The following is a 57,671-nucleotide window of genomic DNA, read 5'->3' as shown; positions in this document are numbered from 1 at the left end:
AGCAGCAGGTCGGTGGTCGCCACGACTCGGCCGTCCGGCGCGGCGAGCAGCGCGGCGTCGTCACCCGGGCCGATCAGCAGCCCGTCGCCGCCGGGGAACCGGGCGGTGATCGCCCTGATCAGGCCGAACTCGCCGAGATCGGCCACAACGCCCGTCATCGAAAGTGAGCGGCTGGGGAGGGGCGCACGCCCGGCACTCTAGCCTCGCGGCCCGCCGACAGTCATGCGCCGACCGTGTACACCGCTCGCGCCGAATACGGCGTTCCTTGTGAAATCGTCGCCCGCGGGTGCGCGGACCACCCGCTCATGGCCGGGCCATCCGCCCCGGCGGCGCGCGAGAGCGGTCTCCGCCTGGGAGGACGAACAGCGCCGTTTCCGCGGTATGGGACATTGTTTTCCTGGCGTTTCTTCGCGCGCGATGTCCGGTCGAAATACCCCGGCCCGGCGCGGCTGAATTCCGCCGCGAAACGGCGGCGCGATGCCGGGGCCGCCATCGCGGCGCGGTCGACGGGGCCCGGCGCGCGGGCCCGGTGATACGGCGCGGTTGCCCTCGGCCGGCGCCGCGATCCCGGTCGTCATTTCCGGCCGTCATCGTGATGTCGCCGGATGCCGCGTGTGCGGCGTCACGGCCGGCGAGGTGGGCGGCCGGAGCGACGCCCGGCCGCCGGGCGGACCACCAGACGACCGGTCCCGCCGGAGCGGGTCGCCACTGCTCTCGGCGGGTCCAGCGCGACGCCCGCACCCGGCAGCCGGCGGCTCCCGATGTTCCATCCGGGCGGCACCCTCGGCGTTCGGCCGGCAAGGTCACGACGGATGCCGTCGATGGCAACATCGCTGACATCTGACCGTCATATCCCGCTGGGACTCTGACGGCCGTGCCGCTCGTCATCCCCTGCCGCCCGTATCGCCCGGCGGTGCCGGCCGCGCATGCCTCGAGGCCGAGGCCGCGGACGCACCCTGGGCCGGTACCCGGCGCCCCGCCGGACGCCGGCGGGCGGGCCGGGACCAGGCGACGGTAGGGCGCCGGTGGCACTGCAGCCAGGGAAGGGAAAGGTCGAGGGCAAGCACTACCTGCCGTCCACCCCGGAGACGGTCCGCTGGGGGGAGCTGCCGACGGCGCGCACCAGGCCGGTGCTGACCGTCGACACGGGCGCGACCGTCACCGTCGACACGGTCAGCCAGGAGGGCATCCTGGAGGACCAGGGCCGCGACCCCGACGCGTTCTTCGGCCGTCACGGCGTCACCACGGCGGAGGTCCTCGAGGACGCCAGGGCGATCGCGGCGTCCGGGATGCCCCACCGCTTCGGCGTCGACGGCCCGCACATCGTCACCGGCCCCGTGTACGTGCGCGGCGCCGAGCCCGGCGACGTGCTGCGGATCGAGGTCGTGTCGCTCCTGCCCAGGGCCCGTTACGGCCTCATCTCCAACCGCCACGGGCAGGGCCTGCTCGCCGGCGAGTTTCCCGAGGGGCCGCCGCCGGACGACGACGCCGACTCCCGGCACTGGCACGGGTTTCGGACCGTCAGCAGCTTCTGCGCGGTCGAGCGCCGGCGCGGCAAGCTGTTCGGCGCGCTCGACGCGTCGACGGCCGGCGGCGCGCGGGTGCGTTTCCCGCTCATGCCGTTCATGGGAATCATGGCGGTGGCTGTGGAAACCGGCGCGGAGTCCGGTACCGACGGCGACGGCGGGGCGGTTGCGATGCCGTCCACGTCGGTCGGACTGCACGGTGGCGCGCTGGACTGCCGGGAGCTGGGAGTCGGTGCCAGGCTCTACCTGCCGGTGCAGGTGCCCGGAGCGCTCTTCGCCGTCGGGGACCCGCACTACTCGGCGGGAGACGGCAAGATCGGGCTGACCGCGCTGGAGGGGCCGCTGCGGGCGACGTTCCGGCTCACCGCCCTGCGCGAGCCAGCCGCGCGGTCGGCACTCGGGACGCTGCGGGAGCCGTTCGTCGAGACCGAGGCCTGCTGGCTCACGCTGGGGCTGGACGTCGACGTCACCGAGGCGGTCCGGCGGGCCGCCCGTTCGGCGGTGCTCTTCCTTTCCAGCCGGCTGGGACTGGAGCGCGCGGCCGCGCTCGCCTACCTGACGGCGGCGGCGGACTTCGGGATCAGCCAGGTCGTCAACGGCGTGCACACCGCTTACTGCCGCCTGCGGCGGGCCGACTTCAGCGAGACGCCGCCCAGGCCGCGGCTGCCGCGCGCCGCGCTCGGCCGGCTGGTCGGGCCCGAGGACGACGACGGGCTCGACCGGGACGCGGCGATCGACAGCGAGATCTCGGACAACGGCTCCCGCGACACCATCGGTCGTCATGGCGGCGGCCGTGGCCGCCCGTCCGCGGGCGCGGGAACCGCCCGCCCGCTGGCTGCCGGCGCCAGCCTCGCGGACGCGGATGGCGACGGGCAGGAGTCGTCCGCGGTCGACGGGCAACCGGTTGACGGACACACCGTCGATGGGTCCGCGGGTGACGGACACGCGGTCGATGGGCAACCGGTCGACGGGCATGGCGCCCGCACGCCCGGTGGCGACGGTCCCGGCTCGGACCCGGCCGACGTGAGCCCGAACGACCAGGCCGAGGACGAGGACACCGACGGCGACACGCCGGCAGTCCCGGTCGGGCAGGAGGCCACCGCCGCGTCCCGCCCGCCCCCGCCGCCCGGCCAGCGATCGCACGATCATGACGAAGCCCGCGCGGCCGGAGGCCAGACCGCGGGCGTCATCGGCCAGAGGTCGCGCGATCATGGCGAGGCCCGGGCGGCCGGAGCCCGGCAGCCAGGTCGCGATCCCGCGCCGCGCGGCGCGGGCAAGGCAACCGGGCGCCCAGCTCCCGACAGCCCGTCCGCCGCCGGCCGCTGACCGCTCCACGCCCATCGCCCGTTCCTGGGCGGCGGGCGCCCGCCGTCCAGCCTCAGAAATCCCATGCGCTCAGCTGTGGGCGCGGAGCGTCCGGCAACGGGAGCGCCTCAGGCCGGGGCGTCGTCCAGGCCGTCGAGCTCGGACAGCGTGATCGGGGACCACCGGCGGGCGAGTTCGCTCGGCTCGGCGCGGACGGCCGCCGTCCGGTCGGCCCGGCTGGCCCCGCCGGGGCTCGACGGCCCGCCCGCCTCCCCGCCCGCGCCGCCCGGTGTCTCGTCGAGGGCGGCACCCGTCGCCTCCTGGGGCGCGGCGGCGCGGTCGACGCCCGCGGAGGGGATGAGCTCGGCACCGGCTGGGCCAGCCGTCGCACGCTCGGCGGGGCCCGTTTCGGGCGTTCCCGCCCGGCCACCGGCCGGGCCGATGGCGGCGGCGGACAGGCGCGGCCACAGACTGGCCAGCGCCGCCGCCGGGTCACTTTCGAAGTCGGACTGGCGGACGCGCCAGAACGGCCAGCCGGCGCGGCGCAGCTGGCGCTCCCTGGCGAAGTCGTGGGCGACCTGTGCCGGCGTGCCGACCTCGTCACCGTCGCACTCGACCGCGAGCCGGGCCCGGCCGCCCGCGACGACCAGGTCGATCCGCCGGCCGTTCACCTCGACCTGCGGCAGCACGCGGTAGCCCGCGGCGGTGAGCTCGCGGAAGACCCGCTGCTCGAACAGCGAGTCGAAGCGGGGATGCGGGATGTCCGGGGACACCTGGTCGAGTCGCGGCGGCTCGTCGGCGTCCGCCTCCTGGGCACGGCTGCGGGCCAGCACGTAGCCGAGGTGGCTGTGCCGCAGGTCGTCCGGCCGCAGGTCCTCGAGGCCGACGGAGTGGAACAGCCACATCTGGTCGCGGGCGCGCGAGGCCGCCACGTTGAACCGCCGCTGGTACTCCTGCCTGGTCAGGGCCGGGGTCGCCGTGTCCGGCGTGACCACCATCGACAGGAACACCACGTCGCGCTCGTCGCCCTGGAAGTCCGGGGGCGTGCCGACCCGCAGCCGGCGGCGCTGCTGCTCGGCGGCCGACATCCGGGCGGCGAGCAGCGAGCGGACGAGGTCCGCCTGCCCGGTGCCCTGCAGGACGACGACGCCGAACGAGGCCCCGTCGTAACGCGGGTCGGCCGCGCAGCTCAGGACCTGTGAGACCAGCGCCTCCGCCTCCGCCGAGTTACGCAGCGCGGCGCCGGCGCCGGTGGTGTAGGCGTGCGGCACATAGCGGGCGCGCAGCGGAGGCAGCCGGTCGGCGCCGAACTGGCGCAGCGGCACCAGCGGCGCGTCCCGGTAGAACATCGCCGACGACCACTCGATGATCTCCGGCATGCAGCGGAAATGCTCGCGCAGGCGGATGACCTCGCCGAACCTGGTCCGCAGCAGGCTGAACAGGCTCGACCGGGGGGTGAACGAGACGCGCAGCCAGCCGGGCAGGTCGGGCAGCAGCGCGTCCAGGCGACGGAACATCGGGTCCAGGCCATCGTCGTCGGCGGTGGCCAGGCCCTCCCCGTCGGCGCTGGTGAGAGCGACGCGCGTCGTGTCGCCCGGCGCGGCCGCCGGGGCGCACTGCCGGTCGTCGCCGACGATGATCACTCGTGGGGCGAGCCACAGGAGGAACAGGCTGTCCAGGCCGGCCTGGCTGCCCTCGTCCACGATCACCACGTCGAAGCTGTCGCGGACAGCCGGGATGGTGGCGAGCACCTCGGCGATCGGCATGACCCAGGCGGGCACGCCCGTCTGGGCGATCGCCATCGCCTCCCTGGCGGCCTGCCGGTAGCGGTCGGCGTGCCGGCCGGCGAACCGGCCGCCGGCGGCGACCGCGTCCGCGTAGGCGCGCAGCGCGGCCGACTCGCGGGTGCCCATCCGCTCCAGGCAGTGCTTCCAGGCCTTGGCGCCGGCGAGCTCGGCGGTGGTGGCGGCGACCGCGTCCTCGGCGGCGTCGAGCTGGGCGTCGAGGTCAGCCGCGCCGGGGGTGGGTGCCCGGCCGGCATCGCCCGTCGGGCCACGCCGGGCGGTGCCCTTGCCCGGGGTTCCTCCCGGATCGGCTCGGCCAGTCCGGGAGGCCGTGAACCAGCCGGCGGCCAGCCCCCAGGACCAGGCGGCCTCGAACCGCACGAGCCGATGGCGCCATTCGTCGTCGTCCACGGGCTCGGGGGCGCCGCGCGGGCCGGCCGTGCCGGTGGCCGCCTGGGCGAGCAGCAGTTCCGCCAGTGCCGGGTGGGCGCCCCTCAGCCGCCGGAGCAGGACCTCGCGGCGGGCGGCCGCGCGCCGGGCGCCGACCGTGGCCAGCAGCCCGTCGCGCGCCAGGCGGTAGCCGGCGAGATCGCGGGCCGCGAGCGTGCCCGCGAGCCGGCGCAGCTCGGCGGGGAACCCGCTCCTGTCCGCGGCGGCCTCGACCTCGGCCCGCGGCCGCTCGATCTCCGCCCGGGCCTCGGCCGCGGCGAGCCGCAGCCGGGCGAGTGCCAGAGCCCCGGCCAGCGCCCGCAACGCGTCGGCCGATCCCAGGTCGACCAGGCCGCTCCCGAGGCCCGGGCCGGCCAGGTGCACGCCGGTTTCGGTGCCCAGCGACGCGAGCAGGGAGTGGACCTGGTCGCGGGCCGTGAGGACGGCGACGACGGCGCCCAGCGCGTCCTGCGCCTCGGTGAGCCGGGCGAGCCGGATCTCGGGGGCCACGACCTCGCCACCCGGCTCGCCGGCCGCGTCCTGGCCCGCGAGCTGCCCGGGACGGCCCCCGCCGTCGGACCCGGCGGATGAGCCGGCCGTCTCGCCCCGCCCGCGCGCGTCGCCGGGCCCGAAGCCGACGTTCACACCCGCGAGCGCCCAGGCCCTGGCGGCGGCGTCGATCGCGACCTCGGCGCGCAGCCGGGCGATCACGAGGTCCAACAGCTTGGGCGTGGTGGGCGCGCGGCCGTCGACCGTGGACTCGGCGAGCAGGTCGGCCGCGTCCCTCTGGACCTGGGAGCGGAACATCCGGCGCAGGCTGCCGCCCTGATCCAGATGCCGGCGCAGTGCCTCACCGGCCGCGAGCATGCGCGCGGCCGGCGTCGCCAGGGGGTCGCCGGTGCCCGCCGGGGCCAGGACCGCGGCGGCCGGCAGCGTGACGGCATGCAGGCCGAGCGTCCCGAGCGCCTCGGTTGCCTCGGCGAGTGCCGGCGCCGCGGAGGTGACCTTCCCCCACACGGCACCGTCGCGGCCGGCGAGCGCGTCGTCGAGCGCGCGCGGAAGCCAGGAAGCGCGCCGGGCCGTCCGGCGCGCTTCCTCCAGCGTCCGGGTGACGGCCTCGACGGCGGCGGTGAGCCGGTCGAGGCCGACAGTGTCAAGCACGCCGAGCGCGGCGGCCACCTCGCCGAGGGCCGACCCGGAGGCGGCCCTGGAGGCGGTGTCCGCCTCCGCCGTCGCGGCCCGCTCCCGTTCCAGCAGCCGCTCGAGGGCCTGGACACCGAGCAGGGACACCGGGCCGAGGCCGATGTCGTGGTCCAACGCGTCGCTGCCCGGCCCGACGGACTCGCCCGGGGCACCGGTGCCGGGCGCGGTCGGGCTCTGGCTGTGGGCCTCCGTCCCGTCACCCGGCGCCGTCCCGGCGCCGGCGCGTAGCAGCGCCCAGAGCTCGGTGGCCTCCTCGGCGGTCAGCGGCGCGGGCGGCGGCCCGCCCGCGGGGTCGCGGGGGACCGGGAGCGGGAGCCAGCCGTGCTCGGCGCGCTCGCCGCGGAGCCGGGCGGCGATCGCCCCCCGTGTCCCCGACCAGCCCGGAGCGACCTTGCGTTCAGGGTGACCGACGGCCTCAGCGGCGCGCAGCTCCTGAATGGCAGCCACGAGCTCGTCGCGGCGGGCGATCGCCGCGTCGCGGCGATCGCGGGCCTCGTCGATCCGGCGGGCCTGGCCGTCCGGATGGTAGGCGGCCTTCTCGGCGGCGAGCGCGCTCACGCTCGCCGCGAGGTCGGAGGTCCGGGCGTCCTCGGCGTCGGTGAGCGAGACGCACAGCCGCCGTAGCGACTCGGGGAGCTTGTCCCGCAGCACCCGCAACGCCTGCGCCTTCTGGCTGGTCACCAGCACTCGCTGCCCCTCGGCCAGCAGCGCCGAGACCAGGTTGGCGATGGTGTGCGTCTTGCCCGTGCCCGGTGGGCCCTCGACGATCACGCCGCTGTCGTGACGCAGCCGCTCCATGACGTGCGCCTGCTCCGGATTGGCCGGCAGCGGGAACAGCGGGTCGTCGGAGAGCCGCCCGGGGCTGGCGGCGCCCTCGGCGGCGAGCCAGGCAAGCCGCTCGTCGGCCTCCAGCGTCTCCACCAGCTGGACGAGCCCGAGCGGCGGGCGGCCCTCGCCGCGCAGCGCGTCGAGCATCTGCTCGTAGTAGGTGAGCAGCGCCGCGCTGCCGCGGGCGCGCAGCACCAGGGCGGGGGCGAGGTCGACGCGCGGTCGGTCGCTCGGCGGGCCGGGCGGCTGCCACGTGGCCGAGTACCCGTCGTGGCCGACATCGAGCGCGAGCGTCAGCCAGTCGCGCAGCAACCGCTCGTCCTCGCCGCCGAGCGGCGCGGCCGGGCGGGCGCGCAGCCGTTCGTGCAACGCGTTCGTGCGCTCGGCGTGGAAGACGGGCAGCCCGTCCAGCAGGCCATCCTCGAGCCGGGTGGCGATGCCGTCCGGCACGCGCAGCCGGATGGCGGAGGTGACCGGGTCGACCTCGACGGCGAGCCTCGTGGTCAGCAGGTGCCGGCGCAGCGTCCGGCCGTCGGGGGCGCGCCAGGAGAGCAGGCCGGTGGCGAGCACCAGCTCCAGCCCGTCGCCCTCCTGCGCGAGCCGGCCGGCCACGCCGTGCAGCACGCCGTGCAGGGCGCGCCGGTCCGCGTCGGCCCGCGCCCGGGCGGCCCAGATCTGCCAGGTGGGCAGCCAGTCCTGGTAGGCCTGCGGCACCTCGGGACGGTCGACGAGCCGCACCGGCTCGGCGAGCCCCTCGACCACCGGCTGGCCGCCCGGCCGCAGCGGGATCCCGTCCGGCCAGCCGGCGCGGGAGCGCAGACTCGTCTCGCGCAGCGGCGGCGAGTCCGACGGCACGTCGCCCGGCTCCGGCAGCACCACCCAGCCGGCCAGCGCGTCCGGCAGCGGCGGCGGCGAGGGCAGCACCGCGGCGGCCGGCGCCTCCAGCGCGACCTCGCCCGCGGTCGCGTGCTCGAACAGTGACAGGCCGCCCGGCAGCTGGGCGAGCCACACCACCAGTGGGTTGTCCTCGACCGCCGCCACCTGGTCGGACTGGGACAGCGCCACCTCATGCAGGAACCGCACCAGCCGGTGGCACCGGTTGGTGAGCATGGCGAACCGCTCCTGTTCCCCCGACGGTCCCGTCGTCATCACCCCTCCGCGCCCGGCCGCTCCGAATAATCCCCTACGCTTCCGCGCGGGCTACCGCGCGGCTCACCGATCGCCCTCGGGAGGCGTGATCGCGGCGGCCGTGCGGCGGGCTGTCGGTGGGGAGATGGTGGGCAAGGTGGTGGGAACGGGCCCGGCGGACGCGTCGCGCTCTGTCGTCCATGGGTGGCTTGGCCCGAGGGGCCACCGCCGTTGTCGCGGGGGCAGGGGAGAATGTCCGCCGCCCGGCCTGGCCAGGGGTCGCCCTGAACCGGGGTTCCTGCCGGATCGGCGACAGGGTCCCTGCCGGATCGGCGACAGGGTCCCTGCCGGATCGGCGACAGGGTCCCTGCCGGATCGGCGACAGGGTCCCTGCCGGATCCGGGGTCCCTGCCCGATTGGCGAAGCCAATCGGGGAGGTCTGGAAGCCGATCTGGGAGGTCGGCGATCTGGGGGTCGGCGGTCGGGAGGGTCTGGAGCGACGTGGCGGGAGCAGGGGTGACGGACGCGGCTGGTGACACGAGCGGGCTGCCGGATACGGACGGGCTGGGCGGGGGATCGCGCGGCGAGCCGACGCGGCCCGCGTTCTACGCGGATCTGCACGTGCACTCCCGCTACTCGCGGGCGTGCAGCCGGGACTGTGACCTGGAGCACCTTGCATGGTGGGCGGCCCGGAAGGGCATCCGCGTCGTCGGCACGGGGGACTTCACGCACCCGGCCTGGGCACAGGAGCTCGAGGACAAGCTGGTGCCGGCCGAGCCGGGGCTGTTCCGCCTGGCGCCCGACCTGGAGCGCGACGTACTGCGCCGGCTGCCGGCGTCGTGCCGGACGGCGACCCGGTTCATGCTGTCCACCGAGATCTCCACGATCTACAAGAAGGGCGACAAGACCCGCAAGGTCCACCACCTGCTCTACGCCCCGGACCGGGAGGCGGCGGGGCGGATCACCGCCGCGCTCGCCGGGATCGGCAACCTCGCCGCCGACGGTCGCCCGATCCTCGGCCTCGACTCCCGGCACCTGCTGGAGATCACTCTGCAGTCCCACCCCGCCAGCTACCTGGTGCCGGCGCACGTGTGGACACCGTGGTTCGCGGTTCTCGGCTCCAAGTCCGGTTTCGACGCCATTGACGACTGCTATGGCGACCTCGCCCACGAGGTCTTCGCCCTGGAGACCGGCCTGTCCGCCGACCCGGAGATGTTCTGGCGGATCTCCGGCCTCGACCGCTACCGCCTGGTCAGCAACTCCGACGCGCACTCGCCGCCCATGCTCGGCCGTGAGGCGACGGCGCTGTCCTGCGACCTTGACTACTTCGCCGTCCGGGAGGCGCTGCGCACCGGCGACGGCTACACCGGCACCGTCGAGTTCTTCCCCGAGGAGGGCAAGTACCACCACGACGGCCACCGCGCCTGCGGGGTGCGGTTCACCCCCGAGGAGACGAAGGCCACCGGCGGCGCCTGCCCCGCCTGCGGCAAGCCACTGACCGTCGGCGTGCTGCACCGCGTCGACGCGCTCGCGGACCGCGAGCAGACCACCGTCCCCGAGACGGCGGGGCGGTTCCGCTCCTTCGTCGCGCTGCCGGAGATCGTCGGTGAGATCCTCGGCGTGGGGCCGAAGAGCAAGGCGGTCGCCGCCCAGGTCGGCGCGCTCGTAGAGCGGCTCGGCCCGGAGCTGGGCATCCTCGGCGACGTCGAGCTGGCCGCGATCGGCGAGGTCGGCTCCGGCGAGCTGGTCGAGGCCGTCGGCCGGCTGCGCCGTGGTGAGGTGGTGCGCGAGGCCGGCTTCGACGGTGAGTACGGCGTCATCCGGATGTTCGCCCCGGGTGAGCTGGCGGGTGAAGAGGCGACCCTGTTCGACCTGGACTCGCCGGTGGCCGCCCCCAAGGCGAAGCGCCCGCGGAAGTCCGCCGTGGCGCCCCCCAGCCAGGAACAGGAAACCGACCCGGATCCGGAAACCGGCCACGAGCAGGCAACGCTGGAGGCCACCGGGCTTGCGGCAGCCGGACGAGGCGTGTCCGTTCTCGACGGGCTGGACCCCGACCAGCGGGCCGCGGCGGCCGTCGCGGACGGTCCGCTGGTCATCCTGGCCGGTCCGGGCACCGGCAAGACGCGGACGCTGGTACATGCCATCGCGCACCGGGTGCGCGAACGGGGCGTCCCGGCCGGCGAGTGCCTGGCCGTGACGTTCACCCGGCGGGCGGCCGAGGAACTGGCCGAACGGCTCGACGGCATGCTCGGCCCGGAGGCCGGGCACGTCACCGCGACCACGTTCCACGGGCTGGGGCTGCGTGTCATCCGGGAACAGCACGTCCGGCTCGCGCGCGGGCCGGACGTCCAGGTGGCCGACGAGGCGATCCGCGCGGAGCTCCTCGCCGAGGCCCTCGGGGACACGACGGTGGCCGCCCGCGCGGCCGCCGAGCGGCGGATCGGCGGGCTCAAGCGCCTACGGGCGCTCGGCGAGCCGGTTCGCGGCGATGAGCTGGCCGGCGTTCTCGCGCGTTACGACGCCGCGCTGCGCGAGCATGGCCTCGTCGACCTGGACGACCTGCTGGCGCTGCCGCTCGCGCTGCTGACGGCCGAGCCGGAGCTGGCGGAGCACTACCGGCGCCGGTTCCGCCACATCTGGGTCGACGAGTACCAGGACGTGGACGAGGCGCAGTACCGGCTGCTGCGGGTCCTGTGCCCACCGGACGGCAACCTGTGCGTCATCGGCGACCCGGACCAGGCCATCTACTCGTTCCGCGGCGCGGACGTCGGCTTCTTCCTGCGCTTCGAGCAGGACTTCCCCACGGCGCGGCGGGCGTCACTGACCCGCAACTACCGCTCGACCGGGACCATCGTCGCCGCCGCGCGCTCGGCGATCGCGCCGGCCACCTTCGTGCCCGACCGGTTGCTGGTCGCGGTCCACCCCGACGGCCCGGACGCGGCTTCGGCGCGGGAGAAGGACACGTCCAGCCGGCCGGACCCCCGCCGCCGGGGCGGGCCCGGCGGCTCGAAGGTGGTCGTGCGGGCGTGCGCGACGGAGGCCGAGGAGGCGCTCGCCGTCGTCGACGCCATCGAGGAGGCACTCGGCGGGACGTCGTTCCACGCCCTCGACTCGGGGCTCGACGGCTCCGCGGGCAGCCTGCTCTCGTTCGCCGACATCGCCGTGCTCTACCGGACGGCGCGCCAGGCCGAGCCGGTCATGGCGGCACTCGCCAAGCGCGGTTTTCCCTTCCAGCGCCGCTCCCATGGCCCACTCGCCGATGCCCCCGGCGTCGCCGCGCTGCTGGCGGAGCTGCGCGGGCATGACGACGCCCCGCCCCGCTCCGTGTCGGCAGCCCTGCGCGACGCCGCGGCTCGCGCGGGCGAGCGGGCCACCGCCCGCGGTACCGCCCTCGCCGCGGCCCTGGCGGCCGAGGACCTGGCGGCGCGGCCGGGCGCCACCCGGCCAGGTCCCGCCGGCGGCTCCGCCACGGACCCGTCGGTGTCGGAGGCGGAGATCAGACTGGCGGTGGAGCTGCTGGCCCCGGCCGCGGCGGCGGCGGGGGAGGACCTGGCGAGGTTCCGCACGTCGGTGTCGCTCGCCACCGAGGCGGACACGCTCGATCCGCGGGCCGACCGGATCTCACTGCTGACCCTGCACGCGGCCAAGGGCCTCGAGTTCGGCCTGGTCTTCATCATCGGCTGCGAGAACGGACTGCTCCCCATGAGCTGGGGCACCCGCTCCGGCCCGGGCAGGCCCGCGGCCAGGCAGGCCGCCGCCGCGGCCCCCGGTGACGACCGGGACCAGGACGCGGCGCGCGGCCCGCAGGCCGAGGAACGGCGGCTGTTCTTCGTCGGCATCACCCGGGCGCGCGCCCGGCTGGTCCTCAGCCACGTCGCCCGGCGCGCCGGTTCGGCCTCGGCCCGGACCCCGTCCCCGTTCCTCGCCGACCTGGATCCGGCCCTGCTGGACCGCGAGTCCGGACGCCCCGGCCAGCTGGCGCCCCGCCAGCGTCCTCTCGGCCAGCAACTGCGCCTGCTGTGACCTGGCCGGTCTGGGCACGGATCGGGCGAGGTCGACCGTGCGGGCCCCGCGGCCGCCGCGTCGGCCGGCCGGTCCCGGCGGTACCGGCCGATGTCGTGCGGGGTATGAAGAAGCTAGCCTGACTGGCGCCTATCACCCCAAGAATGACGGAGCGCACGATCCCGAACCGACCAATCGAGCTGTCGCTGCTCGACGAACGTGACGCCCACGTCGAGGACCTGGCGCCGGGCACGGCGTCCGACCTCGCCGCTGGTGGGCCTGCGGGGCGTGACCGGACGCCCCGGCTGCCGTCGCTGTTCGTCGCGGTGGGCTTCGTTGTGCTGTGCCTGTTCGAGACGCCGGGGCAGATCGTGGCCGACACCAAGATGGACGTCGCGCTTGACCCGCTGCGGTTCATGGAGCGGGCCACCCATCTGTGGAACTCGTCCGCCGACTTCGGGTTCCTGCCGAACCAGTACGCCGGCTACCTCTTTCCGATGGGGCCGTTCTTCCTGCTCGGGCACCTCCTGCACGTCCCCCCGTGGATCACCCAGCGGCTGTGGATGGCCCTGATCCTCACGGTGGCGTGCTGGGGAACGGTGCGGCTCGCCGATGCGCTGCGCATCGGCCGGCCGCTGACCAGGGTGATCGCCGGGCTCGGGTACGCGCTGTCACCGATGTTCATCGGGAAGGTCGGCGCCGCGTCGGTGGCCCTGACCGGGGCGGCGATGCTGCCCTGGATCACGTTGCCGCTCGTGCTCGCGCTGCGCCCGGACGGTGCCGCCGGCGCCGGTGCCGGGACGGCCGGCCTCGCGCCCGGCGCCGCCCGGGGCGACGGGCGGGACAGCCGGCTGTCGCCTCGCCGGGCCGCGGCGCTTTCCGGCCTCGCGGTCTTCTGTACGGGTGGCGTCAACGCCAGCGTCACCCTGTGTGTCCTGCTGTTCCCGGCAGTGCTCCTCGTGTGCGCGGGGGGGACGCGGCGGGCCTGGGCGCTGCGGGCGTGGTGGACGCTCTCGGTCATCCTGGCGTGTTTCTGGTGGCTGTGCATGCTGGTGGTCCAGAGCCGGTACGGCCTGAACTTCCTGCCGTTCACCGAGACCGCGGCGACCACGACCGCGACGACATCCGTGGCCGAGGCGCTGCGCGGGACCACGGACTGGCTCGCCTACCTGCGGCTATCTGGCCCCTGGCTGCCGGCGGCGTCGGCCACCATCACCAATCCGGTGGCGGTCGCCGGCTCGGTGGCGGCGACCGGTATCGGTCTGTGGGGCCTTGCCCGTCGTGACCTGCCCGCGCGGCGAGTCCTCGTGATCAGCCTCGCTGCCGGCGTCGTGGCCGTCTCGGCCGCGTACCCGGGGCAGCCGGGCAGCCCGCTCGCGGACGGGGTCCAGCAGCTGCTCGCGGGGCAGCTGGCCTTCCTGCGTAACGTCTACAAGTTCCAGCCGGTAGCCCACCTGCCGTTGGCTCTCGGGATGGCGCATGCCCTCCATGTCGCCCTCGGCGCTCGCCGGCCGTCGCCAAAGCCCCAACCGGAGCGACGGCATCGCTCTGAGAGGCCCGCGGCGCGGCCGGCGGCCTCGTCGTCGGCCGGGGCCGCCCGCCGCGCGGACCCGCTGTCGGTGGGCGCCGTCGTGCTCACCGTCGCCGCGCTGGTGATGGGAATGGCACCGGCTTACACGGGCCAGTTCTTCCAGTCGGGAACCTTCCAGGAGGTTCCCGACTACTGGCACGAGGCGGCGGACTGGCTCGCCGACAACCCGGACGGTGGCCGGACCCTGATGCTGCCGGCGATGCCGTTCGGGGAGTACAGCTGGGGACGGCCCCTTGACGAGCCGATGTCCTGGCTGGCCAGCACGCCGTGGGCGTCGCGCGCCCTGGTCCCGCTGGGCAACACCGGGATGACCCGGTGGATGGACGGCATCGATCAGCAGCTGGAGCTGGGCCAGGCGCCGGGGCTCGCCGTCGCGCTCGCGCGCGCCGGGGTCGGCCAGGTGCTGATCCGCAACGACCTCGATGATCGGAACTGGGACATCCCGCCATCCACCGACCAGGTGCACCGCGCCCTGGAGGGCTCGGGACTGCGGCGCGCCGCCTCGTTCGGCCCGATGATCAACGCGAGGCTGAGCTCGAAGGGCCGGCTGATCCCATCGGCGGCGATGACGAGGAAGGAGAAGGTGCCGGCGCTGGAGGTCTGGGTCGTACCGGGCCACGCGTCCGAGGTGGCCGCGTACCCGGTGGACACCGCTGTCGTGGTGTCCGGTGGCGCGGAGGCCACGGTCCAGCTGGCCGCGCACGGAATCGTCGGTACCGACCGGGCGGTCGTGCTCGCCAGCGATCTCGCCGGCACGGCCGGCGCCGGCGGTTCGGCGGCCTCGTCAGGAGGGCTGAACCAGGCACCGCCAGCGAGCGAGGTCGTCGGCCCCACCACGGCACTGGTGGTGACGGACACCTCCCAGCGGCGTGACACCGACTTCGGGGTCGTTCACAACGGGACGTCCTACCTCCTCGGCCCGAACGAGAACGCCGCCGGCCGAAGTGACGCGCCGCGCCAGTGGCTGGACCAGTCGGCGGCCGGCCATCAGACCGTCGCCGGCTACACGGACGGGGTCAGGATCCGAGCATCCTCCTTCGGGTCGAACCTGATCGCCCTGCCGGACACCTCACCGGCCGCCGCCTTCGACGGCTTCCCCTACACGTCGTGGACCGCCGCCCCGGACAAGAAGAAGGGGTCCACGGGCGCCTGGGTCGAGGCAGACCTCCCACGGGCGACCACCCTGCCTTACATCGATGTGCAGCTGCTGGAGGAGGGCACCTGGCGGCCAGCCGTGCAGGCGATCCGCGTGACCAGCCAGGCGGGCTCCGTCGTCACGCGGGTCAGCCCGGTGGAGACGGCGCAGCGGCTCAAGGTCCCCGCCGGCCCGAGTAGCTGGTTCCGGATCACGTTCGAGCAGGTGACCAGGCAACAGAGCAACGTCTTTGGGGCGGGTATTCGTGAGCTCACCCTGCCCGGTGTGCGGATCCAGCACTACGCCCAGACCCCGTCGGACGCCGCCAGCCTGTTCACCGGTGGCGAGGGACAGCTTGCCTACACCTTCGACCGCATGGGTGTGGACGTCACCGACCTGTTCGGTGGTTCGGAGGAGCTCGCGCTGGCGAGGCGGTTCGACGTGCCCAGGCCGATGAACTTCACGCTGACCGGGTCCATGATGGCGGTGCCGATATTGTCCGAAGCGCCGCCCGACCCGACCGCGCCGTTCGTCGTGCCGTGCGGAGGCGGTCCCTCGCTGTCTGTCGACGGGGTCCGCTACGACGTGCGGGTCGAGGGCCTGATGTCCGATGTGGCCAAGAGCAGGCCCATGCGCATGAGTGTGTGCACGCCGGACGGGACGATCCCGCTGACGGCCGGCCAGCACCTGATCACCACCGACAGCGCGGGACTGCCCCTGCTGACGGGGCAGCTCACGCTAGTCGGGACAGGTACGCGGACCAGCGGCGACAAGCCTCGTTCGACCACGGTCACCAGCTGGACCCCCGAGCGCCGGACCGTCGAGATCGGCGCGGGGACGAGGGCGTTCCTGGCCGTCCGGGAGAACGCGAACTCGTCATGGACCGCGACGCTGAACGGACAGGCCCTCACCCCGGTCCGTCTCGACGGCTGGCAGCAGGGCTGGATCGTCCCGGCGGGCTCCGCCGGCACAGTCCTGATCGAGAACCACCCCGGGCAGTCCGCCCGGGGCCTCCTGGCCGTCGGCGGGATCCTGCTGCTGGTCCTCGTCGCGCTGGTGCTGATCCCCGCGCGGTGGCGGTTCCGGCGCTCGGTTGACCCCGACGGCTATCCGCTTGGCCTGGGCCGCGGGAAGGCGCCTCTGGCCTCGCGCCGTGCGAGGGTTGTGGGCGGCGTCGCCGGTGGCGTGTTCGCGGTGATCGCGGTGTTCCTGGTGGCCGGGCCGGTCGCCGTCATCGTCCCGGTCCTCGTCCTTGCCGGCCGCCGTCGCCCGACCGTGCTGCCGTGGACGGCCTTCGTGTTCGCGGTTCTCGCCGGGGTGGGCGTCGCCCTCGAGCCGGACGCGATTCCAGGCTCCGGTGACGGCGCCTTCAGCTGGCAGGTGCAGGCGGCGGGTGTCGTGGCATTCGCCGCCGTCGTGGCCGCGCTGACGCCGCGCCCCGCGGATGCCACCACCGGCTCCGAGGGGCGACGCGCCGGCGGCGACGCTCCCGCAACCAGGTCACCCGTCGAGGACGGCCGGCGGGGACACCCCGGCGAGTAGATGGACAGCCCGCGGAGTGGGGAGAGCTCCGTGGGCGACGCGGAGCCCGCTCACCCGGTCTCGCGTGCCCGCGCAGTCGCGCGGGTGCTCGCGCGCGTTCGCGGGCCGGGCCTGGCGCGCCGCTGTCCGGGCTACCTGGCGGCGCTGACGGCGAACAGGGTCTCCGGGCCCCCCTGGCCGACCATGTTGCCCTTCACCGGGACGACGCGGAAAGCGATGGTGGCTCCGGCGGCCAGCTTGCCGCTGGTCCAGGTGTAGCCCGTGATCGCGCCCGGCAGGCGGGTGAAGCCGGGCTCCCCGGCGCTGACCACGCGCTGTTCGACGAAGTACTGGGTCGCGCCGGGCGTCGCCGGCCAGGTCAGGGTGACCTGACCGGCGCCGGCGGGTGCCACCGCGGGCTGCCGGCCCTTCCCCGGCCAGCTCACCCCACCGAGCACCGGTCCGTAGCGGCCGCCGACCCCTACTTCGGCAAGCGCGTTCGCGAAGCCTCGGGTGATGACGTACTCCCCGTCCGGATTGGGATGCGCGCCGTCCCAGGTGTGCCAGAGGGGATCCCAGCCCTCATCCGACCGAGCGATGACCACCTTGGACGTGGGGGTGGACCAGGCGCCAGCCGACTGGTCGAGGATCGTGTTGAAGGCGGACATCCGGTCCACGTCGAGCCCGGTCCAGAGCACATGGCCCAGGACAATCGTCAGGTTTGGATTCACGGTGCGCGCGGTGTCGATGAACTGTTTCATCAGCGCCGCGGCTTCCGTGGGGGCTGTCGCGACGCTCGAGGCGTGGAGCACGTCGTTTCTGCCAAGCATGATCAACATGATGTCGGTCGGATGGTCCCGGAGCGCCGCCGCGATGTGCGGGGTCGCCGTGGCGATCGTCAGTCCCCACACCGCCTGCTCGTCGGTGTCGAACCAGGGGTTCACGTAGTCGCGCGAGCCGTCAACGTCCTTCACGTTGTCCCAGACGGCGTTGCGAGTGCCGACGAAATCGACGCGGCCTGGCGCCGTGAGGCTGAGGTGCTGGTAGAGCCGGTAGCGCCACGTGTAGTCGCCGGCGGACTCCTCCGTCTGCGAATCGCCCACGATCATGATGCGGGTCTGGGGAACGGCCGAGGTATGTGCCGACGGCGGCGCGGCGGCCCGCTCCGCGCCTCCACAGGCGCTGATCGACAGTGCCGTCACCGCGGCGAGTATGGCGAGCCCGGCGCGGACACTGACCGGCCTGATCGGGCTGGCCGCGCGGTCCCCACCGTCCGGCACACCGTTCCTGGCTCTCCTGCGCACGCGGCTCGTCCCCTCGGCGATGACGGGAGCCTGTCGCCGCGATGGCGGCTCCGGGTTCAGTCCGGGCAGACTCGGACGTTCATTCTGCCCGGGTTGCCGGATCTGGCCCGTTGTGGGGGGGTGGGGTACAACAAGAGGCCATACCAATCGCAGATGGACCGTTGAGAAGCCCGCCGGAGGGCCGAAGACGGGACGCGGGCAGCACCCGGCTCGTCCGCCCCTTACGGCGCAGACCTCCGCCCGCCCGCGCCAGACCGGAGAGCCCTAGCCCGATGAGCTTTCAAGACACCGCACGCGACTGGACGCGACACGGCAGCGAGGACCCGTTGTGGGCCGTCCTCGTCGACCCCGCCAAGCGCGGTGGACGCTGGGACGCCGACGACTTCCTCGCCACCGGCAGGCAGGAGGTCGACGAGGCCCTCGGCGTCCTCGACCGCCTCGGCGGAACCCCGGCGCGGACCGGCGTCGCCCTCGACTTCGGCTGCGGCGCCGGACGGCTTACTCAGGCACTGGCCGCGCACTATGACAAGGTCATCGGCCTGGACATCTCCGAGCCGATGCTCGACGCCGCGCGTCGGCTCGACCGCACCGGCGGCCGAGCGGTCTTCCAGCACAACTCGACCCCCGATCTCGCGGCCATCCCCACCGCCAGCGTCGACCTCGTCTTCACCAGCATCGTCCTGCAGCACGTCCCGCCGGACGCGGCCGAGAGCTACCTGCTCGAGTTCGGACGCGTGCTACGCCCGGGCGGCGCCGCCATCATCCTCATGCCCAACGGCGTTCGGCCCACTGTCCAGGGGCTTCTCTTCCGCTACGCACCGCCGGCCGTCGTCGGAGCTCTCCAGCAGCGCCTTCTGCACTACCCGGCGCCGATGCGCATGAACACGCTGCCCGTCCGGATCATGACATCCCACCTCAGTCACGCGGGCCTGCGGATCATCGGCACCACCGACGAGCCGCAGCACGGCCCGCACTGGAACTTCACCCGGTACTACGCGGTCCGACCGGGCGCCGCGGCGTCCTGATCCGCCGCCGCTCACTGGTTGAGCAGGAGGTCGAGGTCAACGCGGATCAGCCACTGGTCCAGCTTGAACGGCGGGTAGGGCCACGGGATGCTGTCCAGCACCAGCTGGTTTATCGGGATCCAGAGAGTTCTCCGCCGGGCGTCCACCGCGGCCCGCCGGACTCCGACATATCGGGTTGCCGGGCCGCGCAGCCGCGACAGCCCGATGTCGATCGCCGACGTGCGGAAGGTCATCTGGTGGCCGGAGCCGGCCGGCCGGACGACCTGGAGCGTCCCGTCAAGACCGGTGAGCAGGATAGCTCCGCTGGCCGGATCCATCGTCAGGCTACGCACGAGGCCACCCCGTCCGGTCTCCGGGAGCAGGTGGTCTGGGCGGCACTCGATTCCGAAGAACCGAGGCCAGTCGGCGGTCGCCGGCGCCGTCGTCACGAGGCTGCGCTCCCGGCCGGCCTTGGTGTACACGGCCATCGGGGCCGCGTACAGGCCATCGGCCTTTGTCCGCGCCACGTAGAGGTTCCCGGCCGTGTCGAAGCAGGCCGACTCCATCCGGGACCCGTCCTGCACGGCCCGCACCGCGGCGCTCTTCGGGATGATCTGCCCGGCGCTCGCCGAGTAGGAGAACTCCTGCACCGGGAATGGCTGCGCCACCTTGTCTCCGGTGAAGCAGTCGCTGATCAGGACAAACCGCTCGTCATCCGGCTCGCTGGTCGGGTCCGTCACGACCTCTCGCGGGTTGACCACGGTCCGGATACCCAGTGGGCTGGTCGGCGGGTACTGCCACCAGGCTCGGGTCCGCCCTGCCAGGTCGACGACGAACAATGCGCCGGACTCGGTCCCGCCCGTTCCGGTTCCGAAGTACTGCGCGATGACAAGGTGGCCCGAACGCGGTAGCCGCGCCACCGATGCGAGTCCTCGGGCAGACCGGGGTGCCGTGGGCCCGACAGCGGGAAAGGCGCTGGCAGCCACCGCTGGTGGCGCGAGTGCGGCGAGTTCGTCGGCTGTCCGCGAGAGCGTCGGCTCGTACCGCCAGTCGCCGGCCCGATCGCGCCGTAGCTGCCCGAGGCTGGGGAACACGCCCTGGATCCGGGTGTCCCAGCCGTGGAACGGCACGACGGAGACGAATACCACCCGCTGTCCGGTGACGGGGTCGGGGACGACGACCACGTCGGCGACGTCCGCGCCACCGACCCCCTGAACGGTCGGGTCCGGGCTGGGTATCGAGACACGCCCGGCGGTCGAGGGAATCACGAGCCGGCTGAAGCGCCGCGCCTCCGGGTAGAAGATCCCGACTTCCATGGTGGTCGCGGTCGGCCGCGTCTGGTCGTCGCTGAACGGCGTCGTACCGATCAACACCGTGCCGTCGTCGGCCGCCACGGACATGAACGCGGCCTGGCCTGGGCCGAATCCGAAACCGGGCACACCGACCGTCTCGATCGTTTGAGAACCAGCCAGCTCGCCGAAACTATCCGGCGTGCCGAAGATCGACAGGAGGCCGAGGGTGTCCTTCTCCGCCAGGCCCGGCAGGAGCCGCCGTACGCCGACCGTGGCACCGAAGGCCGCGGCTCCCAGGCCGGCGGCACTCAGCCCGATGGCGCCCACAAGCCGTCGGCGAGTCGGGTGGGCGCGATGCCGCGGCGCCTCGTCGGGCGCTCTGGGTCCGTCGTGCCACCGGCCGTTCCCGATGTAGGCACGGTCGCGGGCATCGGCGGCGGGCGACCGTCGGCCGCCGGCGCCGTGGCCGGCCGGGTCGGATGGAATGACCATTCCCTCATACAGTGATCGGCCCGCGAAGGACTCTGGTCCGAAGGTCAGACGTGCGCGGGCAGCGGTCGGAAGACGATGGTGTTCACGTACCGGTCACTGGCCCTGGTAGCGATGGCTCGCAGGTAGCTCTCCTTGGACACCTCGGCCATCGCGGCCTGGTGCCCGACCAGGTCGAAGTCGGCGAGCGGCTGCCACTGCCCGTCCTTGAGGTATATGCCCTCATAACCCCAGCTGTCGACCAGGCTGAGCGTGTCCGCGGCCGGCGCGCGGTGGTCCTCGACCTCGACGATGAGCATCGGACGCCACTTCCGGACCAGGCCTTCGGCCCCACGCAGCGCCTGTAGCTCATGGCCTTCGACATCGATCTTGATAAGGCCCACGTCGGCTACGTCCAGGCTGTCGAGCCGCATGGTCGTCACCTCGACAGACCGGCCGTCGCCCTGCCCGTGCAGGGACGCGCGTCCCTCGGTGCCCTTTCCGCCCACCGGCAGCCACAGAGTGGCCGTCCCTTCCTCGTCGGAGGCCGCGGCGGACACGACGGTGACGTTGGGAAGCGCTGTCCGCCGCACGAAGTCCGCGAGCTCCGGGTTCGCCTCGACCGTGACAACGGAGGCGGCGGCGCGCGCCAGCCAGTGAGTCCACGGCCCGTACCAGGCGCCGACGTCGATCGCGGTCTGGTTCGGGCCGACGAACATTTTGACCTGCCGAAGAATCGGCTCGAACCGCCGGTGCGCGTAGGCGACAGTCGTCGCGAAGATGCGGTCCGGGATGAACTCGGCGATTGTGCTCTTCAGTTCCATGGAGGTCTCCGTTCCGATTGATGGGCTTACTGCCGAGTCGGCAGGGTGTGCTCTGGCTCCGTACGCACACCACAGACAGGAAGAAAGTAGGGCGTCGCGCCCGCTACGGCGACGCCAGCCACTCATTCGAACCTCACAGCGACAGCGAGCTGGCCGCGCCGTCCGGCGCTGGGCACCCGCTCGGGCGTGAGCGCGTCGAACGTCCATCGCTCCCCGGAAGGGCTCGGTGCCGAGGGCGTTACCTCGCTGGCGCTACCATCCCGCTGCCCCCGTCCGCGATGGTCGTGGCCGGCGAGGCCGCGGCGGTGGGCCCGGAGTCGCGACGGCCACGATGCGGTCCGGCTCGCTGGCTTCGATGGTGGTCCGCGAGGCGGCCCGTCGGTCGGAATGGTGTAGCCGGTGGACGAACCAGCCGGTCGCGGTCGCGGTCGCGGCCTGGCAGGCCAGAGCCGTTGCCACGGTGTGCCCGATCCCACCGCCGGCAAGGACGAGGCCGACGCCGGTCAACGCCGAGCAGGCGAAGAGCACCACGACGATCACGCGCTGGTTCGCGCCCAGCAGGTAGGTGGCGAACATCATGGTGACCGCCATGGCTGTCATCGCGAGCGCGAGGACCCACAGTGACCCGGCGGCCGCCGTCAGATCGGAGCCGAACACCAGCGCCAGCAGGGGTTCGGCGCCGACCAGCCCGATCGCGGTCAGCAGGATTCCGGGCGCGACGACGCAGCCGACCGCCATCGCCAGTGCTCGGCCCGCCTGCAGGCCCTCCTTGCGCCGTCGCGCCGCCTCGGGCAGCAGGAAGTTCGCGACCGCCAACCCGATGAACACCGGTACCTTGCAGGCCGTTGAGATCGCGGCGTAGGCGCCGACCGCCTCCGGATTGCGCCAGCCGACGATGACGACGTCCATGTTCTGCAGCAGCGCCAGCGGGACGAGCGCGCCGAGCGCGGTCGAGGCGTCCGAGATCAGGCTGTGCCGGATCCTCTGCGGCCGCGGCGTCGGCAGCATCTGCGGCCGCGGCGTCGGCAGCATCGGAATCGGGCCGGTGGCGGTTGGGGTCACCGAGCCTTCCAGCCCAGGCCGTGGCTTCGGACGCGGCAGCCGGGGCAGTGCCGGGGTACGGACGACCGCCCGGCGGGCATGCTCCGCGCCCACCGCGATACCGAGTGCCAGCGCGAGGCCGGCCCCGTTCACCTCGAGACCGACTCCGACCAGAGCGACCACACAGGCGGTCCGGAACGCGGACTCGAACACCAGGTTGCGGGCCAGCGCCGGGTAGTTGCCGCGGGCCTGGAGCAGCCCGCGTTCCACGCAGAGCGAGATCCAGATCGCCGCCGCGATCGTGGCCTCGGCGATCGCGAACGGGTGCGGGTAGGACAGCAGCGTCGCGACCGGTTCGCACAGTGCGAACGCAATCACGATGGAGACAACGACGCCGACGAATGTGACACCGCGCAGCTGACGGATCCAGGCGAGCCGATCGCGCCGGGTCTGGCCGATCCGCGCCGACTCCCAGTGGACCACGGCGATTAGCACGGCTGTCCCGCCGACCGAGAGAATCATGAAGATGTTCGTCTGGACGACGACGGCGCCATATGCGTCCGGATCGAGTACCCGTGCGAGCGCCAGGTTCATCAGCAGGTTGAAGACGTTGACGACCATGCCTGCCGCGGCGAGAGCCATCGGGCCCCGCAGCAGCTCGGCTAACACATCCCGCTTCACCGACAGCGCCATGCACCTCTCCGTAGCGCGGTCACCCGCCGGTACGCAGCCAGACGCTGGCCCAGCGGTGGGCGATCCCGCCGTTGGGATCGGCGAACTGATCCCAACGGTAATCAATTGCGGTTTGTCGCAATTGCGAGGCGTGTCGCACGTTACACGGGAGTTCGCCGAGGCGCCGCCGATATCGGGCGAGGGACGATGCGGCCCCCGGCCATCCAGGTGGTGCTGGATCGTTTCCGGCGGGACCACCGCGACGCGAAATCAGACCGGCGACAAACCGGTGACCTGGCCCAACCGCAGACGGCTTCCGGCGGTGGTTGCGGCGGTCAGATCTTGCGGAGGATCAGCAGCAGGTTCCAGGTGAGAACCTCGCGCACTCCGGGCACCTTCAGGATCGGCTTGGACCAGTCCGGCAGGTACCGCGGCAGGGCGTCGATGACGACGACGTCCTGCCGGGAACGAGCCCAGGCGAGGGTGTCGCCGACGTACACGGGAAACATGGTCTCGCCGTAGATGTTCTTGGGCGGTTCGCCGTTGAGCCGCTCGTAGCGGGCCTGGGCCCGGCGGCCGCCGAGGTAGTGCCAGGGCGCGGTCTCGTGACCGCCCCACGGGGACAGCCAGCTGCAGTAGCTGAGGTAGATGAGGCCGCCGGGGCGGGTCACCCGGACCAGCTCCGAGCACATCTGCCAGGCGTCCGGGACGTGCTCCAGCACGTTCGACGTGTAGCAGATGTCCACCGAGTCGGTCCGCACCGGCAACGCGAGCGCGCTGCCCCGGATGCGGCCCGGGACGTCGGTGACCGCGAGCTCCGAGACGTCCGGCTCGATCCAGCAGTAGCGGGAGCCGGCCTCGAGGAACGCGTCCCGGAAGTAGCCCGGGCCGCCGCCGACGTCGAGGACGGACTGCCCGGCGACCGAGACATACCGGGACAGCTGGCGGACGGAGTCCGCGGCGACGAGCCGGTAGAAGCTGGGCGGCGGGTCGACGGGCTTCTTGCGGTGCTCGGTGAACAGCGTCCAGGAGCGACGCAGGCCCCAGCCGACGTAGGGCACGGAGGGCAGGGTGGCCGCGCGTGGCCGGGCCGGTCCCGACGCCGTCGACTCGGCCGTTGGCGCCGTCGTGGCCGGTAGCGGATCTGGGGCCAAGTCAACCATAGGCGGACCCTAACACCCGTCCGCCGTGGTGAATGCGGTGGGCAGGGTCACCGCCGGAGCGGCCAGCCGGTCGGTTCTTGCCGCCGGGATATGGGACTCCGGGCCGTCTGGAGGAGCCCCGTTGGGGTCGAACTCACACAGCTTCGCGGACGCGGGCCGGACCCGCCGCGGACCGCGAGGCCGACCCCCGGCACCAGCCGAACGGGGTCCGGCGGTCCGGCTGACGCCGCCTCCGGCTGACGCCGCCTCCGGCTGACGCCGCCTCCGTCGGCTCGGCCGGATCGCCAGGGTGGTCACGTCGGCGGCGTCGGGCTCGGCGTAGGCCCACCCGGCGTCGAACCGCTCGGACGTCGTTCGTGGCCGCTGGCGACAGCGGGTCCCGGCGCCGCCTGTATGCGGCGGACCGCTGCCTGTAGGGCCGCCATGGGTATCTATGGACGCAATTGGTGCCCTTCGCTATCGTTGCGCCACGTAAAGCTCGATATCTCGATATACCGTGAGAGTGGTATCGCCCGGACCTGCGAGAAGATCATGCCCGCGCCGGGGCCATGCCGGTGGTCACGCAGGGGAGTGATCGTGTTGGTGCCCACGCGCGCGGCCGAGGACATGGCATCCGTGGCCGTCCCGGCCGTCGGGAGACCGCTCGCGCCGGCCTTCGGCCGGGTGCTGGCCCAGCCTCCGGGCGGGCTGGCCGAGATGCACCGGTTGCGCGGCCGCGTCCCGTTCTGGGACTCGGTCGTCGACGAGATCGACGGCCGCCGCATCCGGGTGGGCGAGCACTGGCTGATCGACTTCGCGTCCTGCAACTACCTCGGGTTCGACCTTGAACCCGAGATCAGCGCGGTCGTCCCCGAGTACATCGCCCGCTGGGGAACTCATCCCAGCTGGTGTCGGCTGGTCGGTAACCCGCGGCTGTTCGCGGAGATCGAGGAGGAGCTCGCCGAGCTCCTCGGCGCCGAGGACACCCTGCTGCTGCCGACCATCAGCCACATTCACTTCTCGGTGCTGCCGGCCCTCGCCGGGGCCGGCGCCGTGTTTCTGGAGCGTCGCGCTCACCAGACGATCCACGAAGGCGCCCGGATGGCGTCGGCGCGGGGCGCACAGGTCATCCGGTTCCGTGAGGAGAACCTGCCCGACCTCGCCCTTAAGCTCGCGGCGAGTGACCGATACCCCCGCGTCATCTGCGTCGACGGGGTGAACAGCATGACGGGCAACGGCCCGCCGCTCGCGGAGCTCGCCGAACTCGCCCACCGGTACGACGCGGTGCTCTACATCGACGACGCGCACGGCTTTGGGGTGCTGGGGGAGCGGTCGGTCGACGAGCTCTCGCCCTACGGGTCGCGGGGCAACGGCATCGTGCGCCACCTCGGCCGGGACTACGACGGTCTGGTTCTCGTCGGCGGATTCTCCAAGGCCTACTCGTCGTTGTTGGCCTTTGTCGCCTGTCCGCCCGAGATCAGGCATTTCCTGCGGATCACCGCGGGGACGTACACGTATTCGGGCCCGCCTCCGGTGGCTTCGCTCGCGACCGCGCAGGCGGGCCTGCGATTCAACGCGGCCCACGGCGACGAACGGCGTGCCGAGCTGTACCGGCGGACGTCGCGGGTGCTCGACGGCATCCGCGCGCTCGGCCTGGACACGCTGAACACGACCGGTTTCCCGATCGTCGAGGTCCCGCTGGCCGACCCCGACCTGCTCGAGCCTCTTGGGCGCTTCCTGTTCGAGCGGGGCATCCTCGCCACATTGGTGCCGTACCCGATCGTGCCGCGTGGCGAGACGGGTTTCCGTCTCTCGGTGACGGCGGCCAACACGGACGAGGAGATCGAGGAGCTGCTGCGCGTCATCGACGCGGCGGCTGACCGGTTCCCGCTGCGCCGGGCGGCGGACGACCGGGACCCGGCGCAGGAAGCAGGCGGTTGACGGGGAGCTGGTCGGTGACGAGCCGGATGTCGTCGTCGCGGACCGCCCGCAGCGTCGCCAGATAGCGGTCTCGCGAGATCTCGACGGCGCCGAGCGTGCGCAGGTGGTCGCTGGCGATCTGGACGTCGAGCAGGCGGCCGCCGGCGGCGGCGAACCGGGCGTCGAGGTCCACCATCGCGATCTTGGAGGCGTCGGTCTCGTCATGGAACATTGACTCACCGACGAAGACCCCGCCGATCAGGATGCCGAACGCGCCGCCGACCAGCCGGTCGGCCGCCCACACCTCCAGGCTGTGCGCCCAGCCGAGCGCGTGGAGCTGGGCATAGCCGGCGCGCAGCTCGTCGGTGATCCAGATCTCGGGCGCCGCGCGCCGGCAGCGGGTGACCACCTCGTCGAAGGCCCGGTCCACCGTGGTCGTCCAGCCGCAGGAGCGGATCCGGCCGCGCAGTGACCGGGCGGCGCGCACCGTGCCGGCCGGGATCACCGCCCGCGGGTCGGGACACCACCACGGGAGGTCTCCGAGCCGTGGCCGGCGCACGAGACCCCGGCCCACAGCGCGCAGCGCGAGCGCGAGCTGGTGCGACTGCCAACCTGTCTGGGCATCCTCGCTCGGCCAGGGGAACACGCCGGCCCGGTAGGCCCCGATGAGCGCGTCCGGCGTGGCGCTGCCACCGAGGGCTACTGGCCCGTCGGCCTGGCCCTCGGTCAGCGGCAGCGTGTCCCACCAGCTCGGGCCGCATGGGGCCGGCCGGGCGGTGAGGCTCACGGCCCCGAGCCGGCCCGGGGTTCCTGCCGGATCGACGAGGGCGATCCGGCAGGCCCGGGGTCGTCAGCGGCCGGCTGGGCCGCAACGGTCCGCGCGGTCGTGGCCATCGTGGGCCTCGGCCTTGCGCCGGCCGGTCCGGCGCCGCCGCCCGCGATGGTCACGGGAGGCGCGGCGGGCATCGTGGCCGGGATGAGCCTTGGAGTGACGTGCTCAGCCGGGCCGGGCTCGCCGACGAAGAAGCCCTGGGCCAGGTCGCAGCCGAAGTCGCGCAGCAGCGCGAGCCCGCGCTCCGTCTCGACGCCCTCGGCGACCACGCGCAGCCCGAGGTCGTGCGCGAGGTCGACGGTCGACCGGACGATCTTGCGAGCCACGTCGTTGCACTCCAGCCGGCTGACGAAGAACCGGTCCAGCTTGAGCACGTCCACCGGGAAGTCCCCGGACAGGTAGGCCAGCGTCGAGTAGCCGGTCCCATAGTCGTCCACCGCGATGCCCATGCCCAGGTCGTGCAGCTCGGTGAGCACCTTGCTCGCGCGGGTGCGGTCAAGCATCAGCGTGGTCTCGGTGAGCTCGAGCTCGAGCGCGTCGGCGCCGAGCCCGTGCGCGGCGAGCAGACCGCGTACATGGTCGGGGAAGGCCTGGTCGAGCAGGTCGGTCGCGGAGATGTTCACCGCGGCCGTGACGTCGAGGCCCGCGGAGCGCCAGCTCGCCAGCTGGGCGCACGACTGGTCGAGCACGGCGGTGGTCAGCGGGCGCATCAGCCCAGCATGCTCGGCGAGCCGCACGAACGAGTCCGGGGCGAGCAGGCCCCGGTCCGGGTGGTTCCAGCGGGCCAGCGCCTCCACCGATCGGATCCGGCCGGTGGCGATCTCGACCTTCGGCTGGAAGTGCGCCTCGATCTGGTCGCCGCTGATGCCGTCCCGCAGGGCCTCGGTCAGGGTGAGCTCGACCATCGACGCGTCGCCGGCCCTCGGGTCGTAGTGCTCCACGCCGGTGTGCCGTTCCTTGGCGGCGTACATGGCGATGTCGGCGCGCGCCAGCAGCTCGTCGGCGTCGGCCGCCTGGTCGGGGTAGACCGCGGCGCCGATGCTCGCCGTCACCGGGATCGTGAGCGTGCCGACGTGGATGTAGTCGTCAAGTGCCGCGCGCACCCGGTCGGCGACCAGCTGGGCGCCGGCACCGTCGGTCCGTTCCAGCAGCACGGCGAACTCGTCGCCGCCGAGTCGCGCGACCACGTCCCCGGGGCGCAGCGCGGTGGCGATGCGCCCGCTGACCTCGACGAGCACCTCGTCGCCGACCTTGTGACCGAGCGAGTCGTTGACGAGCTTGAACCGGTCGAGGTCGAGGAGCAGCAGGGCGAGCGAGTGCCCCGCGCTGGTGGCACGCGTGATGGCGGCGCGCAGCCGCTCGTCCAGTCCGCGCCGGTTGGGCTGGTTGGTGAGGTCATCCGTCAGCGCCAGCGCCTTGGACTCGGCCAGCCGCTGCATCTCGACGAACGTCAGGCCCGCCCGCCCGAGTGCGGCGATCACCGTGCTGGCCGCGAGCAGCACGGCGGCCAGCGGCAGGCGCACGGTCGCTCCGGCCACGAGGATGCCGAGCGCAGTCAGGGCGAGCACCGTGGGGATGAGCATGATGCCCCAGCCGGCGGCCCTGGCCGGAGACACGCGGGGCTGGCGCTGCCAGGCGGCGAACGCCAGCAGCAGCTGGGACAGTGCCCACAGGAAGTCCGACGGGCCACCGGGGGAGAAGCCGCCCGCGGTCGCCGTCTGCGAGGCCAGCACGGTGTCCGCGGCGACGAAGCACAGCAGACCGCAGCCGAGCAGCCACCACACTCGCCCGGCGCGGCGGCCGAGCAGGCCGAACACGCTGATCACCAGCAGCGCGAGGAGCAGATCGGCGAGTGGGTAGACCAGCGCGATCAGCAGGTCGCCAAGCCCCAGCTCGGGCTCACGCCGCGTCATGACCACGCCGAGGCCGGTCGTGAGCGCCGCGACCCCGAGCAGGCCGATCAGCGCGTCGAGCAGCAGGCTCCTGGGCAGCCGCAACAGCCGGTGGCGCAGCAGCAGGATGACGGCCGCGTAGCAGGCCGGATAGAACGCCAGCCAGCCGGCGTCGATGACCGACGGCGCGATGGCCTGCTGCTTGCCCTCGATGAGGTGCCCGGCGACGGAGGAACAGAGCGTGGCGGCGCCGTACAGGATCAGCCCGCCGCCGAGGACCGCCCAGGGCGCTCGGTCACCGCGGATCATCACGGCGCGCAGGACGCACAACAGGCCTACCGCGAGGCTGAACGTGTTGCGCAGTGGCCAGGTCACCGCGTCGAGCCAGGGGGTCTTGGTGAAGCCGGAGGCCGCGAGCATCACTGCCGCGACCAGCAGGAGGATCTGGCTGACGCGGATCATCCGGTACCGGCGCGACGGGGGCCCGATGGTGATCATCGTAGGCGCTCGCCATCGCCGGTGCCGGCGCCGCGTCGTCGTCCGGCCGGCGCCGTGATCCGCGCACCCGCCCATGGCCCGGGTACGGCGACCCGGGAACACCGCCCGTCGTTGAATCGCCGGACCTGGTGACGCACGGGTCTCGACATGCGGCAATTGTCGCTGATTCTGGTGGGAACCATGGGGTCGGTGTTTCCCCGGCGATATTGGCCTGTTCGCGCGTTGGGTCACGTTAGCGCGCTGAATGCTCTCTGGTCGGCTTCGGTCACCGGCCGGCTTCTCGTTGCTTGCCTCACGGTCATGTGTGGGTAGGTATCGCCGGCACGGACGGCCGGCGGACGCGGACGGCCCGCTGGCGGGACGGGCCCCTGCCCGTCGGGCCCGAGGGGCGAGGCGGGCGTGACCGGTGGCAGGCAGATGGCCCATGGCGGGCATAGGGTCGTCGGGTAGCCGCGCAGCTCGGCCGGCGCGTCTCTCAGTCGTGGGTGCGTGGGTGCGGGCCATCGGAGCTCTGGCCCGTGCCGGGAACACCGCCTGTTCGGCCGCGGGCCGCGGGCCGCGGGTGACCTCGCGGCGGCGTTCGTCAGCCTGCCGCCCCGTCAGGGTCGCCTCCGGTGCCCGCACCGGGCCACAGCCACGTGGATCGGGCGCCACGCGCCGCCGGCGCTCAGCGGTAGGCACCGCCGGGCCGGCCCGGACCAGGACCGGCCCGGAGTCATGCACCGGCCCCTGGCCACGCAGGTCGGGCGCTCGGTGCCCGTCAGACGGGCGCCCGCGCGCCCGCCCAACCGGAGAGGGCCAAGCCTGATGCGGATTGGACTTCAGATCCCCGACTTCACCTGGCCCGGCGGGCCGGAGCGGCTCGGAGCGGATCTCGCCGAGATCGCGAGGACCGCCGACGCGACCGGTTTCGACAAGCTGGCCGTGATGGACCACTTCTTCCAGATCGCCTTCGTCGGCCCGCCCGAGCACGAGATGCTGGAGGCCTACACGACGCTCGGCTACCTGGCCGCCATCACCGAGCGCGTCAAGCTGCTGACGCTGGTCACGGGCACGGTCTACCGGCAGCCCGGCGTCCTCGCGAAGACGATCAGCACGCTCGACGTGCTGTCCGGCGGGCGGGCGTGGCTGGGCATCGGCGCGGCCTGGAACGAGGAGGAGGCAGTCGGGCTCGGTATCCCGTTCCCGCCCGTCGCGGAGCGGTTCGAGCGGCTGGAGGAGACGCTCCAGATCTGCCTGGCGATGTGGTCGGATGACGAGAGCGCCTATACCGGCAAGCACTACCAGCTGGCTCGGCCACTCAACGCGCCGCCGAACCTGAGCCGCCCGTACCCGCCGATCATGATCGGCGGCGGCGGCGAGAAGAAGACGCTGCGGCTGGTGGCCCGCTACGGCCAGGCCTGCAACCTCTTCCCCGGCCCGGACCTCGAGCGCAAGCTCGCGGTGCTGCGCGGGCACTGCGAGGCGGAGGGGCGCGACTACGACGAGATCATCAAGACGGCCTACTACGAGTTCGACCCGGGTGAGGGCGGCGAGAACGTCGGCGCGATCCTCGCCGACCTGGAGCGCTTGGCCGCACTAGGCATCCAGGAGGTCATCGGCCGGGTCACCGACGTGGTCAAGATCCGTCCGCTGGAAATCCTCGGCTCCGAGGTGATCGGCCAGGTGGCCGACCTGTAGCAACGGGACGGCTGGCGTCGTGGGGGCGTCGGGCGGCCGGTGTGTCCGGTGTGTCCGGCATGCTGGATTGGTGACCTCCGTGCCCGAACAGGCCCCTCGACCAGCGTCTTCGAAGCCGGAGGGTCTGTGGCCGCCGCGGCCGCGGCGGCCTCAGACCCTCCGGCCTCATCGCGCCTGGGTGGTGGCCGCGGTGGCGTTCGTCGCGCTCGTCGGGGCCGCCGGGTTCCGCGCGGTGCCCAGCGTGTTCATCCTGCCGCTGCAGGAGGAGTTCGGCTGGTCGCGGGCCACGGTCTCCTCGGCGGTGTCCGTGAACCTGGTCCTTTACGGGCTCACGGCGCCGTTCGCCGCGGCGCTGATGGAACGGTTCGGGATCCGGCGGGTGGTGGCCGTGGCGCTGCTGCTGGTCGCGACCGGCAGCGGGCTGACCGTGTTCATGACCGCCACCTGGCAGCTGATCGCCTGCTGGGGCGTGCTGGTGGGCCTCGGCACCGGATCGATGGCACTGGTGTTCGCCGCGACGGTCGCCGGCAGGTGGTTCGAGCAATATCGCGGCCTGGTGGTGGGTGTGCTCACGGCGGGCGGAGCGACCGGTCAGCTGGTCTTTCTCCCGGTGCTCGCGGTACTGGTCGACCGGTACGGGTGGCGCACCGCCGCGCTGACGGTGACGATCGCCGCGGCGGCCGTGATCCCACTCGTCGTCGCCGGGATCCGTGACTACCCGAGCGACGTCGGCCTGCGCCCCTATGGCGCCGCGCCTGAGCCCGAGCCTCCGGTCCCGGCCGTGCCCGAGCCCCCGGCCCTGGTCGTGCCCGAGCCGCCGGACAGCCCCGACGCGGCGGCGGGCATCGCGGTTCCCGGCCGGCGGGTGAAGCCCGTGAGGGAGGTCTCCTCGGGTGTCGGGGCCGCCGGCGCGGCGCTGACCGGGCTCGCCGACGCGGCCCGGAACCGGGCCTTCTGGGCGCTCGCCGGCGGGTTCTTCATCTGCGGCATGAGCACCAACGGGCTGATCGGCACGCACTTCGTGCCGGCCGCGCATGACCACGGGATGCCCGAGGTCACCGCCGCCGGGCTGCTGGCCGTCGTCGGGATCTTCGACATCGTGGGGACGGTGGCGTCCGGCTGGCTGACCGACCGGTTCGACAGCCGCCACCTGCTCGTCGCGTACTACGCGCTGCGCGGGCTCGGGCTCGCGGGGCTGCCGGTGCTGCTCTCATCCGAGCCGCATCCCAGCATGATCGCCTTCATCGTCGTGTACGGGCTGGACTGGGTGGCCACGGTGCCGCCGACGATCACGCTATGCCGGTCCGAGTTCGGTCCCGAGCGTGCTTCGGTGGTCTTCGGCTGGGTGTTCGCCTCCCACCAGCTCGGCGCCGCGGTGGCGGCCCTCGCCGCGGGCTGGGTGCGCGGGGTGACCGGTACCTACACGGCTGCCTGGTATGGCGCGGCGTTCCTTTGCCTGGTGGCCGCGTTCCTGTCCGCGACGATCCGCGCCGGGTCGGCGGACGCCGCGCCGCGCGGGCGGCGGGCGCGCCGGAACGTGGTCGCGCGCGGCCCGGCGGACGACACATTGCCCGCCCCCGCCGGCTGAGCCGTCCCCCCGCGGTCCCGCCGCCGGAGGGCAAGGCCGAGCCGGCCGGCCGCCTGACCCCGTCCGTATGGGCCGAGGCGGGACGGGAATGGAATGAGCGCTGACCGGGCCCACTGGGCCGGGGGATGGCGCTGCGTCCAGGGCTGGCGGGGAGGAGGCATGTCAACGGCTCCTTTCCCGAATGGCCGGTGGGAAATGCGGAACAAGGCGCTGCCGGCCACTACGGCCGGGGTAATGGCTCGGGTGCGCGGTTGCCCTTGGAACGCCCATTTATCCCGGGGGTGACCGAGCTTCGCCCGCGAGCCACTGACCGTCCACCGGACGAAGTCCGAGCTGCAAGCGATCCGAATTAACGTGACCTGGGGCAGAGCTGACGGGAGTGCTAACTTGTCGAGGCAGGACGGGCGGCGCGACGAGGGGCCGGCCGCGGCGGTGATACCAGGAGGGCGGACCGCGTGTAGGTGCGCGCGACGTCGCCGGACGGGAGTGCCCCATGCGGCTGTTGATCGTGGAGGACGATGACCGCGTCGCGGCGGCGCTGTCCAGCGTGCTCGGCCGGCACGGCTTCGACATCGTCCGGGCCCGCACCGCCGCGCGCGCCCTGGATCTCATGCACACCCGGCCCGATCTGGTGCTGCTGGACCTGGGCCTGCCCGACCGTGACGGCTTCGACGTCTGCGGCCGGATACGCAAGGTGTCCAACACTCCCGTGATCATGGTGACCGCGCGGGCCGAACTGTCCGCCCGCATCCACGGGCTCTACCTGGGCGCGGACGACTACATCGTCAAGCCCTACGACCTGCGGGAGCTGATCGCTCGGATCCACGCCGTGGTGCGCCGCTCCCGGCCCGACCCGCTCGCCCCCGCCGACGTCGACACGACCGGCCACGTGGGCGGGACGGCCACCCGGCCGGACGGCCAGGCGACCGGCGGCGCGGGCTCCACGGGAGCGGTCGTCGGCACCGGTGCGGCGGAGGTCGGCCGGGTGGTCGAGACCCGCGGCCTGCGCGTCCACCTCGACAGCCGAGAGGTGACGGGCAACGACGGGCGGACCGTCGCCCTGACCCGCAAGGAGTTCGACCTGCTCGCCGAGCTCGCCCGGGCCCCCGGTGTGGTGTTCCGGCGCGAGCAGCTGATCAGCGAGGTCTGGGGCTCGTCGGTGCAGTCAGCGTCGCGCACGCTTGAGGTGCACGTGGCCTCGCTGCGCGCCAAGCTGGGCGACCCGTGCGTCGTGCAGACAGTGCGGGGCGTCGGCTACCGGCTCGCGGCGGCGGGCGCTCCCGCGCCCCCGCCCGCGGAGGTCGCCCGCGCCGGCACGGGCGCCGCCGTGGCCGCGGTCGAGCAGGACACGGACGGGCCGGAGCTGGCCGCCGCGGCCGCCGTGAAACGTCGCCGGCGGGCCTGATCGTCTCGTGCGCGTCAGGCTGCTGGTGATCCTGCTGTCGCTGATGACCGCGGCGCTCGTCGCGCTCGGCATCCCGCTGGCGCGCAGCATCGCCGAGGGCCGCCAGCAGGCGATGTTCTTCGACCGGCTCGGCGACACCACCCGGTTCGCCGGCATGGCCGGGCAGAACCCAGGACCTGACGGCACCCGCGCACTGACCGGCGAGCTTGTCCGTTACGACCAGGTATATGGCGTCGAGGCCGTCGTCTACGGCCGTGACGTCACCGTCCGCGCGGCCTCCCGCGTCGTGCCCTCGGTTCCCGACCCCCGGGCGCGCGCACAGCTGAACGCGGCGCTACGCGGGCGGGCGGGGGAGAACCCGGCGCAGATCTGGCCCTGGCAGGACCGGCCCCTCGTGATCGCCGAGCCGGTGCTCGCGGGCGGCGACGTGGTCGGGGCGGCGCTCACCGTCTCCCCGACCGACCGGCTGCGCGGCCAGGTGTTGCGCCGCTGGCTGCTGCTCGGCCTCGGCGAGCTGGCGGCGCTGCTGCTGTGCCTCGCGGTCGCGCTGCGGCTGACCAGGTGGCTGCTCGCGCCGATCGACAGCCTCGACGCGGTCACCCACGCGATCGCCACCGGCCAGATGTCCACCCGGGTCTCGGAGCGGGTCGGGCCACCGGAGCTGCGCCGGCTCGCGAGTGCGTTCAACGAGATGGCCGACCATGTGCAGGAGGTCATCTTCCAGCAGCGGGCGTTCGTCGCGGACGCGTCCCACCAGCTGCGCAACCCGCTGTCGGCGCTGCTGCTGCGGATCGAGACCGTCGGGCTGGGCCTGCCCCCGGAGTGGCTCGACGAGCTGGAGGAGACCAGGGCCGAGGGACGCCGGCTGACCGAGGTGCTCGACGAACTGCTCGCGCTCGCCCAGGCCGAGCACGCGGCCGCCCGCCCGGTGCTGTTCGATGTCGCCGCCGCCGCGCGCGAGCGGCTGTCGGCCTGGCGGCCGGTGGCGACGTCGAGGCAGATCGTCCTCGGCCAGACGGGGCTGTCCGAGGCCATGGGGTACGCCGACCGCACGGCGATCGGCAGCGCCCTCGACGCGGTGGTCGACAATGCGATCAAGTTCTCGCCGGCGGGCTCCACCGTCGAGGTGATGGTGCTCCGGGACGCCGACTCGGTGCGGGTCGTCGTGCGCGACCAGGGCCCCGGCGTCGCCCCTGAGGAGCTGGCCGCCGTCGGTCGGAGGTTCTGGCGCAGCCCGCGCAACGTCAACGTCGGTGGCTCTGGGCTGGGTCTGAGCATCGCCATCGCGCTGCTGGAAGCCTCCGGTGGCGGCCTGTCGGTCGCGCTGGTGGAACCCACCGGCCTCGCGGTGACCCTGCGCGTCCCGCGGCGGCCGTCGGCCGCGCTGACGACGGCTCAGTCGCTCGTCAAGGTGCCCGCCACCTAAGCCGTGCGCACCGCCGGGCCAGTCGGTCCGCTCGGCGCGGGAACAAGCGGGACCAATCTGTGCGGACCGGTTAACCATTGCTCCATCCCCGGGACGGTTTTCGGCCATCGGGGAGATGGAGGCTCGCCGACGGCGTGCCGCCAGGCACGCTGTGGGGAGGATGGGGAAGCGGATGAACCGTCTACGTATCACCTCGGTGGCCGCCGGGGCGATGGCCATCGCGTTGGTCGGTGCCGGTGTCGCCCAGGCCGGTGGCAAGAATTACGGGCTCGCGGCCAAGAATGACAGCTACCGCACGAAGGCGGGCGCAACGCTTACGGTGCGTGGCAATGGCGATGGCCTGTTCAGGAACGACAGCGGTGACCCGCTGACGCTGGTCTCGAGCACCAAGCCAGCTCACGGGACGCTGAACCTCAACCCCGATGGCACCTTCAGCTACACGCCGAACGCCGGCTTCACCGGGACCGACACGTTCACCTACGCCGTGAGCGACGCGGTCACCCAGTACGACACCCACCTGCCGCCCATGGCCACGATCGGCGGCGTCAAGATTACGGGTGGGGCGTATGGCTCGTCGATCTACCCCGCGCCGGGCAAGAAGGATGAGTTCTACGGTGTGACCGACCGCGGCCCGAACGTCGACGGGCCGAACGGCGTGAAGGTCGAGCCGATGCCGGCGTTCACTCCGGCCATTGGCCTTTTCAAGCTGAAGAAGGACGGCCGGGCGGAGCTCGAGAAGTCGATCCCGCTGCGCGCGGCCAACGGAACCCCATACAGCGGCCGGGTCAGCACCGAGGCCACCACCGGCGAGACGATCCTCGACCTGAACGGCGACACGCTGGCCCCCGACCCGAACGGGTATGACCCCGAGGGCTTGGTCGCGCTGCCCGACGGCACATTCTGGATCTCGGACGAGTACGGCCCGTACATCACGCACTTCGACAGGAACGGACGCCAGATCGGCCGGCTGTCGCCGTTCGACGGCTCCCTGCCCGCCGAGCTGAGGTACCGGATGCCGAACCGCGGCATGGAGGGCCTGACCATCACGCCCGACGGAACGACCCTCGTCGGGATTGTGCAGTCCGCTTTGCAGCAGAAGGACACCACCGCGAAGCCGGCGAGCATCGCGCCGTTGCGGGTCGTCACCTACAACCTGAGGACGAAGGCAACGGCCGAGTACCTCTACCTGCTGGACGACCCGGCCATCAACGGTGGCGCCGTCAGCGAGATCACCGCGCTGTCCAACACGACGTTCCTGCTCGACGAGCGGGACGGCAAGTTCGAGCCGGGCGCGTTCAAGAAGTTCTACAAGATCGACCTGGCTGGCGCGACCAACGTCGGCCCGAATGCCGAGGTCCCGGGCGCGACCTACGCGGGTGACAAGGGCGGCCTGCTGGTCGGCGCCGACCAGAAGACCATCGAGGCATCCGTCGGCACCTCCGCCACCGCCGCCGCGCTGGCCACGCTGAAGGCGAACGGCATCACCCCGGTGACGAAGTCGCTCTACCTCGACTTCGCCGGCCTGGTCAGCAAGCTCGACCCGACCGGTGGCTTCTTCGGCCACGACAAGATCGAGGGCGTCGCGACAACCGACCGCGGCCGGACGCTGGTCATCAGCAACGACAGCGACTTCGGCATCTCCGGCCTCGCGAGCTCGACTGCCCCGTTCCAGCTCGCGCCGAAGATCCTTCCGAACGGCGAGCAGGACGACGGCGCGTTCCTGGTGGTCGACACGACCAGGCTGGGGCGCACCTACACCAGCACCGCCACCGTCACCGTCACCGTCAGCAAGAAGTAACCCGGCGGCCAGCGGGGTGGGCCCTTCTGAGCTGGTCTTCTGAGCCTCGTGCTCCGAGCCCTTCGAGTTCCGAGCTCTTCGAGTTCTGAGCCCTTCGAGCGATGTCGCGGGGGTGCGCGACTGCCCGTGGGCCCTGCGGGCGTCGGCGGGCCGCCCCTACTGTGGGTAGCCACGTCCGGGTATCGTCGTTCGGCAATGCGGCGGTTACGACTGGGGCGCCTGACACGCGGGTGGCTCACGCGTCGGCGCGTGCTCACCGTTATGTCCGCCGTGACCGCCGTGCTCGCCGCCACCGCCGCCACCGTCTTCGCCGTCGCCAAGGACGGGCAGGACAACCAGTACCGGCACGGCACGATCATGATCCTCACCGGTGGGACCAAGGGCATCTACTACACCTACGGGGTGGAGCTCGCCGCGGCCGTCAACCGCCGCCTCAACGGGGTGCAGGCGCAGGCGATGGCCACCACGGCGTCGGTCGAGAACGTGCGCCAGGTCGCCCGGTCGGCGAACGTCTTCGCGTTCACCGCCGCCGACGCCGCCTCCGCCGCCGTGGACGGGCGAGCGCCGTTCACCCAGCGGGTGCCGATCCGGGCGCTGGCACGGATCTACGACGACTACGTGCACCTGGTGGTACGCGCGGACGCCCCGATCAACTCCATTGAGGACCTTGCCGGCAAGCGGGTGTCGATCGGTTCGGACGGGTCGGGCACCGAGCTGATCACCGAACGGATGCTCGAGGTCGCCGGGATCAACCCGGCGTCGCTGAGCGTCAGCACGCTTGGCATCAACGAGTCGGTGGCCGCGCTGCGGGCCGGCGACATCGACGCGTTCTTCTGGTCGGGGGGGCTGCCGACCGCCGGCATCACCGAGCTGGCCCAGAAGACCCCGATCCGCCTGGTCCCACTCGGCCAGCTCGCCGCCGGCCTGCACGCCGAGTGGGACCCGGTCTATCGCTCCGGCGCCATCCTCGCCGACACCTACCGACTCGCCGGCGAGGCCGTCGACACGCCGACGGTCGCCGTGCCCGACCTGCTCGTCACCCGCGCCGACACCGACCCGGGACTGGTCGAGGAGGTGACCAGGATCCTGTTCGACGCGCGCGCCGAGATCGCTGACCGGGTGCCGGTCGCCTATGCGCTGGACCGGCGCAGCGCCATCGCCACGGCGCCCATCCCCCTGCACGACGGCGCCCTGCGCTACTACCGCGCCACCAAGACCTGAGCGTGTCCCGCGGCCGACGGCCCTGCCGGGGCCGGCCTGGGCCGTCAGCCGGCGGCGGCGCGGCGCAGTGAGCGGTAGAGAAGCTGGGCGTCGCCGAGGCGGCGGCGCAGCGCCCGTTCCAGTCCGGCGATGGGGTAGAGGTTCTGGGGAGCGCGGCCGTCCTTGAACTCCTGGGAGGCGAACCGGGGGAGCACCGCCTGGCTCAGGTCGGCGAGCGCGACAGCCTCGTCCAGGGGCAGGTCGGCGCGGCATTCGACGCGGGCGACGCCGGCCCAGGGGGCGCCGGGGCGGCTGGGAAGCCGCAGGTACCAGGTGAACCGGTCCCAGCTGGCGTCCCGGCGGTTGTTCAGGAGGAAGATCGGCGTGCGTTCCGCCCGGCCGAGCGCGCCGACGACGGCGTGCTGCGCCGCCGGCAGGTACTGGGTGTGGTGGGTCTTGACGAAGCCCAGCGTGCGGGGCAGGCGTGTCCGGCCGCGCAGCGGGCCGTCAACGACGAGCAGGTCGTCCGCCTGCCCGGCGGACCGGTCGGCGGTGTGCTGGCCGGGCCGGCCGCCGAAGCCCTCGCCGAACTCGCCCGCGAGGACGTCCGCGAACGGGCGGTCGTCGTCATCGATGGTCTGGACCAGCTCATGGGCGCCGCGGGCCTTGGCGGCGATCCGTACCTCCAGCTCGAGCAGCTCCTGCTGCAGCGCCAGGGTGGGGCCGTCGGGACCGTCCTTGGCCGTCCTGACGCGGTACCTGCCGCCGCCGGTGGCGAGGTCGACGGCGTGACTGGCGGCGGTGAAAAGGCCGCGGCGGACATGAGCCCCCAGCAGGTGGGCGCCCTGGCCGCAGCAGCAGACGACGCCGCAGGCGTACGAGGCGCAGATGGCCGGCGCGGCGGCGGTCGCCTGGCCGCCGTCCGGGGCGAGGTCATGGATCCACGCCCTCGCCTCGACCCGGCGCACGCCGTCCACGAACAGCACGGCCGAGGGCGCGGTGACGGACCGTGCCCTGGCCGAGGGCACGGCCATGGGCCGCCACGCCGCCGCCCGGACCTCGAGGTTCACCTCCACGCGGGCGCTGGAGTCCGCGAGGTCGTCCCCGGCCACGCTGGTGCCGTAGCTCGGGTCCCACGCGTCGACGCTGAACCGCATGCCCCGGGCGGCGAACGGCGTCACGCCCGAGGTAGTGAGGCCCGAGGTGAGGCCCGAGGTGGTCGTCAAGCGCTCTCCCTGGTGACAGTGGAGGTGCGCTGGTCGCGGCTCACCGCGAAACGGACGGGGACCCGTTCGGCCAGCGCGTGGACGTGCGTGACGATGCCGACCATCCGGCCGGCGCCGCCCGCGCCGCCGCCGGCCAGGTTCTCCAGGGTCGTCGCGACGACGTCGAGCGTCGCGTCGTCAAGGGTGCCGAACCCCTCGTCGAGGAAGATCGAGTCCAGTCGAGCCGCGCCGGCCGCCGCCATCATCGTGAGCTGTGCGGACAGTGCCAGTGCCAGTGCCAGGCTCGCCTGGAACGTCTCCCCGCCCGACAGGGTACGTACCGGGCGGCGGGAGTCGGCATCGGCGTGATCGACGACGATGAACTCGCCGTCCTCGTGAGTCAGCTCGAACTGCCCGCCCGACAGCTCCGCCAGCGTCAGCGACGCGTCGGCTACCAGCGTGTCCAGCGCCGCGGCGACCAGCCAGCGCTGGAACCCGTTCGAGCGCAGCAACATCCCGAGCTGGTGGGAGACCTGCTCGGCTTCCCGTGCGCGGGTCAGCTCGTCGCGTAGCCCGGCGGCCTCGGCGCGCCGCTCGGCGATCCGATGCCGGTCCGCCCGGGCTCGCTCCAGAGCCACGGACACCGCGCGTGCCGCGGCGTCGGCGGCCGCGGAGGCGGGCAGCTCGACTCCGTGCGCCGCGAGCAGCTCGGTCAGCGCGCGTGCCGCGCCGTCCCTCGCCTGTTCGGCGCGGGTGACGGCGCCGCCCAGGCCGGGCAGCCGCCGCTCCCGCGCGGCGATCTCGGCGCCCGCCCATCCGGTGAGCGACGTCCAGTCGGCGAGCAGGTCATGGCTGGCGAGCGCCGGCGCGCCCAGCGCGACGACCCGGTCGCGCGCCCCGGCCAGCGCCGCGTGGGCCTCGCGCAGCGCGTCCTGGGCGCGGCGCAGCCCGGCTGTGGCCACGTCGGCCTCCGCGCGGGCCACGCGCAGCAGGTGGTCGGCGTCCCTGGCCGCCCCCGCGCGCCGGTCCAGGTCGGCGAGCGCCGCCGCCACCTCGGCGGCCGCGGGAGCGCCGGCGAGGGCGGCACGCAGCTGGGTGATCCGCGTGTCCAGGGACTCCAGCCGGCTCGCCACGGTCCGCTCGTCGTGCAGGGCCGCGACCTGGTCGTGTTCGGCCCGGTCCGCCGCGGACGACGCCTGGCCGTGGGCGCGGTCGGCGGCGGTGAGGGCCTCGCGGGCGACCGCCTCGCGGACCGCCGCGCCGCCGAGCTGGGTCGTCCGCTCGGCCGCGAACTCCCCGGCCCAGCCGACCAGCCGCGCCCAGCTTCCGGCCAGGTCGATCCCGGTCCCGCCGGTCGGGTCGTCGGGCTCGTCGACGAGGCCCGGCGCGCCCAGGGCGACGAACTGGTCACGGGCCGCCGCCAGCTCCGCGCGTGCTCGCGCACCCGCCGCCGCGAGCCCGGCGGCCGCCCGGTCGGCCGCGTCCGCGTCCCGGCGCGCCGCCGCCAGCTCGCGGGCCGTGTGCGCGACGGCCTGCTCGCGGCGGGCGATCTCGGCGAGACCCACCGCGGCGCCGTCCTGGTCCGGCGCGTCGGCGAGTCCGCGTCGCAGTTCGTCCTCGCGCTCCGTGAGCTGGCGCAGCCGAAGTCTGGCCTCGTACTCGGCCCGGCCGGCCTCGGCCGAGCGTTGCTCGCCGGCGTCCAGCGCATTCCTGGCCGCGTCGAGCGTCGCGCGCGCCGACGCCAGCGCCGGTGGGTGAGCGGCGGCGGGCAGGGTGACGACCTCCCGTTCGCACACCGGGCAGGGCTCGCCCGCGACGAGGTGCGGGCGCAGCGCGGCGGCGAGGTCGCCCGTCTGGGCCCGCTCCAGCGCGGTGGCGGCGTCGCCGTGACCGCGGCGGGCATCCTCGACCGCCGTGATCGCCGCGTCCAGCGCGCTGCGCGCAACCACATGCGCCCGGTCGGCCTCGGCGCGCGCCGGCAGCAGCCGGTCGAGTTCGTGATGCGCGTCGCGGGCGCGTTCCAGGGCGGCCCGGTCGGGAGCGGCGAGCAGCGCGGCCCGGGCGTCGTCGTCCGCCCGTTCCGCCGCCTGGCGGTGCCGCCCGGCCTCGGCGGCGGCGCGCTGGGCCGCGCGCAGCCTCCCCGCGGCCGCCACGACGCCCGGCGGGGTGCGCACGCTCGCCAGCAGGTCACGGTCGGCGCGCAGCCGGGCCACCTCGCCGGCAGCCTCCAGGGCCCGCCGGGAGGCCTCGTCCCGGGTGGCGGCCGCGGCGTCCCGGGCCTTGCGGGTGTCGGCGACCGCGGCGGTCACCCGGCCGAGGGCGGCGCGGGCGGCGGTATGGGTCGCCTGGGCTTCGGGCTGGGCCGCGAGCAGCCGGGCAAGTTCCTCGTGGTCGCGGCCGGCCTGTTCGAGCGGGGCACGTTCGGGTGCCGCGGCCAGGTCGTCGCGGGCCGCGGTGTCGGTCCGCTCGGCCGCCTGCCGGCGCTCGGCCGCCTCGGCGGCGGCCCGGCTCGCCCGGGCCAGCCGGGAGGTGAGCTCGACGACGCCCGCCGGCATCCGGACCGCCGCCAGCAGGTCACGCTCTTCGTGGACGCGGCTCAGCTCGGCGGCGGCCTCCTGGGCGGCGGCGGCGCTGGCTGCGGCCTCGGCGAGTGCGGCGTCGACCTTGCCGGCGACCTCGACGAGTGTGCCCACCCGCCCGGCGGCGCCCGCCTCGGCCTCCTCGGTGGCGTCGCGGTAGCCGGCCAGCCGCTCGTCGAGCACCTCGGCGCGGTGCCGCTGCTCGGTGGCCCGGTTGTTGGCCGCGACCCGGATCTCGTCGTAGACGCCCAGACCGAGCAGTTTTGTGAGGATCTTCTGCCGGTCGGCCGGCTTGGCGTGCAGGAACTCGGCGAAGTCGCCCTGGGGGAGTACGACGCAGGAGCAGAAGTGCTCGAAGCTCAGGCCGAGCAGCGCCTCGACGGCCCTGCTCACCTCGGAGTCCGCCGCGACCACCTCGGTCTGGTCGCCGGGCGCGCCGAGCCCCGCCGGGTCGGCGAGCCTCTCCAGCCGGGCATTGCGCACCGTGACCCCGCCGCTGGCCATCCGGCGCAGCTCCCTGGCCGCCACATAGCGGCTGCCGGCCGCGTCGAAGACCAGCCGGACCGTGCCACGCGCCACCGTCGGCGCGAGCGCCAGCGACACCATCCGCCGGTCGTTCCAGCGGGGAACCGACCCGTAGAAGGCGAACGTCATCGCGTCGATGACCGTCGACTTCCCGGACCCGGTCGGCCCCACGAGCGCGAAATAGTCCGCGTCGGCGAAGTCCACCGCCGCCGCGTCCCGGAACGAGCCGAAACCGGCGATCTCCAGCAGCACCGGCCGCATCAGCTCTCCCCCTCCGACGCTCCTCGGTCCCCGCATCCTCGGTCCCCGCCCGCCGCCGGGCCGGCGCGCTCCGCCACGCCGCGCCGGCCGGGGCCAGCCTCCCGACCAGCGGCGATGCCCGGGGCCGTCGGGCTAACCATGCCGGTCGGCTCCGACAGTTTCGTCGTGCAGGGCGGCGAAGAGCGCCTCGACCCGTTCGTCGGCGATGTTCTGCGTGCCGAGGTACTCGTGGAAGAGGTCCGCCGGGCCGCCCTGCCCGTCCGCGGGGCGGCTGGGCCGCGAGCCGGTGGCCGCGGCGGCGAACTCCGGGTCGATGCGCACCTCGAGCGCGTTCGGCAGCAGCTCCTGCACCTGCTCGCGCAGCCCGGCTCGCGCCGGCTCGCGCACCCACACCCGCAGCAGGGCGTCGCCGTACTCGGCCGCCGCCTCCGCGAGCTCCGCCACGGTGCCGCGCACCGTCCGCAGCCGCCGCCCCGCCGTGACCGGGATGTCGACGCCTTTCGCCGGGACGCCCGGCGCCGCGTCGACGACCCGGACCACCGGTACGTAGTCCTCCTCGCCGAAGTCGACGGCGAGCGGGGAGCCGCAGTACTCGACCGGGCAGGGCGCCGGCAGCGTCTGGCGGCGGTGCAGGTGGCCGAGCGCGACGTAGTGCGCGTCGGCGGGGAACGCCGTCGCCGGCACGTAGTAGTCAAAGATCGACTGTGCCAGCCGTTCGCCGCCGCCGAACCTCCCGCCGGTCACCGTGAGGTGCGCGAGCACCAGGTTGACCGCGTTGTCGTCGAAGCCCCGGGACAGCGCGGCGAGCAGGTCACGCACCATCTGGTCGTACTTCGCCGAGTTCTCCGCCGGCGTCTGGGTGACCAGCTCGGAGGCGCGCACCGCGTAGCGCTGCGACAGGAACGGCAGCAGGGCCACCCGCACGGGTTCACCGGTGCCACGGGCCGTGAACGCGACGACCCCGCCCTTCTCCGCCCTGCGTACCGTGCCGACCATCGTGATCCCGGCTGCCTGCATCAGCGGCCGGTACGCCTCGAACGAGCGCGGATGGTCGTGGTTACCGGCGATCACGATCACCTCGGCGCCCGTGCCGCGGAGCCCGAGCAGGGTCTGGACGGCGAGCCGCTGCGCCTCCGCCGACGGCGCCGCCGAGTCGTAGATGTCGCCCGCCACCAGAACCGCGTCGACCTCCTGGGCGCGGGCGATGCCGACGACCTCGCGCAGCACCGCCTCCTGGTCGTCGAGCCGGCTGCGGCCCTTCAGGGACTTGCCGATGTGCCAGTCGGACGTGTGCAGAAACCTCATGGCTGGCGGTCCTTCGTGGCGCGGCCGGGCGCGGGGCGCGCCCGCCGGTGGACGAGCGGCGCGGTGTTGACGGTCAAAGCGGTGTCGGCGGTCAGACGGTGACGGTGGTCAGAACGGTGGCGGGTCGTCGTCGGGGTCGGGCAGCTGGCTGAACGGGTCCGGGCGGGACTGCGCGGGCACCGCCGGCCCGTCGGCGGGCGCGGCCGATGCCTCGGGGCCGCCATCGCCCGCCTCCGACGGCCGGGTCGCCCAGGCGGGGAACGGGAACGTGACGGCCAGCGGGACGGGGATCTCCGGCTGGGTGACGAACATCGTGCCCGGCTTCGCCAGTGTCGCCCTGGCTCGCTGACTGGGCGGCAGGAACCCGTACTCCGGCCGGGACGCCTCCGCCGGGTCGAGCCGGCCGACGATCCGGATCGCGCTGTTCGCGATGATCCGCCGTTCGACCTCGCTCGCCGTCTGCTGCGCGCCGACCAGGATGATGCCCAGGGACCGGCCGCGCTCCGCGATGTCGAGCAGCACCTCCTTGATCGGGCTCGTGCCGTCGCGGGGCGCGTACTTGTTCAGCTCGTCGAGCATCGTGAACAGCAGCCCGCCGGGGCCCGCGTCCTCCTTGCGCCGCATCTCCGCCGCGAGCACCACGCCGACGACGAACCGCTGCGCCCGCTCCGGCAGGTTGTGCAGGTCGACGACGGTCACCTGGTGGCCGGCCGTGCTGACCCGGCGGCCCGCGGCGTCCGGCAGGTCGGCCCGGATGACCGTGCGCAGCGCCCGCAGCGACGAGCGCAGCCGGCGCACGAACGCGTTCACCGTGCCCGCGCCGGTCGCCGGCCCGGCCCACTTGGCCCGCGCGCCGTCGTCGTTCACCCGGTCGATGACGAAGTCGACGAGCTCCTCGTAGGTCCGCAGGACCTGCCCCTCGACCTTGACGGCGCCGTCCGCGCCGAACGGGACCGCGTCCAGGCGCAGCCGGTTCGTGACCTGGTGGACGACCATCGTGTACTGCTGGCGGTCGTCCTCGGAGTCCGCGAAGACGTAGGGGAGCAGCTCGTCCCGGCAGAACTCGAGCGGGGTCCACCAGAACGCGCTCACCCCGGACGTCCGGGCCGAGACATGCGGGCGTCCGGTGGTGTCTCCCGGCAGCGGCGGGGCGTAGAAGCCGGCGGAGGCGAACGGCTCGGCCGGCAGCCCCAGCCGGTCATAGACCGCGCGGATCTCGTCGGTCAGCCGGATGTTCGGCCGGTCGAGGAACAGCAGATCCTCGCCCTTGACCGAGAACACCAGCGCCTTCGCGTTCACCGCCGCCCGGCCGAGTACGCCGCAGCGGAAGACCGAGTACAGCAGGAAAAGCGCGAAGCTGGTCTTCGTCGCGACGCCGGAGATGCCGCTGATGGAGACGTGCGCGCCGCGGGTGCCGTCGAGGAACTCGAGGTTGATGTAGATCGGCGTGCCGTCGCGGCCCAGGCCGACCGGGACCTGACGGTCCATCTGGTCGAAGTAGAGCGCGATCGCCCGCTCGTCGCCGGTGGCGCGCCGCACCAGCTCGCCCGGGCGGGGCGGGACGTAGATCTCCGGTTCCAGGCGCGTCGTCGTCACCTCGGCGATCTCCTGCACCTGGGCGGGCAGCACGCCCTCGGCGATCAGGAACACGTCCGAGTCGAAACTCGCGCCCTCGTGCCGCGCCTCGACCTGCGTGACCACCCCGGCCGTCATCACCGGCCCGACGCCGGGCACGGTGCGGACAGTGACGACCACGTCGTCCAACTGCAGGTAGCTGCCTTCGTTCAGCGCGACGTGGAAGAGCAGCGGCGTGGCTTCTTCCGTGCCCATGACCCGCCCGACCGGGGGGTTGACCGGCGTGGTGGCGGCGGCCGGCGCGCCCAGCGCGTCGTCGTCGTCGTCCGGACGCGGCTGTCGCGCGCCGTTCGGCGGCGCGCCGCCGCGACCACCGGCATCCGTCACCGTCACGGGTACGTCACCTCCACCGTCGCGCGGCCTGCCGTCCGGCGTTCGCTCGGCCAGGTACGCGTTCTCGTGCTCGGAGCGCGTCCGCCCGGACCGCGATCACGCCAGCCCCGCATTATCCGGCCGGCCGCGGCCGCGGCATGTTCGCCCGACTTCGGCGTGTCTCGTCGCATCCGATCCGGGACCGCCCGGCGCCCGGGCCGCGAAGCGCTAGCCGACCGCACCATATGCCGTGTTCCGGACAGTTTCGCCGGCCCACGGCTCTCGGCGTTTCTCCCCGGCCCATGCCGGTCGCGGGGCAACCGCGCGGTTCAGCCGGACGTCAGACCCACCATGACGCGTCGACGCCGCGCGGTCGCCTGGTATGCGCCGGTATGCCTGGTCGTCGCGCTCGCCGCGTGTGGCGGCGAGGCGCCCGCCCAGCCAGCTCCCGGCCCCACCGCGGGCACGGCCACCGCGTCGGCGGCCGGGGCGCCCGGGGCGCCCGGGGCGGACGGGGCGGGCGGGGCGGGAAGCGCGAGCCCGTCGCTGGGCACGTCGGCGTTCGGGCCGTCCGCTGGGCAGACGAATCGGCCGACCACCCCGCCCGCCGCGTCGGCCGTGCCGAGGCCGAGCAGCATCGGACCCCCGCCGCCGACGCCGGGGACCGGGCTGCCCGCCGGGCTGTTCGGGAAGGACTGGGAGCGCATCCCGACGGACCGCAAGATCGTCGCGCTGACCTTTGACGCCGGCGCCAACGCGGACGGTGTCACCCCGATTCTTGCGACGCTGGCGCGGGAGCACGTCGCGGGGGCGTTCTTCCTCACCGGCCAGTTCGCGACCAGCTTCCCGGCCAAGGTGCGCGACATCGCGGCGTCCGGCGGACGGATGGGCAACCACTCGTCGACCCACCCGTACTTCACCAAGATCGACGACGCCGCGCTGCGCGGTGAGGTGCTGGGGGCCGAGCGCGACATCCTGGCGGTGGGCGGCAAGGACCCGCGGCCCTTCTTCCGCTTCCCGTTCGGGGACCGGAACGCGCATGACATCGCCGCCGTGAACGCGCTCGGTTATGTGCCGATCCGGTGGACGGTCGACACCCTCGGCTGGCAGGGCACCTCAGGCGGGCGCACCGCCGCCTCCGGCACCGCTCGCGTCCTGGACGCGCTGCAGCCCGGCGAGATCGTGCTCATGCACCTGGGCTCGCACCCGCAGGACCATTCGACGCTCGACGCCGACGCGCTGCCCGGCATCATCAGCGCCCTGCGCGACCGCGGCTACGGCTTCGTCACCCTGGACGCTCTCATCGGATAGCCCGACCTCCTTGGACAGCCCCAACCGACGCCTCGCGGGCCGACGTTTCCGCCGTTTCCGCGCGCCGGTGCCCGGTGGTCAGCGGGCTCCGCGGATCAGCCGGCCGGGGCGGGCACCGGTGTCGACGCCGTCCCGGCGGGTGACGCTGCCCGCGACCATGGTGACGTCATAGCCGGAGGCGTCCTGGACGAGCCGGCGGCCGCCGGCGGGCAGGTCGTAGGCCATCCGCGGGGTGTGCAGGGTGAGACGGTCGAGGTCGACGACGTTGAGGTCGGCCCGCTTGCCCGGGGCGAGGATGCCGCGGTCGCCGAGGCCGAACAGGGCGGCGGTGTCGGAGGTCTGCTTCTTGACGACGTGCTCCAGCGGTAGCCGCTCGCCGCGGCGGCGGTCGCGGACCCAGTGGGTGAGCAGGAAAGTCGGATAGGAGGCGTCGCAGATCATGCCGCAGTGAGCGCCGGCGTCGGAAAGGCCGGAGACACCGGCAGGGTGTGTGAGCATCTCGCGGATCACGTCGTGGTTGGCGTCGGCGTAGTTGAAGAACGGGATCATCAGCATGGCAGTCGCCGGGTGGTCGGTGCCGGCGGCCTGTTCCAGCATCAGGTCGTAGAGAGCCTCGAGGCCGCTGACGCCGCGCTGCTCGGCGATGGCGGCGACCGTCCGCTCGCGGGTCGGCTCGTAGTCGGGCGGGTCACCCATCGCGTAGAGCCGATCCAGACTGAAAGCGATCACGTCCTTCATGGCGTCGAACTGCCTCGTGCGGTCGACGGGCAGGTCCCCCTCGGCCAGGATCGCCTTCCTGACCGCCGGCTTCGCCAGCTCGAAGCCGCGCTCAGCCGGGGACAGGTGCGCGAGAGCGCGGAACGACGGCCGGTGGGTGAAGGCGTGGTGGCCGGCGAAGCCGATGAGCATCCCGAACGGGCGGGCCGCGATCTGCGGGTACAACGGCGATCCCGCCTGGAACGCGGCGGCGGAGGACTCCATCAACTCACGCCACATGGTGGTGGCGGCATCAACCTGGAGCAGCGCATAAGAAACCGGGCGGTCGATCTCCTTGGCTAGCCGGCGCATCCAGTCGAGCTCGCGGGCCGGGGCGACGAGGTCCTCGCCGGCGGAGCCGGTCGGCGCCAGCTCGAAGACGGCCCGCCCACCGCGCGCCATGGCTCGGCCAAGCCCGAACAGCTCGTCCTCGGCGGCATAGGTCCCCGGGACGGGCTCGCCGTTCATCGCCCGGTGCGCGACCGTCCGTGACGTGGAGAAGCCGAGCGCGCCGGCCTCGATCGCCTCCTGGACGAGGCGAGCCATGGTGGCGATGTCGTCCGCGGTCGCGACCTCGTTGCGGGCGCCGCGGTCGCCCATGACGTAGGCACGGACTGGCCCATGCGCGACCTGGACGCCGAAGTCGACGGCGAGCTCCCGGCCGGCGATCCGGTCGAGGTAGCCGGGGAAGGACTCCCAGCCCCAGGTCATCCCCTCGGTGAGAGCCGTGCCTGGGATGTCCTCGACGCCTTCCATCAGCTCGATCAACCACGGCTCGCGGCCGGGGGTCACCGGCGCGAAGCCGACGCCACAGTTGCCGGACACCACGGTCGTGACCCCGTGTGAGCTGCTTGGCTCCAGCAACGAGTCCCAGGTGACCTGCCCGTCGTAATGGGTGTGGATGTCCACGAACCCCGGAAGGACGTACTTGCCGGTCGCGTCGGTCGTCTCTGCAGCCTCGGTCTCGATTCCGCTGGATAAACCGTCGGATCGACGTATGTCGACGATCCGCCCGTTCTTGACGCCGATGTCGGCGCGGAACGGCGCCGCCCCTGTGCCGTCCACTACCAGGCCGCCGACGATTTTCGAGTCCAACATTCCGGATTCTCCACTTCGAGGCGGTCGACCCGGCACAACGCCGAGGCGTCACCAAGCCGGCACCGAAAGAACATATACAATATCCACAGCATGACTCGCATCACGGTGCCGATGGAAGAGGTGGCCGGCACGGGCGAACGGCCCCCGCCTAACCCGGCCCCGACGCAGGCGGCGGTCACCAGGTGGATATTTCTGGCCTTGACGGCAATTCGCCGTGCAGCCTTGCCTCATGCCCGATGACACGGCCCAGGGTTTCGACCGCTGGCGGTGCCAGTTCGAGGCCAACAGACACCGGCGTGACCCGGACTGGAACCAGGGCGCCGAGATCCCGGCGGTCCTGGCGGCGAGCCTCGCCAGGTTCCAGGTCGGCGAGGGTGGCGACGGCGACGGGATGATCCGCGCCGCCACGCGCGCGGGTGACGGCTACCTCGCGGCCGCGCGGCTGTTCGTCGGCGAGGAGCGCGACCATGCGCGGCTGCTCGGCCGGCTGCTCGCCGCCGGCGGCCGGCCGGCCATCGCGGCGCACTGGAGTGATGCCGCCTTCCGGTCGCTGCGCTGGCGTGCCGGCCTGCGGCGGGAGGTGATGGTGCTGACCGTCGCCGAGGTGTGTGCGCTGCGTTACTACGAGGCCATCCGTGACGGCGCGGACGACCAGCTGACTCGCGAGGTCGCCGCGCGCATCCTCGCGGACGAGGAAGAGCACGTCCCGTTCCACGTCCACCGGCTGCGCCTGGATCTCTTCAGTCTGCCCGCGCCGGCGCGCGTCGCGCTCGCCGCCGCCTGGTGGGCACTGGCCATCCCCTCCGCCGCGGTGGTGGCCGTCGACCACCGCGGCGCCCTGCGCCTTCTCGGGGTCCCGGCGGGGCGGTATCTCACCGAGACGCTCAGGCTGTTCGGCTCCGTCACCCGGGCGACGCTCACGCCCGAGCCCGTCGGGGCGGAAGATCGACCGGTCCGGGCGGGGCCCGCGGACGGCCCCGGGCCGGCGGTATGACCGCCGAAACCCAGTTGGCGCGCCTGGGAGAATGGTGGACGACGAAGGAGGGGAGTCCCTGTGAGCAACCACGAGGTGCCACCGCTGCTCGGCCAGGTCGCCGACGCCGTGTCCGGGGCGATCGGTCGCGTCCGCCCCGAGCTGGCGGGAGCGGACCCCGTGGTGCGCCGGTCCGAGCACGCCGACTTCCAGGCCAACGCGGCGCTGGCGCTCGCGAAGCGGGCCAGAGCCAGGCCCGCGGACCTCGCCGCGGAGCTGGTCGCGGCGCTCGGCAGCGGGCCGATCGGCACGGTCGAGGTGTCCGGTCCCGGCTTCCTGAACATCAGGGTTCCCGACGCCGTGGTCTGGGGGCAGGTGGCGGCGCGGCTGGGGAGTTCTCGCCTGGGAGTCGGCCTGCCGGACGACGGGCGGCGGACCGTGATCGACTATTCCGGGCCGAACATCGCCAAGGAGATGCACGTCGGGCATCTGCGGACGACGATCATCGGCGACAGCCTCGTCCGGGTACTGGGCTTCCTGGGAGCGGAGGTCGTCCGGCAGAACCATCTCGGGGACTGGGGCACCCAGTTCGGGATGCTGATCCAGTACCTCGACGAGCATCCCGAGGCCGCCTGGCACCAGGACGAGCTGTCCGCCGGCACCTCGTCTGTGTCGGCCCTGGACGAGCTGTACAAGACCGCCCGCAAGGAGTTCGACGCCGAGCCGGCCTTCGCCGACCGTTCCCGGCAGCGGGTGGTCGACCTTCAGTCCGGCGACCCCGCCACCCTGGCCAAGTGGAAGGAGATCGTCGCCGAGTCCGAGAAGGCCTTCCGCGTCATCTACGACCGCCTTGGCGTTCTGCTGCGTCCCGAGGACTCGGTCGGCGAGTCGTTCTACAACCCCATGCTCGCGGAGACCATCGACGAGCTGGTCAGGGCCGGGCTGGCCGTGGAGAGCGACGACGCCCTGGTGATCTTCTCCGAGGAGGTCACCGGCCCCGACGGCAGCCCGGTGCCGCTGATGGTCCGCAAGCGCGACGGTGGCTACGGCTATGACACCACGGACCTGGCGACGATCCGCTACCGCATTCATGACCTCAAGGCGACCCGGCTGCTGTATGTCACCGACTCCCGGCAGGCGCTGCACTTCAAGATGATCTTTGAGGCTGCCCGCAGGATGGGCTGGCTCACCGACGCCATCGAGGTAGAGCACGTCCCCTTCGGCACCGTGCTGGGCAAGGACGGCCGGCCGTTCAAGACGAGGGCGGGTGGCACCGTCCGGCTGATGGACCTTCTCGACGAGGCGGTCGCGCGTGCCCGCGCGGTCGTCGCGGAGGCGGAGAAGAACCCGGAGCTGACGGACACCGATCTCGACCAGATCGCCGAGCTGGCTGGAATCGGGGCGGTCAAATATGCCGACCTGTCGACGTCACGGGTCAAGGACTACGTCTTCGACCCCGACCGCATGGTCTCGTTCAACGGAAACACCGGCGTCTATCTGCAGTACGCGCACACCCGGATCCGGTCGATCCTGCGGCGGGCGGGTGACCCCGAGGTAATCGTCGACCCCGGTGTGGCCCTGGAACCCGCGGAACGAGCCCTGGCCCTCCAGCTCGACGGCTACAGCGCCATGCTGAATGAGGTCAGCACGACCCTCGAGCCCCACCGCCTGTCCGGCTACCTGTACGAGCTCGCGCGGGACTTCACGACCTTCTACGAGTCCTGCCGCGTCCTCGACGCCGACGAGCCCATCCGCTCCAACCGCCTGGCCCTCTGCCAGCTGACCGCCCGCACCCTCGCCCACGGCCTGTCGCTCCTAGGCATCACGGCCCCCGAACGCATGTGACCCCACACCCCCTATAGCCAAGGCCATCCACCCGGCCCTGCTCCGCGCCGGCCCCTCGCCCCAGGGCCCGGCGCGGAGACCCGCCCCACGCACGAGCCGCACCCCGGCCTCGCCGTGAGCCGGAGGGGGTTCCAGGGGGCGAAGCCTCCCTGGCGCGGGTTCCGGGGCTGGGCGCCGAAGCGAAATACCGTGGAAGCCCGGAAGCAGACCGAAGGTTTGCGACCGGGCAACCGGCCGAGCCCCGTGGTGGTCCACGGCTCGCTGTTGGAGCGGGCGCGGCGCGAGGATGCCCGCTACTGGGAGGAACACGCCGTCCGAGCTCCTCGGACGAGCTGCGGCGCCCCGGTCGTCATCATGACCACCGACTTCCTCACCTACGGCAGCACCGCGGACGCCGCTGGGAGCTTCCCGACCCACTCCTGGCCCACCTGGCCACCGAGGTCATCCGGGTGCCTACGCTCGCCCTCTCCCCGAGGACACCTCCGCCGACCGGTTCACGATCTTCGGTGAGCGCAACCGGCGCCAGCTCGCCGACGCCGCCTGCCTCGCCTGCGATCGACTCGTGGCGGTGTCTGCCCGAGTGCTGTCTACCGGAGCACCGGCACCCGGACGCGACCAATTCGCCCCACGCCCGGCCACCGCCTACCTCGAACCGTCGCCCTACCGCCCGCCGTCGGAGGCCGCCGAGATCGCCGACCTGCTGCGCGGCCACGGCTACCAGGTCTCCACCGCCACCAGGTTCCACGACCACGACCCGCGCACCGCCGCGATCGCCGACTGGGACGCGGCGCTGGCGGCCGAGCTGGTCGTCGCCGACGTGTCCGGCCCGGAGGCCCCACCCGGAGCCGCGGCGATGATCGGCGCCGCCGCCGCCACCGGCCGCACCGCCCTGGTCTGGCAGCCCGTCCCGGCCTGGACCTTCTCGCCAGGCCGCGAGCCGAACTGGCGCAACCTGATGATTCAGTACGCGGTCGGCGGCGTTTTCCAGGACACCGCCGGGCTCCTGGCCCTGATGGGCACCTGACCCTGCCGGAGACGGTTACTTTCCGGTGGTGCGGAGATACTTCCGCGGCACGTTGCTGCCAGCCACGGCCTCGGCGGGACGGCGGTTTCGATCCTGTCAAGGTCGTCCTGGGCAGCTCGACGGACACGGCCGCGGCGTTCTCTCCAGGTGGGTGATCCGTTTGGTGCCCGGAACCGGCACGACGTCTGGCCCCTGATGCTGCAGCCAGGCCAGCGCCAGCTGCCCCGCCGTCGCGCCCTTCTCCTCGGCCAGCGTTCGCGGCGCGGCCACGATCCGCGGGCTGCCCGGTGGGCCGCCTGGTGGGCCGCCTGGTGGGCCGCCTGGTGGGCCGCCTGGTGGGCCGCCTGGTGGGCCGCCTGGTGGGCTGACCGGTGGGCTCGGCCGGGGGTTGGCCGGCTGTTGGCGGGGCTGAATCATTGGTTGGATCAGGAGGTAATGAGGGTTGTCCTTTTCCGGATCGTCGGGGATCCTTTCCTGGCGGCAGCGAAGAAAGTAGGAACTCGATGTCCACTGTGACCGACCAGCCTCGCCCGACCGGTCAGCCGGCCTATCCGGTCCGTATCGACGCGGCGCCCGGCCCCGACTCGGAGCTCTCGCGTTGGCTCTGGCTCGTCAAGTGGGTGCTGGCCATCCCGCATGCCATCGTCCTGTTCTTCCTCTGGATAGCGGCGCTGGTGCTCAGCATTGGCGCGTTCTTCGCGATCCTGTTCACCGGCCGCTACCCGCGCGCTGTCTTCTCGTTCAATGTCGGGGTTCTTCGCTGGTCCTGGCGGGTGAACTACTACAGCTACGGTGCGCTCGCCACCGATCGCTACCCACCGTTCACGCTGGGCGAGGTCCCCGACTACCCGGCGCGCCTGTCGGTCGCCTACCCGGACCGGCTGTCCCGCGGCCTGGTCCTCGTGAAGTCCTGGCTGCTGGCCATCCCGCACTACCTGATCGTCGGCCGTCTCGGCAACGCCCTGGCCGGCCTCCTGACGCTGTTCGCGGGGGTGATCATGCTGTTCACCGGCCGCTACCCGCAGTCCGTCTACGACCTGGTTCTCGGCCTGCGGCGGTGGGCTCTGCGCGTCTGCGGCTACGCGATGTTGATGACCGACAGCTACCCACCGCTCCGGCTCGACATGGGCGGTCCCGACCCCGCCGCCTCTGACCTCACCTGAGGCTGCCTCGCGGGAACGGCCCGAGCGACGGATGCCCGGGCCGGCCTGAACTACTGCCGCGTCAGCCAAGGTTGGCCCGTCGGTACCACCGCGCCGTGGGCTTGATCGTCGGATCTGTACCCATGTCTCAGGTGGTACAGGCTTCCCGTCCGCGCAGGTCGGGCCTAGGTTTGACCCCATGGCGCACCGTCGGTTGCGGTATGTCGCCTACCCGCGTCGGTCGATCGACCAGACGGGGGAGGCTCTGGGGGTCGAGGCCCAGCGAGAGCTGATCTTGCTGCGGGCGGCTCCGCATGGCGTGACGGTGATCGAATGGTACTGCGACAACGGGATCACGGCGAGCCGTGATGACGTGGTCCGGCCGGACTACGAGCGGATGATCGCGGACATCCGGGACAGTGCGGATGTGCCGATGGTGCTGGTCGTGGAGGCCTCCCGGCTCAACCGCGAGGAGACGGCCGTGGCCGCGTTCTCGAAGCTGATGCGGAACGCGGTCGGGTCGGTCCTGGCGATCGACGTGTCGGGCGGGGCCACCGCCTACGATCTGGCGACCACGGCGGGCCGGGTGGCGTACCGCGACAAGGCCACCGATGCGGTCAACGAGTCTGAGCAGATCAGTGACCGGATGTACCGGTGGCACGCGCGCAAGCGCAACGCGCACGAGTGGGCCGGTGGGGCGAAGCCGTATGGGTGGCGCCGGACGGTGGATCTGTCCCCGAACGGCCGAAAGATCGTTATCACGTAAGTGATCGACGATGGGCAGGCCGCGGTTGTCCGGGAGATCGCGCGGCGTCTGGCCGCTGGTGAGGCGACGGGGAAGATCTGCACCGATCTGAACAGTCGCGGGATTGTGGGTCCGGGTAAGACGCACCACGATCATGCCCCGACGATGTGGGCGATGACGACTGTTCGCCTGATGATGCGTAACCCGCGCCTGGCTGGGTGGTACGCGGAACTGACCCCGGACGGTTCGTGGTCGCGTGTCGCGCGCAGCGGCAAGTTTCCCGCGATCTTGTCGGATGCCGAGTTTGACGCTGTGCAGGTGGCGTTGGACGCCGTGCGTAGGCGCCGGACAACGGGTGTGGCGGTTCGGCATCTGCTTTCTGGTGTGGTGGTCTGCTCGGTATGTAGCGCCCAGCTTCGCGTAGTGCGGGTGGGCGAGTCAGGGGTTCGCTACAACCACCCGTCGCTGACTATGGCGCGTAGGCGTACTCGGAAGGACTGTGAGGGGCCGACGTCGATCGACGGTGTGGCGCTGGAGGCTCACGTGCGGCTCGCGGTGAGCGCCTTTCTGGAGCGCCGGTCGTGGGAACGCCCGGAAGAGACCCCGGCCGCGTTGGTGGAGCAGAAGGCGGCGAAGGAACGGAAACTCGATGAGCTTGCCGTGAAGGTGGCCCGCGAGGAGATGACGCTCGAACTCGCGGGGCGGACCGAGAGGATTATCCTCGCGGAGATCGTGGGTGGCCATGCCGGCGAGAACGTGCACGATGATCGCCGTCATGGCGTCGGTGGGTTCGGGGGCGCGTGCGAGTTGTTCGGCGAGCCAGTGTCGGACCGCGTCTGTGTCGTGCGGGTGGGCGGGCTCGTCAGCGGTGGTCATGGCGGGGTTCCTCCTGTAGCGGGTAGCGGCGGGTGCGGGTCGCCGGGGTGGCTGTCGGGCGGGTTTCGGGCGTGGCGGGCCGCTGGGCGCTACCCGCTACGCGGTGCGGTGTACGCAGGTCAGAGGGCCGTGGGGAGTAGCGGGGGGTGTAGCGCCGCCGCTACACCCCCGCCTGAGTTCGGTCACCTGCTCGTTTTCGATCATGGTGTAGTGCGTTGACCTGGGGTGATGGGTGCCTGGTGGGTGGTTCTGAGGCACTAATTGGTGCCCTACGGTGTGGTTGTGGCCTGGATTCGGCGGGTGCGGACGGCGTCGGGGGCGACGGCTGTGCAGATCGCCGAGTCGGTCGGGGGCCGGCGGCGGATCGTCGCGCATGTGGGTTCGGCGCATACCGAGGCCGAGCTTGGGGTGCTCATCGAGCGGGCCCGGGAACTGTTGGAGGCTCCGGGCCAGGGCGAGCTCGAGCTCGGGGTCGAGCCGGTCGCGGTGAGGACCCCGCTGCTCGGCGAGGCCGGCCCTGCCCCGCCGGTTCTGTTCGACGTGGCCGTGGAACCGCTGCGTGGGCGGGTGGCGGTCGCTGGGCCGCGGGTGGTCGCGACCGGCTCGCGGGTGCTCTACGACGTGCTCGTCTCGGTGTTCACGTCGTTGGGGTTCGACGCCCTGGGCGACGAGGTGTTCCGGGACCTGGTGATCGCCAGGCTGGTCGAGCCGACGTCGATCCTGGACACCGGCAGGGTGCTGGTGGACCTCGGCGCCACGCCGGCGAGCGAGAAGACGATGCGCCGCACCCTGCTCCGCGCGCATCAGGGCGGCTACCGCGACCAGCTCGCGGGGCTGTGTTTCGCCCACGCCAGGGCCGCTGGTGATGTCTCGCTGTGTCTCTACGACGTGACCACGCTCTACTTCGAGGCCGAGAACGAGGACGAACTGCGCCGGGTCGGCTACTCCAAGGAACGCCGCGTCGACCCACAGATCGTCGTCGGGCTACTCGTCGACCGGTACGGGTTCCCGCTCGAGATCGGCTGCTACGAGGGCAACCGGGCCGAGACCGCGACGATCCTGCCGATCGTCCGCCAGTTCAGGAACCGCCACGGCCTGGAGAACCTGGTCGTGGTCGCCGACGCCGGCATGCTCTCCGCGGCCAACCTGCGCGACCTCGACGAGGCCGGGTTCGGGTTCATCGTCGGTTCCCGGGTCACCAAGGCGCCGATCGATCTGGAGTCCCACTTCCGCTGGCACGGCGACGCGTTCACCGACGGGCAGATCATCGACACGATCACTCCCAGAAAGGGCCGCAACCGGGACAACGACGTCGCGTTGAAGACCGAGCCCGTCTGGGACCGGGAACAGCACCCCGCGTCGTGGCGGGCGGTCCGGGCCTACTCCGCCAGACGCGCCGCCCGCGACAACAGGACCCTCACCGCCCAGGAGAACCGCGCCCGCGCCGTCGTCGGGGGAGAACAGACCGCGCGCACCCCGAGATTCGTCACGGTCACAGGCGACGCCACCACCCTCGACGAGGCCAGCCTCGCCCGCGCCCGCCGACTCGTCGGCCTCAAGGGCTACGTCACCAACCTCCCGGTCACCGTCGTGACCGCCCCCGAGGTCATCGCGAACTACCACGACCTCTGGCACGTCGAG

General features: G+C 73.0%; 33 protein-coding genes (1 of these 33 running past the window's edge). 19 read left to right on the top strand and 14 right to left on the bottom strand.

Features of this window, described 5'->3' with window-relative positions:
- Window positions 1-158, bottom strand: partial view of a thiamine-phosphate kinase gene (locus QOZ89_RS16185; RefSeq protein ID WP_312624154.1) — the beginning only. 793 nt of this gene lie to the left of the window's left edge; only the first 158 of its 951 coding nucleotides appear in the window; its start codon is at window positions 156-158; its stop codon lies off the left edge, out of view.
- Window positions 159-1,025: 867 nt separating this feature from the next.
- Here QOZ89_RS16185 and QOZ89_RS16180 point away from each other — a divergent pair.
- Window positions 1,026-2,852 (top strand): acetamidase/formamidase family protein, encoded by a 1,827-nt coding sequence (locus QOZ89_RS16180; RefSeq protein ID WP_083418945.1) that lies wholly within the window; start codon window positions 1,026-1,028, stop codon window positions 2,850-2,852.
- A 107-nt stretch (window positions 2,853-2,959) separates the two neighbouring features.
- Here the strand turns inward: QOZ89_RS16180 and QOZ89_RS16175 are convergent, their stop codons facing one another.
- The gene (locus tag QOZ89_RS16175) at window positions 2,960-8,224 is read right to left on the bottom strand and encodes a PDDEXK-like endonuclease domain-containing protein (protein WP_312624153.1); all 5,265 of its coding nucleotides are present in this window, start codon (window positions 8,222-8,224) and stop codon (window positions 2,960-2,962) included.
- 525 nt (window positions 8,225-8,749) lie between these two features.
- Here QOZ89_RS16175 and QOZ89_RS16170 point away from each other — a divergent pair.
- Together QOZ89_RS16170 and QOZ89_RS16165 are read left to right on the top strand one after the other, a co-directional pair.
- Window positions 8,750-12,226 carry a UvrD-helicase domain-containing protein gene (locus tag QOZ89_RS16170; RefSeq protein ID WP_397428788.1) on the top strand — a complete coding sequence of 1,159 codons (3,477 nt, stop codon included), beginning with the start codon at window positions 8,750-8,752 and terminating at the stop codon, window positions 12,224-12,226.
- A 143-nt stretch (window positions 12,227-12,369) separates the two neighbouring features.
- Window positions 12,370-16,473: an alpha-(1->3)-arabinofuranosyltransferase domain-containing protein gene (locus tag QOZ89_RS16165; RefSeq protein WP_312624152.1), complete on the top strand. Its 4,104-nt coding sequence runs from the start codon at window positions 12,370-12,372 to the stop codon at window positions 16,471-16,473.
- Between the two features lie 131 nt (window positions 16,474-16,604).
- Here the strand turns inward: QOZ89_RS16165 and QOZ89_RS16160 are convergent, their stop codons facing one another.
- Complete coding sequence (locus tag QOZ89_RS16160) at window positions 16,605-17,732, bottom strand: SGNH/GDSL hydrolase family protein (RefSeq protein ID WP_312624151.1); 1,128 nt, start codon at window positions 17,730-17,732, stop codon at window positions 16,605-16,607.
- A 296-nt stretch (window positions 17,733-18,028) separates the two neighbouring features.
- Between QOZ89_RS16160 and QOZ89_RS16155 the strand changes: the two genes are divergently transcribed.
- Window positions 18,029-18,781: a class I SAM-dependent methyltransferase gene (locus QOZ89_RS16155; protein ID WP_071050008.1), complete on the top strand. Its 753-nt coding sequence runs from the start codon at window positions 18,029-18,031 to the stop codon at window positions 18,779-18,781.
- A gap of 11 nt (window positions 18,782-18,792) precedes the next feature.
- Here the strand turns inward: QOZ89_RS16155 and QOZ89_RS16150 are convergent, their stop codons facing one another.
- The 4 genes from QOZ89_RS16150 to QOZ89_RS16135 form a co-directional block, all read right to left on the bottom strand.
- On the bottom strand, window positions 18,793-20,544 hold the full coding sequence (locus tag QOZ89_RS16150; RefSeq protein ID WP_312624150.1) for a hypothetical protein: 1,752 nt from the start codon (window positions 20,542-20,544) through the stop codon (window positions 18,793-18,795).
- Window positions 20,545-20,588: 44 nt separating this feature from the next.
- Window positions 20,589-21,344, bottom strand: a complete 756-nt coding sequence (locus QOZ89_RS16145) for an FkbM family methyltransferase (protein WP_071050009.1) — start codon at window positions 21,342-21,344, stop codon at window positions 20,589-20,591.
- Between the two features lie 252 nt (window positions 21,345-21,596).
- Window positions 21,597-23,078, bottom strand: a complete 1,482-nt coding sequence (locus tag QOZ89_RS16140; RefSeq protein ID WP_071050010.1) for a lipopolysaccharide biosynthesis protein — start codon at window positions 23,076-23,078, stop codon at window positions 21,597-21,599.
- A gap of 314 nt (window positions 23,079-23,392) precedes the next feature.
- Window positions 23,393-24,220 (bottom strand): class I SAM-dependent methyltransferase, encoded by an 828-nt coding sequence (locus QOZ89_RS16135; RefSeq protein WP_397428784.1) that lies wholly within the window; start codon window positions 24,218-24,220, stop codon window positions 23,393-23,395.
- Between the two features lie 576 nt (window positions 24,221-24,796).
- Here QOZ89_RS16135 and QOZ89_RS16130 point away from each other — a divergent pair.
- Window positions 24,797-26,140: an aminotransferase class I/II-fold pyridoxal phosphate-dependent enzyme gene (locus QOZ89_RS16130; protein ID WP_312624149.1), complete on the top strand. Its 1,344-nt coding sequence runs from the start codon at window positions 24,797-24,799 to the stop codon at window positions 26,138-26,140.
- On the opposite strand, the gene aat is transcribed toward QOZ89_RS16130, so the two are convergent.
- Together aat and QOZ89_RS16120 are read right to left on the bottom strand one after the other, a co-directional pair.
- A complete protein-coding gene (gene aat / locus QOZ89_RS16125; RefSeq protein ID WP_071050011.1) occupies window positions 26,061-26,906 on the bottom strand; it encodes a leucyl/phenylalanyl-tRNA--protein transferase in 846 nt (281 codons plus the stop codon). The genes QOZ89_RS16130 and aat overlap by 80 nt on opposite strands.
- Window positions 26,903-29,341 (bottom strand): putative bifunctional diguanylate cyclase/phosphodiesterase, encoded by a 2,439-nt coding sequence (locus QOZ89_RS16120; RefSeq protein WP_312624148.1) that lies wholly within the window; start codon window positions 29,339-29,341, stop codon window positions 26,903-26,905. Before QOZ89_RS16120 ends, aat begins: the two co-directional genes overlap by 4 nt.
- Before the next feature lie 807 nt (window positions 29,342-30,148).
- On the opposite strand from QOZ89_RS16120, the gene QOZ89_RS16115 reads away from it, so the two are divergent.
- The 6 genes from QOZ89_RS16115 to QOZ89_RS16090 all read left to right on the top strand — a co-directional run bounded on the left by QOZ89_RS16115 (window position 30,149) and on the right by QOZ89_RS16090 (window position 38,459).
- Window positions 30,149-31,021 carry an LLM class F420-dependent oxidoreductase gene (locus QOZ89_RS16115; RefSeq protein WP_312624147.1) on the top strand — a complete coding sequence of 291 codons (873 nt, stop codon included), beginning with the start codon at window positions 30,149-30,151 and terminating at the stop codon, window positions 31,019-31,021.
- Window positions 31,022-31,211: 190 nt separating this feature from the next.
- Window positions 31,212-32,609, top strand: coding sequence for an MFS transporter (locus tag QOZ89_RS16110; RefSeq protein WP_312624146.1), 1,398 nt, complete (start codon window positions 31,212-31,214; stop codon window positions 32,607-32,609).
- Between the two features lie 493 nt (window positions 32,610-33,102).
- Window positions 33,103-34,014, top strand: a complete 912-nt coding sequence (locus QOZ89_RS16105; protein ID WP_071050014.1) for a response regulator transcription factor — start codon at window positions 33,103-33,105, stop codon at window positions 34,012-34,014.
- A gap of 7 nt (window positions 34,015-34,021) precedes the next feature.
- A complete protein-coding gene (locus tag QOZ89_RS16100) occupies window positions 34,022-35,440 on the top strand; it encodes a sensor histidine kinase (protein WP_312624145.1) in 1,419 nt (472 codons plus the stop codon).
- Between the two features lie 172 nt (window positions 35,441-35,612).
- A complete protein-coding gene (locus QOZ89_RS16095; RefSeq protein WP_071050016.1) occupies window positions 35,613-37,238 on the top strand; it encodes an esterase-like activity of phytase family protein in 1,626 nt (541 codons plus the stop codon).
- 261 nt (window positions 37,239-37,499) lie between these two features.
- The gene (locus tag QOZ89_RS16090) at window positions 37,500-38,459 is read left to right on the top strand and encodes a TAXI family TRAP transporter solute-binding subunit (RefSeq protein WP_312624144.1); all 960 of its coding nucleotides are present in this window, start codon (window positions 37,500-37,502) and stop codon (window positions 38,457-38,459) included.
- A 44-nt stretch (window positions 38,460-38,503) separates the two neighbouring features.
- Here QOZ89_RS16090 and QOZ89_RS16085 read toward each other — a convergent pair whose 3' ends face one another.
- The 4 genes from QOZ89_RS16085 to QOZ89_RS16070 form a co-directional block, all read right to left on the bottom strand.
- Window positions 38,504-39,664 carry a hypothetical protein gene (locus tag QOZ89_RS16085; protein ID WP_083418950.1) on the bottom strand — a complete coding sequence of 387 codons (1,161 nt, stop codon included), beginning with the start codon at window positions 39,662-39,664 and terminating at the stop codon, window positions 38,504-38,506.
- Window positions 39,661-43,008, bottom strand: a complete 3,348-nt coding sequence (locus QOZ89_RS16080; protein WP_312624143.1) for an AAA family ATPase — start codon at window positions 43,006-43,008, stop codon at window positions 39,661-39,663. The genes QOZ89_RS16085 and QOZ89_RS16080 overlap by 4 nt, the downstream gene beginning before the upstream one ends.
- A gap of 132 nt (window positions 43,009-43,140) precedes the next feature.
- Window positions 43,141-44,313 (bottom strand): metallophosphoesterase family protein, encoded by a 1,173-nt coding sequence (locus tag QOZ89_RS16075; protein WP_312624142.1) that lies wholly within the window; start codon window positions 44,311-44,313, stop codon window positions 43,141-43,143.
- Between the two features lie 108 nt (window positions 44,314-44,421).
- Window positions 44,422-46,281, bottom strand: coding sequence for an ATP-binding protein (locus QOZ89_RS16070; RefSeq protein WP_312624141.1), 1,860 nt, complete (start codon window positions 46,279-46,281; stop codon window positions 44,422-44,424).
- Window positions 46,282-46,611: 330 nt separating this feature from the next.
- On the opposite strand from QOZ89_RS16070, the gene QOZ89_RS16065 reads away from it, so the two are divergent.
- A complete protein-coding gene (locus tag QOZ89_RS16065; RefSeq protein WP_312624140.1) occupies window positions 46,612-47,571 on the top strand; it encodes a polysaccharide deacetylase family protein in 960 nt (319 codons plus the stop codon).
- Between the two features lie 78 nt (window positions 47,572-47,649).
- Here QOZ89_RS16065 and QOZ89_RS16060 read toward each other — a convergent pair whose 3' ends face one another.
- The gene (locus tag QOZ89_RS16060; RefSeq protein ID WP_312624139.1) at window positions 47,650-49,425 is read right to left on the bottom strand and encodes an N-acyl-D-amino-acid deacylase family protein; all 1,776 of its coding nucleotides are present in this window, start codon (window positions 49,423-49,425) and stop codon (window positions 47,650-47,652) included.
- Window positions 49,426-49,654: 229 nt separating this feature from the next.
- Here QOZ89_RS16060 and QOZ89_RS16055 point away from each other — a divergent pair, with 229 nt between their 5' ends.
- The 7 genes from QOZ89_RS16055 to QOZ89_RS16025 form a co-directional block, all read left to right on the top strand.
- Window positions 49,655-50,419 carry a ferritin-like domain-containing protein gene (locus QOZ89_RS16055; RefSeq protein WP_071050022.1) on the top strand — a complete coding sequence of 255 codons (765 nt, stop codon included), beginning with the start codon at window positions 49,655-49,657 and terminating at the stop codon, window positions 50,417-50,419.
- 60 nt (window positions 50,420-50,479) lie between these two features.
- Window positions 50,480-52,243 carry an arginine--tRNA ligase gene (gene argS / locus QOZ89_RS16050; RefSeq protein WP_312624138.1) on the top strand — a complete coding sequence of 588 codons (1,764 nt, stop codon included), beginning with the start codon at window positions 50,480-50,482 and terminating at the stop codon, window positions 52,241-52,243.
- 580 nt (window positions 52,244-52,823) lie between these two features.
- Window positions 52,824-53,267 carry a hypothetical protein gene (locus QOZ89_RS16045; RefSeq protein WP_071050023.1) on the top strand — a complete coding sequence of 148 codons (444 nt, stop codon included), beginning with the start codon at window positions 52,824-52,826 and terminating at the stop codon, window positions 53,265-53,267.
- Window positions 53,268-53,770: 503 nt separating this feature from the next.
- Complete coding sequence (locus QOZ89_RS16040; protein ID WP_071050024.1) at window positions 53,771-54,430, top strand: DUF4389 domain-containing protein; 660 nt, start codon at window positions 53,771-53,773, stop codon at window positions 54,428-54,430.
- 178 nt (window positions 54,431-54,608) lie between these two features.
- A complete protein-coding gene (locus QOZ89_RS16035) occupies window positions 54,609-55,175 on the top strand; it encodes a recombinase family protein (RefSeq protein ID WP_071050025.1) in 567 nt (188 codons plus the stop codon).
- A complete protein-coding gene (locus QOZ89_RS16030; protein ID WP_312624137.1) occupies window positions 55,176-56,249 on the top strand; it encodes a recombinase family protein in 1,074 nt (357 codons plus the stop codon). It begins immediately after the preceding gene.
- A 63-nt stretch (window positions 56,250-56,312) separates the two neighbouring features.
- The coding region (locus QOZ89_RS16025; RefSeq protein ID WP_397428783.1) for an IS1634 family transposase at window positions 56,313-57,671 on the top strand (1,359 nt) is incomplete at its 3' end.

This window comes from Pseudofrankia coriaricola (assembly GCF_032027725.1).
In the GTDB taxonomy this organism is placed as follows: Bacteria; Actinomycetota; Actinomycetes; order Frankiales; family Frankiaceae; genus Pseudofrankia.
Note: the sequence above shows the minus strand (reverse complement) of the source record. Positions and strands in the feature narration are given on the sequence as shown.

Bases quoted from the DNA above. Each gene is read 5' to 3' on its own strand.
- QOZ89_RS16175 (WP_312624153.1), bottom strand. From the start codon at position 8,224: ATGACGACGGGACCGTCGGGGGAACAGGAGCGGTTCGCCATGCTCACC.
- QOZ89_RS16165 (WP_312624152.1), top strand. From the start codon at position 12,370: ATGACGGAGCGCACGATCCCGAACCGACCAATCGAGCTGTCGCTGCTC.
- QOZ89_RS16155 (WP_071050008.1), top strand. From the start codon at position 18,029: ATGAGCTTTCAAGACACCGCACGCGACTGGACGCGACACGGCAGCGAG.
- QOZ89_RS16150 (WP_312624150.1), bottom strand. From the start codon at position 20,544: ATGGTCATTCCATCCGACCCGGCCGGCCACGGCGCCGGCGGCCGACGG.
- QOZ89_RS16145 (WP_071050009.1), bottom strand. From the start codon at position 21,344: ATGGAACTGAAGAGCACAATCGCCGAGTTCATCCCGGACCGCATCTTC.
- QOZ89_RS16140 (WP_071050010.1), bottom strand. From the start codon at position 23,078: ATGGCGCTGTCGGTGAAGCGGGATGTGTTAGCCGAGCTGCTGCGGGGC.
- QOZ89_RS16135 (WP_397428784.1), bottom strand. From the start codon at position 24,220: ATGGTTGACTTGGCCCCAGATCCGCTACCGGCCACGACGGCGCCAACG.
- QOZ89_RS16120 (WP_312624148.1), bottom strand. From the start codon at position 29,341: ATGATCACCATCGGGCCCCCGTCGCGCCGGTACCGGATGATCCGCGTC.
- QOZ89_RS16115 (WP_312624147.1), top strand. From the start codon at position 30,149: ATGCGGATTGGACTTCAGATCCCCGACTTCACCTGGCCCGGCGGGCCG.
- QOZ89_RS16105 (WP_071050014.1), top strand. From the start codon at position 33,103: ATGCGGCTGTTGATCGTGGAGGACGATGACCGCGTCGCGGCGGCGCTG.
- QOZ89_RS16095 (WP_071050016.1), top strand. From the start codon at position 35,613: ATGAACCGTCTACGTATCACCTCGGTGGCCGCCGGGGCGATGGCCATC.
- QOZ89_RS16090 (WP_312624144.1), top strand. From the start codon at position 37,500: ATGTCCGCCGTGACCGCCGTGCTCGCCGCCACCGCCGCCACCGTCTTC.
- QOZ89_RS16080 (WP_312624143.1), bottom strand. From the start codon at position 43,008: ATGCGGCCGGTGCTGCTGGAGATCGCCGGTTTCGGCTCGTTCCGGGAC.
- QOZ89_RS16075 (WP_312624142.1), bottom strand. From the start codon at position 44,313: ATGAGGTTTCTGCACACGTCCGACTGGCACATCGGCAAGTCCCTGAAG.
- QOZ89_RS16065 (WP_312624140.1), top strand. From the start codon at position 46,612: ATGACGCGTCGACGCCGCGCGGTCGCCTGGTATGCGCCGGTATGCCTG.
- QOZ89_RS16060 (WP_312624139.1), bottom strand. From the start codon at position 49,425: ATGTTGGACTCGAAAATCGTCGGCGGCCTGGTAGTGGACGGCACAGGG.
- QOZ89_RS16055 (WP_071050022.1), top strand. From the start codon at position 49,655: ATGCCCGATGACACGGCCCAGGGTTTCGACCGCTGGCGGTGCCAGTTC.
- QOZ89_RS16040 (WP_071050024.1), top strand. From the start codon at position 53,771: ATGTCCACTGTGACCGACCAGCCTCGCCCGACCGGTCAGCCGGCCTAT.
- QOZ89_RS16035 (WP_071050025.1), top strand. From the start codon at position 54,609: ATGGCGCACCGTCGGTTGCGGTATGTCGCCTACCCGCGTCGGTCGATC.